At 73.7% G+C, this 56,851-nt stretch carries 52 protein-coding genes, 1 tRNA gene, 1 other RNA gene and 1 pseudogene (1 of these 55 cut by a window edge); 36 read left to right on the top strand and 19 right to left on the bottom strand.

Annotation, left to right across the window (positions count from 1 at the left end):
* From RM555_RS25925 to ahcY, 5 genes are all read left to right on the top strand, one after another.
* Nucleotides 1-152, top strand: partial view of a Trm112 family protein gene (locus RM555_RS25925; protein ID WP_089001904.1) — the 3' portion only. 31 nt of this gene lie to the left of the window's left edge; only the last 152 of its 183 coding nucleotides appear in the window; the start codon falls outside the window, past its left edge; it ends in the stop codon at nucleotides 150-152.
* Nucleotides 149-1,345, top strand: coding sequence for an SIS domain-containing protein (locus RM555_RS25920; protein WP_311414196.1), 1,197 nt, complete (start codon nucleotides 149-151; stop codon nucleotides 1,343-1,345). The genes RM555_RS25925 and RM555_RS25920 overlap by 4 nt, the downstream gene beginning before the upstream one ends.
* Nucleotides 1,346-1,421: 76 nt before the next feature.
* A complete protein-coding gene (locus RM555_RS25915) occupies nucleotides 1,422-2,408 on the top strand; it encodes a cation diffusion facilitator family transporter (protein WP_311414195.1) in 987 nt (328 codons plus the stop codon).
* A gap of 3 nt (nucleotides 2,409-2,411) precedes the next feature.
* Nucleotides 2,412-3,575: a mannose-6-phosphate isomerase, class I gene (gene manA / locus RM555_RS25910; RefSeq protein WP_311414194.1), complete on the top strand. Its 1,164-nt coding sequence runs from the start codon at nucleotides 2,412-2,414 to the stop codon at nucleotides 3,573-3,575.
* A 299-nt stretch (nucleotides 3,576-3,874) separates the two neighbouring features.
* Nucleotides 3,875-5,374, top strand: coding sequence for an adenosylhomocysteinase (ahcY, locus tag RM555_RS25905; protein WP_132233574.1), 1,500 nt, complete (start codon nucleotides 3,875-3,877; stop codon nucleotides 5,372-5,374).
* Between the two features lie 130 nt (nucleotides 5,375-5,504).
* On the opposite strand, the gene RM555_RS25900 is transcribed toward ahcY, so the two are convergent.
* The 4 genes from RM555_RS25900 to RM555_RS25885 form a co-directional block, all read right to left on the bottom strand.
* Nucleotides 5,505-5,672 carry a hypothetical protein gene (locus RM555_RS25900; protein ID WP_311414193.1) on the bottom strand — a complete coding sequence of 56 codons (168 nt, stop codon included), beginning with the start codon at nucleotides 5,670-5,672 and terminating at the stop codon, nucleotides 5,505-5,507.
* Nucleotides 5,660-6,532: a tetratricopeptide repeat protein gene (locus tag RM555_RS25895; RefSeq protein ID WP_311414192.1), complete on the bottom strand. Its 873-nt coding sequence runs from the start codon at nucleotides 6,530-6,532 to the stop codon at nucleotides 5,660-5,662. The genes RM555_RS25900 and RM555_RS25895 overlap by 13 nt, the downstream gene beginning before the upstream one ends.
* A complete protein-coding gene (locus tag RM555_RS25890; protein WP_311414191.1) occupies nucleotides 6,529-6,975 on the bottom strand; it encodes a hypothetical protein in 447 nt (148 codons plus the stop codon). The genes RM555_RS25895 and RM555_RS25890 overlap by 4 nt, the downstream gene beginning before the upstream one ends.
* A 117-nt stretch (nucleotides 6,976-7,092) precedes the next feature.
* Nucleotides 7,093-8,202 (bottom strand): RDD family protein, encoded by a 1,110-nt coding sequence (locus tag RM555_RS25885; protein WP_311414190.1) that lies wholly within the window; start codon nucleotides 8,200-8,202, stop codon nucleotides 7,093-7,095.
* Between the two features lie 33 nt (nucleotides 8,203-8,235).
* On the opposite strand from RM555_RS25885, the gene RM555_RS25880 reads away from it, so the two are divergent.
* Entirely contained in the window at nucleotides 8,236-9,234 is a 999-nt protein-coding gene (locus tag RM555_RS25880) for a stage II sporulation protein M (RefSeq protein WP_311414189.1), read from the top strand.
* A gap of 45 nt (nucleotides 9,235-9,279) precedes the next feature.
* Here the strand turns inward: RM555_RS25880 and RM555_RS25875 are convergent, their stop codons facing one another.
* From RM555_RS25875 to RM555_RS25855, 5 genes are read right to left on the bottom strand one after another with little or no spacing between them, the layout of a single operon-like run.
* A complete protein-coding gene (locus tag RM555_RS25875; RefSeq protein ID WP_311414188.1) occupies nucleotides 9,280-10,590 on the bottom strand; it encodes a DUF58 domain-containing protein in 1,311 nt (436 codons plus the stop codon).
* The gene (locus RM555_RS25870) at nucleotides 10,587-11,579 is read right to left on the bottom strand and encodes an AAA family ATPase (protein ID WP_311414187.1); all 993 of its coding nucleotides are present in this window, start codon (nucleotides 11,577-11,579) and stop codon (nucleotides 10,587-10,589) included. Before RM555_RS25870 ends, RM555_RS25875 begins: the two co-directional genes overlap by 4 nt.
* The gene (locus RM555_RS25865) at nucleotides 11,576-13,150 is read right to left on the bottom strand and encodes a DUF4350 domain-containing protein (protein WP_311414186.1); all 1,575 of its coding nucleotides are present in this window, start codon (nucleotides 13,148-13,150) and stop codon (nucleotides 11,576-11,578) included. Before RM555_RS25865 ends, RM555_RS25870 begins: the two co-directional genes overlap by 4 nt.
* Nucleotides 13,147-13,713, bottom strand: coding sequence for a DUF4129 domain-containing protein (locus RM555_RS25860; protein WP_311414185.1), 567 nt, complete (start codon nucleotides 13,711-13,713; stop codon nucleotides 13,147-13,149). The genes RM555_RS25865 and RM555_RS25860 overlap by 4 nt, the downstream gene beginning before the upstream one ends.
* Nucleotides 13,710-14,552, bottom strand: a complete 843-nt coding sequence (locus RM555_RS25855) for a hypothetical protein (protein WP_311414184.1) — start codon at nucleotides 14,550-14,552, stop codon at nucleotides 13,710-13,712. The genes RM555_RS25860 and RM555_RS25855 overlap by 4 nt, the downstream gene beginning before the upstream one ends.
* A gap of 198 nt (nucleotides 14,553-14,750) precedes the next feature.
* On the opposite strand from RM555_RS25855, the gene mtrA reads away from it, so the two are divergent.
* The 5 genes from mtrA (at nucleotide 14,751) to hpf (ending at nucleotide 20,625) form a co-directional block, all read left to right on the top strand.
* Nucleotides 14,751-15,440, top strand: a complete 690-nt coding sequence (gene mtrA / locus RM555_RS25850; protein WP_089001893.1) for an MtrAB system response regulator MtrA — start codon at nucleotides 14,751-14,753, stop codon at nucleotides 15,438-15,440.
* 12 nt (nucleotides 15,441-15,452) lie between these two features.
* Nucleotides 15,453-17,240, top strand: coding sequence for an MtrAB system histidine kinase MtrB (gene mtrB / locus RM555_RS25845; RefSeq protein WP_311414183.1), 1,788 nt, complete (start codon nucleotides 15,453-15,455; stop codon nucleotides 17,238-17,240).
* On the top strand, nucleotides 17,237-19,033 hold the full coding sequence (locus RM555_RS25840; RefSeq protein WP_311414182.1) for an LpqB family beta-propeller domain-containing protein: 1,797 nt from the start codon (nucleotides 17,237-17,239) through the stop codon (nucleotides 19,031-19,033). Before mtrB ends, RM555_RS25840 begins: the two co-directional genes overlap by 4 nt.
* Nucleotides 19,034-19,038: 5 nt before the next feature.
* Nucleotides 19,039-19,743, top strand: coding sequence for a ComF family protein (locus RM555_RS25835; RefSeq protein ID WP_311414181.1), 705 nt, complete (start codon nucleotides 19,039-19,041; stop codon nucleotides 19,741-19,743).
* A 249-nt stretch (nucleotides 19,744-19,992) separates the two neighbouring features.
* Nucleotides 19,993-20,625: a ribosome hibernation-promoting factor, HPF/YfiA family gene (gene hpf / locus RM555_RS25830; RefSeq protein WP_311414180.1), complete on the top strand. Its 633-nt coding sequence runs from the start codon at nucleotides 19,993-19,995 to the stop codon at nucleotides 20,623-20,625.
* A 57-nt stretch (nucleotides 20,626-20,682) separates the two neighbouring features.
* On the opposite strand, the pseudogene RM555_RS25825 reads toward hpf, so the two are convergent.
* Both RM555_RS25825 and RM555_RS25820 read right to left on the bottom strand, forming a co-directional pair.
* Nucleotides 20,683-21,791: pseudogene (locus RM555_RS25825) on the bottom strand (GNAT family N-acetyltransferase).
* Nucleotides 21,788-22,951 (bottom strand): GNAT family N-acetyltransferase, encoded by a 1,164-nt coding sequence (locus RM555_RS25820; RefSeq protein WP_396888844.1) that lies wholly within the window; start codon nucleotides 22,949-22,951, stop codon nucleotides 21,788-21,790. The pseudogene RM555_RS25825 and the gene RM555_RS25820 overlap by 4 nt, the downstream one beginning before the upstream one ends.
* Nucleotides 22,952-23,111: 160 nt before the next feature.
* Here RM555_RS25820 and secA point away from each other — a divergent pair, with 160 nt between their 5' ends.
* A complete protein-coding gene (secA, locus tag RM555_RS25815) occupies nucleotides 23,112-26,033 on the top strand; it encodes a preprotein translocase subunit SecA (protein WP_311414178.1) in 2,922 nt (973 codons plus the stop codon).
* Between the two features lie 150 nt (nucleotides 26,034-26,183).
* Here secA and RM555_RS25810 read toward each other — a convergent pair whose 3' ends face one another.
* Both RM555_RS25810 and RM555_RS25805 read right to left on the bottom strand, forming a co-directional pair.
* Complete coding sequence (locus RM555_RS25810) at nucleotides 26,184-26,780, bottom strand: Rv3235 family protein (RefSeq protein ID WP_311414177.1); 597 nt, start codon at nucleotides 26,778-26,780, stop codon at nucleotides 26,184-26,186.
* 104 nt (nucleotides 26,781-26,884) lie between these two features.
* Entirely contained in the window at nucleotides 26,885-27,166 is a 282-nt protein-coding gene (locus RM555_RS25805; protein ID WP_192581584.1) for a helix-turn-helix domain-containing protein, read from the bottom strand.
* Nucleotides 27,167-27,329: 163 nt separating this feature from the next.
* Here RM555_RS25805 and RM555_RS25800 point away from each other — a divergent pair, with 163 nt between their 5' ends.
* Nucleotides 27,330-27,839 (top strand): DUF6912 family protein, encoded by a 510-nt coding sequence (locus RM555_RS25800; RefSeq protein ID WP_132233598.1) that lies wholly within the window; start codon nucleotides 27,330-27,332, stop codon nucleotides 27,837-27,839.
* Between the two features lie 64 nt (nucleotides 27,840-27,903).
* Here RM555_RS25800 and RM555_RS25795 read toward each other — a convergent pair whose 3' ends face one another.
* Nucleotides 27,904-29,055 (bottom strand): hypothetical protein, encoded by a 1,152-nt coding sequence (locus tag RM555_RS25795; RefSeq protein ID WP_311414176.1) that lies wholly within the window; start codon nucleotides 29,053-29,055, stop codon nucleotides 27,904-27,906.
* Nucleotides 29,056-29,306: 251 nt separating this feature from the next.
* Between RM555_RS25795 and pruA the strand changes: the two genes are divergently transcribed.
* The 10 genes from pruA (at nucleotide 29,307) to RM555_RS25745 (ending at nucleotide 38,183) form a co-directional block, all read left to right on the top strand.
* Nucleotides 29,307-30,935 carry an L-glutamate gamma-semialdehyde dehydrogenase gene (gene pruA / locus RM555_RS25790; protein ID WP_311414175.1) on the top strand — a complete coding sequence of 543 codons (1,629 nt, stop codon included), beginning with the start codon at nucleotides 29,307-29,309 and terminating at the stop codon, nucleotides 30,933-30,935.
* Between the two features lie 103 nt (nucleotides 30,936-31,038).
* On the top strand, nucleotides 31,039-31,842 hold the full coding sequence (locus RM555_RS25785; RefSeq protein ID WP_311414174.1) for a tryptophan 2,3-dioxygenase: 804 nt from the start codon (nucleotides 31,039-31,041) through the stop codon (nucleotides 31,840-31,842).
* A 117-nt stretch (nucleotides 31,843-31,959) separates the two neighbouring features.
* The gene (locus RM555_RS25780; protein WP_132233606.1) at nucleotides 31,960-32,475 is read left to right on the top strand and encodes a PadR family transcriptional regulator; all 516 of its coding nucleotides are present in this window, start codon (nucleotides 31,960-31,962) and stop codon (nucleotides 32,473-32,475) included.
* An 87-nt stretch (nucleotides 32,476-32,562) separates the two neighbouring features.
* Nucleotides 32,563-33,684, top strand: a complete 1,122-nt coding sequence (gene prfB, locus RM555_RS25775) for a peptide chain release factor 2 (protein WP_311414173.1) — start codon at nucleotides 32,563-32,565, stop codon at nucleotides 33,682-33,684.
* A gap of 118 nt (nucleotides 33,685-33,802) precedes the next feature.
* Complete coding sequence (gene ftsE / locus RM555_RS25770) at nucleotides 33,803-34,483, top strand: cell division ATP-binding protein FtsE (RefSeq protein ID WP_089001878.1); 681 nt, start codon at nucleotides 33,803-33,805, stop codon at nucleotides 34,481-34,483.
* A gap of 65 nt (nucleotides 34,484-34,548) precedes the next feature.
* The gene (gene ftsX, locus RM555_RS25765) at nucleotides 34,549-35,424 is read left to right on the top strand and encodes a permease-like cell division protein FtsX (protein ID WP_311414172.1); all 876 of its coding nucleotides are present in this window, start codon (nucleotides 34,549-34,551) and stop codon (nucleotides 35,422-35,424) included.
* 135 nt (nucleotides 35,425-35,559) lie between these two features.
* Complete coding sequence (smpB, locus tag RM555_RS25760; RefSeq protein WP_311414171.1) at nucleotides 35,560-36,039, top strand: SsrA-binding protein SmpB; 480 nt, start codon at nucleotides 35,560-35,562, stop codon at nucleotides 36,037-36,039.
* 104 nt (nucleotides 36,040-36,143) lie between these two features.
* Nucleotides 36,144-36,519, top strand: a transfer-messenger RNA (tmRNA) gene (ssrA, locus tag RM555_RS25755).
* A 190-nt stretch (nucleotides 36,520-36,709) separates the two neighbouring features.
* Nucleotides 36,710-37,180 carry a hypothetical protein gene (locus tag RM555_RS25750; RefSeq protein WP_311414170.1) on the top strand — a complete coding sequence of 157 codons (471 nt, stop codon included), beginning with the start codon at nucleotides 36,710-36,712 and terminating at the stop codon, nucleotides 37,178-37,180.
* Between the two features lie 40 nt (nucleotides 37,181-37,220).
* On the top strand, nucleotides 37,221-38,183 hold the full coding sequence (locus RM555_RS25745) for a hypothetical protein (protein ID WP_311414169.1): 963 nt from the start codon (nucleotides 37,221-37,223) through the stop codon (nucleotides 38,181-38,183).
* A gap of 21 nt (nucleotides 38,184-38,204) precedes the next feature.
* On the opposite strand, the gene mdlC is transcribed toward RM555_RS25745, so the two are convergent.
* Entirely contained in the window at nucleotides 38,205-39,800 is a 1,596-nt protein-coding gene (gene mdlC / locus RM555_RS25740) for a benzoylformate decarboxylase (RefSeq protein ID WP_311414168.1), read from the bottom strand.
* A gap of 116 nt (nucleotides 39,801-39,916) precedes the next feature.
* On the bottom strand, nucleotides 39,917-40,720 hold the full coding sequence (locus RM555_RS25735) for an S-methyl-5'-thioadenosine phosphorylase (protein WP_311414167.1): 804 nt from the start codon (nucleotides 40,718-40,720) through the stop codon (nucleotides 39,917-39,919).
* Nucleotides 40,721-40,870: 150 nt separating this feature from the next.
* Here RM555_RS25735 and RM555_RS25730 point away from each other — a divergent pair, with 150 nt between their 5' ends.
* From RM555_RS25730 to RM555_RS25710, 5 genes are all read left to right on the top strand, one after another.
* Nucleotides 40,871-41,461: a YqgE/AlgH family protein gene (locus RM555_RS25730; RefSeq protein ID WP_089001872.1), complete on the top strand. Its 591-nt coding sequence runs from the start codon at nucleotides 40,871-40,873 to the stop codon at nucleotides 41,459-41,461.
* A gap of 88 nt (nucleotides 41,462-41,549) precedes the next feature.
* Nucleotides 41,550-41,625 (top strand) — tRNA-Ala (locus tag RM555_RS25725).
* A gap of 533 nt (nucleotides 41,626-42,158) precedes the next feature.
* Complete coding sequence (locus tag RM555_RS25720; RefSeq protein ID WP_311414166.1) at nucleotides 42,159-42,890, top strand: hypothetical protein; 732 nt, start codon at nucleotides 42,159-42,161, stop codon at nucleotides 42,888-42,890.
* An 11-nt stretch (nucleotides 42,891-42,901) separates the two neighbouring features.
* Nucleotides 42,902-43,528 (top strand): hypothetical protein, encoded by a 627-nt coding sequence (locus tag RM555_RS25715; RefSeq protein ID WP_311414165.1) that lies wholly within the window; start codon nucleotides 42,902-42,904, stop codon nucleotides 43,526-43,528.
* A complete protein-coding gene (locus tag RM555_RS25710) occupies nucleotides 43,512-44,423 on the top strand; it encodes an SH3 domain-containing protein (RefSeq protein WP_311414164.1) in 912 nt (303 codons plus the stop codon). Before RM555_RS25715 ends, RM555_RS25710 begins: the two co-directional genes overlap by 17 nt.
* A 27-nt stretch (nucleotides 44,424-44,450) precedes the next feature.
* Here the strand turns inward: RM555_RS25710 and RM555_RS25705 are convergent, their stop codons facing one another.
* Entirely contained in the window at nucleotides 44,451-45,098 is a 648-nt protein-coding gene (locus RM555_RS25705) for a hypothetical protein (RefSeq protein WP_311414163.1), read from the bottom strand.
* A gap of 91 nt (nucleotides 45,099-45,189) precedes the next feature.
* Nucleotides 45,190-45,861: an NBR1-Ig-like domain-containing protein gene (locus RM555_RS25700; protein WP_311414162.1), complete on the bottom strand. Its 672-nt coding sequence runs from the start codon at nucleotides 45,859-45,861 to the stop codon at nucleotides 45,190-45,192.
* Nucleotides 45,862-46,214: 353 nt separating this feature from the next.
* Here RM555_RS25700 and RM555_RS25695 point away from each other — a divergent pair, with 353 nt between their 5' ends.
* Nucleotides 46,215-47,156: a phytanoyl-CoA dioxygenase family protein gene (locus RM555_RS25695; protein WP_311414161.1), complete on the top strand. Its 942-nt coding sequence runs from the start codon at nucleotides 46,215-46,217 to the stop codon at nucleotides 47,154-47,156.
* A 13-nt stretch (nucleotides 47,157-47,169) separates the two neighbouring features.
* Here RM555_RS25695 and mgrA read toward each other — a convergent pair whose 3' ends face one another.
* A complete protein-coding gene (mgrA, locus tag RM555_RS25690; protein WP_311414160.1) occupies nucleotides 47,170-48,165 on the bottom strand; it encodes an L-glyceraldehyde 3-phosphate reductase in 996 nt (331 codons plus the stop codon).
* 77 nt (nucleotides 48,166-48,242) lie between these two features.
* Between mgrA and RM555_RS25685 the strand changes: the two genes are divergently transcribed.
* From RM555_RS25685 to RM555_RS25655, 7 genes are all read left to right on the top strand, one after another.
* Complete coding sequence (locus RM555_RS25685) at nucleotides 48,243-49,211, top strand: aldo/keto reductase (RefSeq protein ID WP_311414159.1); 969 nt, start codon at nucleotides 48,243-48,245, stop codon at nucleotides 49,209-49,211.
* 4 nt (nucleotides 49,212-49,215) lie between these two features.
* The gene (locus RM555_RS25680; protein WP_311414158.1) at nucleotides 49,216-49,716 is read left to right on the top strand and encodes a hemerythrin domain-containing protein; all 501 of its coding nucleotides are present in this window, start codon (nucleotides 49,216-49,218) and stop codon (nucleotides 49,714-49,716) included.
* A 76-nt stretch (nucleotides 49,717-49,792) separates the two neighbouring features.
* Entirely contained in the window at nucleotides 49,793-51,031 is a 1,239-nt protein-coding gene (locus RM555_RS25675; protein WP_311414157.1) for a sensor histidine kinase, read from the top strand.
* Nucleotides 51,028-51,696, top strand: coding sequence for a response regulator transcription factor (locus RM555_RS25670; RefSeq protein ID WP_151455165.1), 669 nt, complete (start codon nucleotides 51,028-51,030; stop codon nucleotides 51,694-51,696). The genes RM555_RS25675 and RM555_RS25670 overlap by 4 nt, the downstream gene beginning before the upstream one ends.
* A 77-nt stretch (nucleotides 51,697-51,773) precedes the next feature.
* A complete protein-coding gene (locus RM555_RS25665; RefSeq protein ID WP_311414156.1) occupies nucleotides 51,774-52,850 on the top strand; it encodes a hypothetical protein in 1,077 nt (358 codons plus the stop codon).
* Nucleotides 52,851-52,910: 60 nt separating this feature from the next.
* The gene (locus RM555_RS25660) at nucleotides 52,911-54,422 is read left to right on the top strand and encodes a magnesium chelatase (RefSeq protein ID WP_311414155.1); all 1,512 of its coding nucleotides are present in this window, start codon (nucleotides 52,911-52,913) and stop codon (nucleotides 54,420-54,422) included.
* Between the two features lie 2 nt (nucleotides 54,423-54,424).
* Nucleotides 54,425-56,380: a vWA domain-containing protein gene (locus RM555_RS25655; protein WP_311414154.1), complete on the top strand. Its 1,956-nt coding sequence runs from the start codon at nucleotides 54,425-54,427 to the stop codon at nucleotides 56,378-56,380.
* The last annotated feature ends 471 nt before the right edge of the window (nucleotides 56,381-56,851 follow it).

Below are 56,851 nucleotides of genomic sequence, written 5' to 3'. Positions count from 1 at the left end.
TCGCCTGTCCGGACACGCATCACGCCCCGCTCGACTACGACGCGCAGGCGCAGACGCTGACCTGCACCGAGTGCGGCCGGATCTTCGAGGTCCGCGACGACGTGCCGGTGCTGCTGCTGGACGAGGCGCGCGGCCCCGCGGAGCAGTCGTGATCGACGGCACGGCCGGGGTCAGCGGCCGGCGCGAGCCCGACGAGGCACTGCTCGACGACCCGGCCGCGCTGGCCGAGCACGACCCGGGCGGCATGCTGCGGCACACCGCCTCCGCCGGGGCGCAGGTCCGCGAGACGGCCGCGCTGGCCGCCGAGGCCAACCTCCAGGTGCTCGCCGACGAGGGCCGGCCCCGGGCGGTCGTCATCGCCGGCATCGGCACCGCCGGGCGTACCGGTGACGTGCTGGCCACCGTCGCCGGGCCGCGCTGCCCGGTGCCGGTCATCCCGCACCGCAGCGCCGGTGTGCCCGGCTGGGTGGGCGCCGCCGACGTGGTCATCGCCGTCAGCGCGTCCGGCCGCAGCCCCGAGGCGCTGGGCGCCGCCGAGGCCGCGCACCGGCGGGGCGCCCGGCTGGTCGCCGTCGGCGCACCCGACTCGCAGTTGCAGTCCGTGGCCGAGCGGGCCCGGGCGCCGTTCATCCCGGTGCCCCGGCGCGCCCCGGCCCGGGCCAGCCTCTGGGCGCTCACCGTGCCGGTCCTGCTCGCCGCCCGTACGCTCGGGCTCGTGAAGGTCAACGAGGCGGACCTGGCGGAGACCGCGGCCCGGCTGGACGCGGACGCCGACCGCTGCCGCCCGACGGCCGAGTCCTTCGTCAACCCCGCGAAGTCGCTGGCCCTGGGCCTCGCCGGCTCGGTGCCGATCGTCTGGGGCTCGTCGCCGCTGGCCACGGTCGCGGCCCGCCGGTTCGGCGACACCCTGTCCGCCAACGCCCGCTACCCGGTGGTCAGCGGGGCGCTCGGCGAGGCGGGGCGCGGTCGGGTCGGCCTGCTCGACGGCGTGTTCGGCGGTCTGGCCGAGGGGGAGCGCGACATCTTCGCCGATCCCGACGCGGAGGCGCCGTCGGGCACCCGGCTGCGGTTGGTGCTGCTGCGCGACGGCGGGCTGAACCCGGAGGACGACGCCGACGAGCCCCTCGACGTCGAGGAGCGCCGCGCGGACGCCGTGCAGACCCTCGCCGAGCGACGCGGCGTGCGTTGCGACGTGGTGACCGCCGAGGGCGGCTCCGCGCTGGAGCGGCTCGCCTCGCTGGTCGCCGTGCCGGACTTCGCCTCGATCTACCTCGCCCTGGCACACGGACTGGACCCGATGGCCGTACCGGCCATCACCGAAATGAAGGAGCTGGCAAACCAGTGAGCGATAGCAGGGAACGGGTCGAGCGGCGCGTCGCGCCGATGCCCGGCGGTGCCGCGCGACACGACGGAGCGACCGCGTGAGCGCCAACGGTGGTACGAAGGCGATCGTCGCCGCCCTGCTGGCGAACGCCGGCATCGCCGTCACCAAGTTCGTCGCGTTCCTGCTGACCGGGTCGTCGTCGATGCTGGCCGAGTCGATCCACTCGGTCGCCGACTCCGGCAACCAGGCCCTGCTGCTGCTCGGCGGGCGTCGGGCCAAGCGTGCGGCCACCCCTCAGCACCCTTTCGGCTACGGCCGGGAGCGCTACATCTACGCGTTCATCGTCTCCATCGTGCTGTTCAGCGTCGGTGGTCTGTTCGCCCTCTACGAGGCGTACCACAAGTGGTCGCACGAGGAGGGCATCACCTCGTGGCACTGGGTGCCGGTCGTGGTGCTGGTGGCGGCGATCATCATGGAGACGTTCTCCTTCCGCACCGCGATCGTCGAGTCCAACCTCGTCCGGGGCAACCAGTCGTGGGTGAAGTTCGTCCGGCGCGCCAAGGCCCCCGAGCTGCCGGTGGTGCTGCTGGAGGACCTGGGCGCGCTGGTCGGTCTGGTCTTCGCGCTCTTCGGCGTGGGCATGACGCTGATCACCGGCAACGGCCGGTGGGACGCGGTGGGCACCGCGATGATCGGTGTGCTGCTGGTGGTCATCGCGATCATCCTGGCCATCGAGACCAAGAGCCTGCTGCTCGGTGAGGGCGCCGAGGCGCACGACGTCGCCGCGCTGGAGAAGGCGGTCACCGACGGCCCCGAGTTCGAGCGGATCATCCACATGAAGACGCTCTACCTCGGGCCCGAGGAGTTGATGGTGGCCGCCAAGGTCGCCGTGCCGGCCGGCGTCACCGCCGAGGTGCTGGCGCGGAGCATCAACACCGTCGAGGGGCGGATCCGCGCCGCCGTGCCGACCGCCCGGGTGATCTACCTGGAACCGGACATCTACCGCGCCACCGCCGAGCGGGCGGGCGCCGGCAGCGCGTCGCCCTCCGAGCCGGGTGAGGTCGCCGGGCGGCCCGGGAGCTGACCGGTGGAACTGCTGCACGGACCGATCCGCGACTACGCCTGGGGGTCCCGCTCGGCGATCGCCGAGTTGCAGGGCCGGCCGGCGCCGAGCGACGGCCCGGAGGCCGAGCTGTGGCTGGGCGCCCACCCGGGCGGCCCGGCCCTGGTCGACCGCGACGGTGACCGGGTGAGCCTGACCGACCTGCTGCTCGCCGAGCCGCACCACTGGCTCGGCGAGCGGCTGGTCGGCCGGTTCGGCACCCGGCTGCCGTTCCTGCTCAAGGTGCTCGCCGCCGACGCCCCGCTGAGCCTCCAGGCGCACCCGGACGCCGAGCAGGCCCGCGCCGGGCACGCCGCCGACGCCGCCCGCCCCGACGGGCAGCGCAACTACGTCGATCCGTACCACAAGCCGGAGCTGCTGGTCGCGCTCTCGCCGATGGAGGCGCTCTGCGGTTTCCGGGACCCGGCGGCCTCGGCGGCGGCGTTGGCCGGCTTCGGCGTACCCGCGCTGGAGCCGGTGCTGGCGGCGCTGCGGACCGGGCCGGCGGGCCTGCGTGACGCCGTACGGCTGCTGCTGACCTGGCCCGCCGACGGGCGCGACGCGCTGGTGGCGGCCGTGGCGTCGGCGTCGGTCGCGGGGCCGGACGCGGAGCTGGCCCGGGACCTGGCCGTCGCCTACCCGGGCGACCCCGGGGTGCTGGTGGCGATGCTGCTCAACCGGGTGCGGCTGGCCCCCGGCGAGGCGATCTGGATGCCGGCGGGCAACCTGCACGCCTATTTGCGTGGCACCGGCGTGGAGATCATGGCGGCCAGCGACAACGTGCTGCGCGGCGGGCTGACGCCGAAGCGGGTGGACGTCGAGGAGCTGCTACGGGTGCTGCGCTTCGAGGTGCTGCGCGACCCGGTGGTGCCGCCGCTGGAGGTCGCCCCGGGCGTGGTCACGTGGCCCGTGCCGGTGGAGGACTTCGCGCTGCACCGGGTGACGGTGGGCGCGGGACTGCCGGCGGTGTCGGTCGAGGTGCCCGGGCCCCGGGTGGTGCTCTGCGGCTCCGGCGAGGTCTCGGTCGACGACGGGGCCGGCGCGGTGACGCTGGCGCCCGGACGGGCGGCCGTCGGCAGCGCCGCCGCCGGGCCGCTGCGCCTGGGCGGCGCCGGGGAGGCGTACGTCGCGAGCTGCGGCCTGCGCTGACCGGTCCGGCGGCGACGCGCAAGTCCGACTTTTCCGGAATGGCTTGACGCGATCCTGTCCGAGTGTGACCCTATGAGTACGCAGCGTTATCGCGACGAAGGTCCGAGAGCGCGCGGGGGAACCAAACCGGGGGGATGCACGGGGCGGGCGGCCGATGGACGGGACACCGTTCACGACCGACCGCCCCGTGCGCTGTCCGCTGATGTCTTCGTGCTCACTTCACCCGACCGGTCCTCCCGTCGGCGGCTCGCGCGCGTAAGGTGAATGGTCGCGCAGCACATCGTCCGACAGGAGATTTCATGACCAGCACCCTCCCGGCGTCCGCCAGCGGCACGCCGTCCGAGGCCCGGCCGAGCACTCTCGCCGAGGGCGACTACAAGGTGGCGGATCTGTCGCTCGCCGAGTTCGGGCGTAAGGAGATCCAGCTCGCCGAGCACGAGATGCCCGGCCTGATGGCGATCCGTCGTGAGTTCGCCGACGCCCAGCCGCTCGCCGGTGCCCGGATCACCGGGTCGCTGCACATGACCATCCAGACCGCCGTCCTCATCGAGACCCTGGTCGCGCTCGGCGCGCAGGTCCGCTGGGCGTCCTGCAACATCTTCTCCACCCAGGACCACGCCGCCGCCGCGATCGTGGTCGGCCCCGAGGGCACCCCCGAGGCCCCGGCCGGCGTCCCGGTCTACGCCTGGAAGGGCGAGAGCCTGGAGGAGTACTGGTGGTGCACCGAGCAGGTGCTCGCCTGGCCCGACGGGCAGGGCCCGAACATGATCCTCGACGACGGCGGCGACGCCACCCTGCTGGTGCACAAGGGCGCCGAGTTCGAGAAGGCCGGCGCCGTGCCGCCGGTCGAGTCCGCCGACTCCGAGGAGTACGCGGTCATCCTCGGCGTGCTGCACCGCTCGCTCGCCGAGGACAACCAGCGGTGGACCCGGATCGCCGCCGGCATCAAGGGCGTGACCGAGGAGACCACCACCGGCGTGCACCGGCTCTACGAGATGCACCGCGCCGGCACCCTGCTCTTCCCCGCCATCAACGTCAACGACTCGGTGACGAAGAGCAAGTTCGACAACAAGTACGGCTGCCGCCACTCGCTGATCGACGGCATCAACCGGGCCACCGACGTGCTGATCGGCGGCAAGATGGCGGTCGTGCTCGGCTACGGCGACGTCGGCAAGGGCTGCGCCGAGTCGCTGCGCGGCCAGGGCGCCCGGGTCGTGGTGACCGAGGTCGACCCGATCTGCGCGCTCCAGGCCGCGATGGACGGCTACCAGGTCGCCACCCTGGACGACGTGGTCGAGCAGGCCGACATCTTCATCACCGCCACCGGCTGCTTCGACGTCATCACCAACGAGCACATGGCCCGGATGAAGCACCAGGCCATCGTCGGCAACATCGGCCACTTCGACAACGAGATCGACATGGCCGGCCTGGCGAAGCGTTCCGACGTCGAGCGGGTCAACATCAAGCCGCAGGTCGACCTCTGGAAGTTCGCCGACGGGCACGCCATCATCGTGCTGTCGGAGGGCCGCCTGCTCAACCTGGGCAACGCCACCGGTCACCCGAGCTTCGTGATGTCGAACTCGTTCGCCAACCAGACGATCGCCCAGATCGAGCTGTTCACCAAGACCGAGGAATACCCGATCGGCGTCTACGTGCTGCCCAAGCACCTCGACGAGAAGGTCGCCCGGCTGCACCTGGAGGCGCTCGGCGCCAAGCTGAGCACCCTGACCAAGGAGCAGGCGTCCTACCTCGGCATCTCCGTGGAGGGCCCGTTCAAGCCCGAGCACTACCGCTACTGACACGACCGCGCCGACCGGGCCGACCGCTCCCTCCCGAGCGGCCGGCCCGGTCGGCGTTTCCGGATCGGGCGCGCCGCCACGGGTCGAGCCGGCCGCCGTCGGCGCGGACGGGCCGCCTGCCGCCGGGCGGTCAGTCCCGGCGGGAGCGGCGACGGGCGGGGCGGATCCAGCTCCACACGCACCAGACGAGCCAGGCCACCGAGACCACGGCGGCCAGCGTGCGCAGCCCCAGCGCGTCGAGCAGCAGCACCAGGGCGAGGACGGCCAGCCACGGCCCGAACGCCCTCACGACCGCCACCGCCCGAGCACCATCCGGCGGACCAGCGGCGGAGCGATCCACGACCAGACGCAGAAGAGCATCCAGAGCAGGGCGAACAAGCCGCCGAGCACGTCCAGACCGGTGACGTTCAACAGCACGATCACGCCGACCGCGAGCAGCCAGGTGCGGAAGATCCCCAGCCGGTGGAGCGGGCGCAGCGGCAGCAGCAGCGGGTGCGCGTGTACCTGCGTCTCCCATGCCGCCTCGGCGTAGTCGGCATCGGTCGGGTCGTGCGCCACCGCCTGGCCGAACGCGCGGCGCGCGGTGCCCAGCCGGCCACGCCGGGCCGAGGTGGCGCCGTGCAGGGCGAGCGCCGCCGGATTGTCCGGCCACGCCCCGAGGAACTCCCCGGCGATCCGGTCGGCCTCCCGGTCGTCCCCCCGGGCGTACGCGAGCTGGACGCGGCACGCGAAGACGGCCGGCTCCTGCGGGCTGATCGCGGCGGCCCGGGCGACCAGGCGTTCCGCCTTGTCGAGCTGCCCCACGGCCGAGCAGAGGTGCGCGTACTGGCACAGCAGCCACGGGTCCTCCGGCTCGATGGCGAGCGCGTCGAGCAGTGCCCGCTCGGCGGCGGGGTACTCGCGGCGGTGGCGCAGCGCGACGCCGAGCCGGCCGAGCAGTTCGGGGTCCGGGCCGGCCTCGGCGAGCCCTCGACGGGTGACGGCGGCCAGGTCGTCCCAGCGGCTCAGCGAGGTCAGCGCGTACGCCCGCAGCCGGAACGCCGCCGGGCTCAGGGCCAGGGCGGCCGGGAGCCGGTCGACCTCGTCGAGAGCCTGCTCCGCGCGGTTCAGCTCGAGCAGGTGCGCCACCCGGGCGAGCGGGGCCTCCGGGGCGGTCATACGGCGGCCACCAGGAGGAACAGCAGCGCCTCGACGACCCCGAACAGGAGCACCGCCCCGAGGCCGGGCAGCCACAGCGACGCCGGCTCGTCGCCACGCAGCTCGTAGGCCCGGAACGGACGTTTCTGCGTGACGGAGGCGGCGAGCCAGACCCCGGCGCCGGCCAGCGCCGCGATCAGCCGGACGGGACGGTCCCCCCAGTCGTCGAGGAAGGCGAGCGTGAGCGCCAGCCGGGCCGTCAGCGCGGCCAGCCCGACGCCGAGCACCATCAGGTTCGTCCGACGGGGCAGGCCCAGCCGGTGCCCGTTGACCAGGGCCAGCACGGTGGCGGTCAGCGGGCCGGCGAAGACAGCGGGGAAGATCAGCGACTGCGGTCGCCACGGCCGGCGTCGCGTCCCGTACGCCGCCGGCGCGATGGTGGGGGTGAACAGATCGTCGGCCACGATGTTCCCGTCTCGGTAGGGGCGAGCGAGCCGGATCCTGCCACAGCCGGGTGACCGACGGCGCTCCCGGACGGAGTGGATTCCAGGTCGCGACGTGTGCGCGGCCCCTCCCGTCGGTCAGGTGCCGGCGTCGGGCACGGGCACGCCGCCCGTCGGTGCCGCCGGGGCGACCGCCGGCCGTACCCCCGGAACGGGCTGGATCGGCACGGCGGCCGGCGCCCCGACGGGCACCGCCGGACGGACCGTGCCGGGCGGCACGGCGCCCGCAGGCCGGGCGGTGGAGTCGGGTCCGTCGGCGCCTTCAGACGTGGCGACGCCTGCGGGCCCGGCGGCGGACGGGGTCGCGCGGGGTGGCGCGGGTGGGTGGAGTGTCAGCTCCGGCCAGAGCGTCGCGGCGGCCGACCGGCCGAGCCCCAGCCGGTACCTCGCCCGCCGGTGCCGCTCGCCGAGGACCGCGGCCAGGTAGACCGACTCGGGCATGCCCGGAGGCGGGGGCGGCGTGATCACCGCCGAGATTTCGGTCCACAGCCCGTGCCCCAACCGTGCCCGCGCCGGCTCCGCCAGGTGGTGCACCCGGGCCAGGTACTGGCGGGCGGCCAACGCCAGGCCGTCGTCGAGCCGGCTCAGGTCCACCGCGCCCGCCCAGCCGGCCAGCGCGGGGACCGCCGTGGGGACCGGCCGCCAGGCGGTCGCCGTGCGGGTGTGCACGACCAGCGTGCCCGCCACCAGGTCACCCAGCCGACGCCCGCGCCGGTCGGTCACCATCACCGTCACCCCGGCCACCCAGCTCACCAGCGGCAGCACCAGGCCGGGCCACTCCACGGCCACGCCGACCAGCGCCCGGATCAGCGACTGCCGCGCCGCGACCGGAGCGCCGTCGGCGCTGACCACGCGCAGCCCGACCGCCATCTTGCCCAGCGTGCGGCCGTGGTTGAACCGCTCGCACAGCACCGGGTAGCCGACCAGCACCAGGATCAGGCCCACCGTGGCGATCCCGCCGGCCAGGGCGCCGTCGACCAGCCCGTCCGGCAGGTTGAGCAGCGCGACGCCGACGCTCATGGACAGCACGAGCATGAGGGCCGCCTGCGCCAGGACGTCGAGCAGCAGCGCGAGCACCCGGGAACCGATCCGGGCGGCCCGGACGTCCAGCTCCACGGCCTCCCCGCTGACCAGCCCGGCGTCACCCCACGGGGCGGGTCGGGCCGGCGGTCGAGGTTGTGCTCTCACCCCGACAGTGAACACTATGATCGCCGGACGGGGGTGACGGTGGATCTCGACGCGTACGTCGCGGAACACGGCGGGCAGTGGCGACGGCTGGAGGAACTCTCCGGGCGCGGCCGGCTCGACGCCGCCGAGGTCGACGAGCTGGTCGCCCTCTACCAGCGGGCGACCACCCAGCTGTCGGTGCTGCGCAGCCGCTCACCCGACCCGGCGCTGGTCAGCCAGCTCTCCCAGGTGGTGCTGCGGGCCCGGGCCCGGCTCACCGGGCGCCCGCGCCCGTCGTGGGCGGCGGTCGGGCGGTTCTTCGTGGCCGGCTTCCCCGCCGCGGTCTACCGCGCCTGGCCCTGGTGGTGCGGGGTGGCGACCGGGTTCAGCCTGCTCAGCCTCTTCCTCATCTGGTTCGTCGCGGGCAACCCGCAGACGGCGGCGGCCTTCATCGGTGAGGCGGCGGCCGCCGACCTGGTCGAGTCCGGGTTCGCCGGCTACTACACCGAGTTCTCCGCGCCGACGTTCGCCTTCCACCTGTGGACGCACAACGCCTGGCTCGCCGCCCAGTGCCTCGCCGCCGGGGTGCTGATCGTCCCGGTGCTCTACCTGCTCTGGCAGAACGCGCTCAACATCGGCGTGGTCGGCGGGGTGATGGTCGCCTACGGCCGCGCGGACGTCTTCTTCGGCCTGATCACCCCGCACGGGCTGCTGGAACTCACCGGCGTCTTCGTGGCCGCCGGGGTGGGCCTGCGCATCGGGTGGGCGTGGATCGCGCCGCCCACACAGCTCACCCGGGGACAGTCGGTGGCCCGGGCGGGACGCGAGGGCATCCTGGTCGCCGTCGGACTGGTGGGGCTCTTCGCGGTCTCCGCCGTCATCGAGGCGTTCGTGACCCCCGCGCCCGTGCCCATTCCGCTCCGCGTGGCCGTGGGCGCCGCCGTCTGGCTCGCCTTCCTGGCGTACGTGGTGCTCCTCGGCCGCCGCGCCACCCACCCGGATCCGGTTGATCATGAAGTTGTTGCCGTGACACGCCGCGCGGGCGGGCAATAACTTCATGATCAACGAGGGCTGGCGGTGGGGCGCCGCCGGACCCGGTCAGAGGTGGCCCAGGGACTTCAGGCGGAGGTAGGTGTCGGCCAGGGTGGGGGCCAGGCGGCCGGCCGGGGCGTCCACCACCGTCACGCCGTGGCGGGCCAGAGCCACCCGCACCCGGTCGCGTTCGGCTAGCGTGCGCCAGGCCGCTGCTGCGGCGTAGGCGTCCGCCGGGCGCTGCGGGACGGTGGTGGTGAGGGCGGTCAGCACCGGATCGTGCGTCGCCGCGATCACCACCTTGTGCCGGGCAGCCAGCCGGGGGAGCACCGGCAGCAGCCCTTCGCCGAGCGCGCCGGCCTCCAACGCGGTGAAGAGCACCACCAGGCTGCGCTGACGCTGCCGGCGTAGCAGTTCGCCCGCGATCAGGTCGAAGTCCGTCTCCACCAGCGTCGGCTGGAGCGGGGCGAGGGCGTGCACCACCCGGGGAAGCAGGGCCGGCCCGCCGGTGCCGGTGACCGTGGCCCGTACCGCCGCGTCGGCGGCGAGCAGGTCGACCCGGTCGCCGGCGCGGGCGGCGAGGGCGGTGAGCAGCAGCGCGGCGTCGATCGCGGTGTCCAGCCGGGGTTCGTCGCCGACCCGCACCGCCGAGGTGCGCCCGGTGTCCAGCACGCACAGCAGCCGGCGGTCCCGCTCCGGCCGCCATGTGCGCACCAGCACGTCGGCGCGGCGCGCGCTCGCCCGCCAGTCGATAGAGCGCACGTCGTCGCCGACCACGTACTCGCGGAGGGTGTCGAACTCGGTGCCCTGGCCCCGCCCCCGGCTCACCTGGGTGCCGTCGATGACCCGCAGCCGGGACAGCTTCTCCGGCAGGTGCCGGCGGGAGTCGAAGCGCGGCAGCACGCGCAGCGTCCACGGCGGGGTCGCCGGCCGGCCGGAGCGCTGCCGGAATCCGAGCCCCAGCGGCCCGAACGAGCGCACGGTCAGCGCCACCGCCGGCCGGTCGCCCCGCCGCAGCGGGGTCAGCCGGCTGGGCAGCGCCACCGTCCCGCCCGGCTCGACGCGCACCAGCGTCGCCGGGGGCACGTCGGGGCGGGCGCCGGCGGAGGGCACCCAGGCGTCGCGGACGCGCGCCCGCAGCGTACGGCCGGAGGGGTTGTGCAGCAGCAGCGCGACGGTGGCGGTGCCGCCGAGGCGGACCGCGCGGTCCCCCTGCCGGGCGGCCGTGAGCGCGCCCGGCGGCGCGGCCAGCGCCCGGTCGAGCAGCACCAGCAGCAGCACCGCCCCGGTCATCACCAGCAGCCCGGCGAACGGCGACGGCCAGGCCGGCAGGGTCAGCGCGCCGACCGCCAGCAGGAGCGCCGCCCGCCAGGTCATCGCGGCGTCGGCACGGTGGCGAGCACCGTGTCCAGCACCTGGTCCACGCCGACGCCCTCCAGCTCCACCTCGGGGCGCAGCCGCAGCCGGTGCCGCAGCGTCGGCCGGGCGACCGCCTTCACGTCGTCCGGTACGACATGGTCGCGGCCGGCCAGCCAGGCCCACGCCTTGGCCGTGTTGAGCAGCGCGGTGGCGCCCCGGGGCGAGGCGCCCAGCTCCAGCGCCGGGGTGTTGCGGGTGGCCCGGCAGAGGTCGACGACGTAGCCGAAGAGCGGCTCGGCCACGTGCACCCGGCCGACCGCCGCCCGGGCCGCCGCCAGGTCGGCCGCGTCGGCCACCGGCCGTACGCCGGCAGCGGCCAGGTCGCGCGGGTCGAAGCCGGCGTGGTGCGCGCGGAGCACGCCCAGCTCCTCGTCCCGGTTGGGCAGCGGCACGGTGAGCTTGAGCAGGAACCGGTCGAGCTGCGCCTCCGGCAGCGGGTAGGTGCCCTCGTACTCGATGGGGTTCTGGGTGGCGGCGACGATGAACGGGTCGGGCAGCGGCCGCCGTTCGCCCTCCACCGAGACCTGCCGCTCCTCCATCACCTCCAGCAGCGCCGACTGGGTCTTCGGCGGCGTCCGGTTGATCTCGTCGGCGAGCAGCAGGTTGGTGAAGACCGGCCCCTCGCGGAAGGTGAAGGCGGCGGAGCGCGGGTCGAAGATCAGTGAGCCGGTGACGTCGCCCGGCATCAGGTCCGGGGTGAACTGCACCCGCTTGGACCCCAGGTCGAGGGCGGTGGCCACGGTGCGGATCAGCAGGGTCTTGGCCACGCCCGGCACGCCCTCCAGCAGCACGTGCCCGCGGCAGAGCAGGGCGATGACCAGGCCGGTGACGACCGCGTCCTGCCCGACGACCGCCTTGGCGACCTCGGCGCGCAGCCGGTGCAGGGCGGCGCGGGGGTCGACGGGGTCGGTGGTCGGCGGCTCGGCGGTACCGGCGGGTCGGGTCACCGGGGGTCTCCTTCGGCTCGGTGCGGGTGCGGTGCGGCTGGCGGTGGCGGCCCGGCTGAGGGCGGCGCGGCTGGCGGTGGCGGCCCGACTGCGGGTGGTCCGGCCGGCGGGGGCGGTGGCCATCCGGCGGGCGGTGGCGGCGCCTCGGCGGGTGGGTGCGGTCCGTCGGCGTGCGGGGCGGCGACGCGGGTCAGCCGGTCCAGCGCGCGGGCCAGGTCCAGCAGGTCCTGGTCGGTCTCGGGCCCGGCGCCGTGCAGCACCTCGTCGGTCCACCGGGGGTCGTCGCCGGTGCGGGCGGCGACCGCGGCGGCCACGTCGGCCGGCGGCGCGGTCGGCGGCAGGTGCAGCCGGGGCGTCAGACGGTCGAGGGCGGCGCTCCGCAGCGTCCGCGCGGCCGCGTCCCGGGCGCCCGCCTTCTCGTAGAGCCGCGCCCGGCCGAGCACCGTCTCCGCCGAGCGGACCGTGACCGGCAGCGGCTCCGCCGCCGGCGGGCCGAGCCGGCGGGCCCGCCAGAGCGCGGCCAGCAGGGCGGCGACGGCGAGTTGGGCCAGCAACGCCCACAGCCAGCCGGGGAAGGCGGACCAGAGCGGGTTCGGCGGGTCGGGCCTGTCGGCCCGGTCCTCGCCCCGGCCCTCGCTGTCGTCGTCGGTCTCCCCCTCCGGGTCCGCCGGGTCGCCGGGCCGTCCGTCGCCGGTGCCGTCGCCGGTGCCGGTGCCGGTGCCGCTGCCCGGGCCGCCGTACCCGGTGGAGCCGCCCGGCGTCGGCGACCAGGCCGGGCTGCCGCTGCTGCCGTCGCCGAAGACCGGTGGGGGTTCGGGGCCGTCCAGGTCGAGCCACACCACCCGGCCGGTCCCGCCGAGCAGCGCGGTGGCGAACGCCCGGTTGTCCCACTCGTCGATCCGGTCGTTGCGGAACGGATCGCTGGCGCCCACCGCCACGGTGCTCTCGGGGACCCGGGGCAGCAGGGCGAGCCCGTCGGCGAAGCAGAACCCGACGGGCGCCGACGCGCCCGGGGCGAGCGCGTAGCGTTGCAGCCCGACCGCCACGCGTCCGAGCTGCCGCAACTCGGGCAGCGGGCAGGGCAGGCCCCGCGCGTCCGGCCCCACCGCCTGCGCGGCCCACCGGCGACCGGCCGGTTGCACCGGCAGCAGCCTGACCGCCTCCAGCACCCGTCGCGACGGGTCCACCAGCACCAGCCTGGTGGTCGAGGGCAGCGAGTCCAACGCGCCGACCGTGTCCGGGTGCAGCAGCGCCGGCGCGGGCACGAAGAGCGTGGCCGCCCCGCCGCGCGCGGCCAGCAGGGCGCGCAGCGTGTCCGTCTCCCGCTGCACGGTCACGCCCTGCCCGCGCAGCGCGTCGGCGAGCCGGCTGCCGCCGTCGTCCCCCGTCGCGACCGGGGAGAGGAAGCCCTGGTCGCCGGGGTCGGGCTGGTCGACCGCGTGGGTGATCAGGGTGGTGGCCAGCAGCGCCGCGGCCAGGCCCAGCGGGATCAACCGGTGTCGGCGACGCCGACGCCGGGGGGCGACGTCCGCGAGGGGCGCCGGTGGTACGGCGGTGGCCTGTGCGCTCATGGTCGTGGCCCGTCCTCGGGTCGCCCGGTCAGCAGCCGGTCCAGGTCGGCGGCGTGCTCCCGCATCCGGTGGTCGTGCTCGACGGAGGCGGGGCGCTGGCCGTACCAGAGCTCGGAGAAGATCGCGCCGGCGGCGCTCAGCGGTGGACCCACCTCTGGCCGGGTGTCCGTCGCGGCCCGCACCAGTTCGGCGACGGTCATCCCGGGCTGCGGCTGCACCACGCGCCGGGCGGCCAGCTCCCGGACCATCGCGCGCAGCCGCTCCCGGACGGCTTCGGCGTACCGGCCCTCCGCGGCGAACCGGTCCGCGAGGGAGACGTACGCGGCGGCCGGCAGCTCGGGCTCGCGGGGCGCGGGGACGACCGGCGGCGGGGCGTCCGGCGGCGCGGTCTCCCGGCGGCGTCGACGCAGCCGGGGCAACCGCCGGGGGACCCAGGCCGGGAACGTGTACCAGCCGACCGCGACCAGCACGGCGGCGAGCACCAGCAGCAGGGCGACCAGGGGCAGCGGCACCCGGTCGCCGAGCGCCGCCGTCGTCTCGGTCCACCACCGGCTGAGGCTCATCGCCCGGCCGCCAGCAGGACGGTCTCCGGCGTGCCCGGCCGGGCACGGGAGAGCCGGATGTCCAGCCCCTCGGTACGCATCCGGGTCTCCAGGTGCAGCACCGCGTCCAGGCAGGCCAGGGCCGAGTAGGCGACGCTGTTCACGCCCGCCCAGACGGCCAGTGACAGCCACCCGGCCCAGGCGCGGTCGACGAGGTCGAACGAGTCCAGCCCGACGTAGACGCCGACGCCGAGGCCGACGCGCACGATCCACCACACGAGGTAGCCGAGCAGCCGGATCCAGCCGGCCCGGCCGGCGCCGCGGACGGCCAGGGCGGCGGCGCGCAGCGGGGCGCGCAGCGGATGCACCCGGTCGACGACCAGCGCCGGCGCCACGGCGCCGAGCAGGGCGAACCCGACGATCCACGCCGGCCCGAACAGCGCGAAGCCGCACATCACGACGCCGACGAGGACGGCGAGCAGCGCGGTGGCGCCCCAGCGCGCGCCGGCCGGGCGGAGCAGTTCCCGGGGGCCCGGCGCACGGCCGAACAGGGCGGCCCCGGCGGCCCGGGCGGCCGGATTTCCGAGCAGCAGGACGATCACCGCCTCGGTCGCCGCCCCCACCGCCAGCAGCAGCCAGTACGCGCCGAACCGCCCGAACTCCGGCAGCCAGGCGGGTGGCGCCGTGTCGGCGGCGAGCCGCAGCGGGTGCAGCAGGAGCTGTTCGGCCACGGCCAGTACGAGGGCGACCGGCACCAGCACCCGTGCCTGGGCCCGCAGCAGCAGGACCGCGGAGTCCAGCAGTTCGCCGACCGTGAGGGGGCGGCGCGGGAGCACGGCGGTCGGGCCGGCGTCGGGCACGCGTACTCCTGGGGACGGGCGGCGGTGGCGCGTGACGGCGCACGCGGGGATCATGGTGACACGCCCGTTCCGATCGGGTGGACCCGCACGTCGGGGCGGCGACGCCGGCACCTGCTGCTGGGCGGTGACGTCCCACGGCAGTACCGTGCCGGGTGACGGGGATCCCACCGAACTGAAGGGGATGGAAACATTAACCCCATGAGAGCCCGGGTACTGGTGGTCGACGACGACCCCGCGCTCGCCGAGATGCTCGGCATCGTCCTGCGCAGCGAGGGATTCCTGCCCTCGTTCGTCGCCGACGGGGAGCGGGCGCTGGCCGCGTTCCGCGAGAACCGCCCCGACATCGTCCTGCTCGACCTCATGCTCCCCGGCATGAGCGGCATCGACGTGGCGCGGTCGATCCGGGCCGAGTCGGGCGTGCCGATCGTCATGCTGACCGCCAAGAGCGACACCGTCGACGTGGTGCTCGGCCTGGAGTCCGGCGCCGACGACTACGTGGTCAAGCCGTTCAAGCCCAAGGAGCTGGTCGCCCGGATGCGGGCGCGGCTGCGCCGGGGCGAGGACGTCGCCCCGGAGATGCTGACCATCGGGCCGCCCGGCAACCAGATCACCATCGACGTGCCGGCGCACACCGTCAGCCGCAACGGCGAGGAGGTGAAGCTGACGCCGCTGGAGTTCGACCTGCTGGTCGCGCTCGCCCGCAAGCCGCGCCAGGTCTTCACCCGCGAGGTGCTGCTGGAGCAGGTCTGGGGCTACCGGCACGCGGCGGACACGCGGCTGGTCAACGTGCACGTGCAGCGGCTGCGGGCCAAGATCGAACCGGATCCGGAGCGGCCGGAAATCATCCTCACCGTGCGGGGCGTGGGCTACAAGGCGGGCACCGGATAGCCTGGTCACACTGTGGCCACCTCCCCGATTCCGGACCCCCCGACGGCAGCTCCGCGCCGGCGTGTCGCCGCGCGGGAGCTGTGGCGTGGCGTGAGCGGCCGGGCCGCGCGCCTGCTCGCCGGGTTGCACCAGAGCTGGCGGCGGTCGCTCCAGCTGCGGGTGGTGACCATCACACTGGTCGCGTCCAGCCTGCTGGTGGGCGGTTTCGCCTACCTGATCGCCGACAAGATCACCGGCATCCTGGTGGAGAACGTCGAGACCGACGTGCGGATCCGGCTGGGCAACGGCGCGGACTACGCGGCGAAGCAGTTCGGCCTCTACAACCAGCCGCAGGAGGGGCAGCTCCAGGAAACCATCGACGGCACGGTCAACTACCTGGCCGGCGGTGACCCGCAGCAGACCACCGGCGTCATCGTGGCGCTCACCGCCGACAACCACACCGGGGCCATCCAGCCCCGGTCCTCGCCCGCGGTCAACGTCCGCCCGTTGATCAGCCGGGAGCTGCGCGAGACCGTCGCCGGGGGCAAGGTCGCCAGCCAGATCCGCACCGGGCGCCTCGGCGAGGAGCGCACGAAATACCTGGTCTACGGCTCGCCGGTGCCCACCCGGTTCGGTCAGGTGGAGCTCTACTACCTCGTGCCGCTGGCCCGGCAGGACAAGACGGCCGCCGACGTACGGGGCACCGTGGCCGCCACCGGAGCGGCCCTGGTGCTCCTGCTCGCCCTGCTCGCCGGCCTGGTCACCCGGCTGGTGGTGACCCCGGTACGGGTGGCCGCCCGCACGGCCCAGCGGCTCTCCGCCGGCCTGCTCGACCAGCGGATGGTGGTCAACGGCGAGGACGACCTCGCCCTGCTCGCCGCGTCGTTCAACCAGATGGCGACCAACCTGCAACGGCAGATCCTGCGGCTGGAGGAGATGTCCCGGCTGCAACGCCGCTTCACCTCCGACGTCTCGCACGAGCTGCGTACGCCGCTGACCACGGTCCGGATGGCCGCCGACCTGATCTTCGCCGAGCGGGACGAGTTCGACCCGGCGGTGGCCCGCAGCGCCGAGCTGCTCCAGGCCGAGCTGGACCGGTTCGAGGAGCTGCTCACCGACCTGCTGGAGATCAGCCGCTTCGACGCCGGCTTCGCCATGCTCGACTCGGAGCCGACCGACCTGGTGCCGGTCGTGCACCGGGTGGCCGACCGGCTGGCCGGCCTCGCCGAGCGCGTCGGGGTGGCCATCGAGCTGGACGTCCCCGGCACCCCGGTGATCGCCGAGGTGGACCCCCGGAGGGTGGAGCGGGTGCTGCGCAACCTGGTCGGCAACGCCGTCGAGCACGGCGAGGCCAAGCCGGTGCTGATCACGCTCGGGGTGGACGACACGGCGGTGGCGATCACCGTCCGCGACCACGGGGTGGGCCTCAAGCCGGGTGAGGAGAAGCTGGTGTTCAACCGCTTCTGGCGGGCCGATCCGTCCCGGGCCCGGCAGACCGGCGGCACCGGGCTCGGCCTGTCGATCAGCCTGGAGGACGCCCGGCTGCACGGCGGCTGGCTGGAGGCGTGGGGCGCGCCCGGGCAGGGCGCCCAGTTCCGGCTCACCCTGCCGTCGCGGGCCGGTGACCGGTTGACTACCTCGCCGCTGCGGCTGGTCCCGGCCGACGCCACGCTGCCCTTCGGCGGGCCCCGGGCGGGTGGGCTGCTGGCCATCGGTCCCGGCACCGGGGGCGCGCTCACGATCGGCCCGGGCACCGACGACGCGCTGGCCGTCGGCCCGCGCCGGCCGGGCAACGGGGGGCACGCGGAGGTGGGGTCGTGAGGCGTCGGCTGCTCGCCGGCCTGCTCGGCGGCGCGCTGCTGCTGGGCGGCGTGACCGGCTGCGGCATTCCGGAGAACACCGAGGTCCGGGTGGACGGGCCGGGACCGGCGGCGGAGGGCGGTTCGACCAGCGGCAGCCGGGGCGAGCCCCCGAGCCGGAGCGCGGCCGGCACCGACGCGGAGCTGTTCGTCGAGAACTTCCTCTCCGCCGCGGCCGGCGAGCCGGACCGGGCCTACCAACGGGTCCGGCAGTTCATCACGCCGGCCGACCGCGACCGCCTCCAGACCAAGCAGGGCAGCGAGGTCGCGCTGGCCGTCGTCCGGCTCACCGAGGAGCCGGTGATCGCGCCCGCCCCGGACCGGACCGAGGTCACCCTCAAGGTGCAGCAGGTCGGGCAACTGCGCAACGACGGCACGCTGGGCCCGCCCGAGACGAGCACCACGACGTACACGTTCGAGCTGCGCAGCCAGCCCGGGCAGGAGGGCCTGGCCGAGGGGGGCCTGTACGTGGCGAACCCGCCGACCGCGCTGCTGCTCAGCGTCGAGGCACTGGAGACGTACTACCAGAGCCGGACGATCTACTTCTGGAACAACGACCGCACCCGCCTCGTCCCCGACCAGCGCTACCTCCCCCTCGCCGTGCCGGACGAGCGGCGGGTGAGCGAGGTGGTCAAGTGGCTGACCGCCGGCCCCTCCGCCTGGCTCGGCACGGCCGTGAGCAGGCTGCCGGACGGCACCCGCCTGATCAACAACGCCACCCGGACGGACGGCCGCTGGGAGGTCGACCTGGAGATGCCGGAGAACAAGGCCCGGCTGGAGCAGCTCGGCACGCAGCTCGCCTGGTCGCTGTCCGACCTCGACGGGCCCCTCGACATCAAGATCCGCAACCAGTCCCAGGAGTTCATCCCGGACCTGGAGCGCCGCCGCCTGGAGCGTCCGGTGCACCAGCTCACGGAGAGCTTCCAGCGGTTCTGCGTCTACGAGGGAGCCGTCCACCCGCTGGCCTACGCCGGCGAGCCGAGCGGCCCGGTGCCCGTGGACGCCAAGGCCAACCGGAACGTCGTGTCCGCCGGGCTCAGCCGCGCCGACAACCAGATCCTGGCGGCGCTGGTGGTCACCGACGCCGGCCGACAGTGGCTCTCCGTCGGCACCGGCGCCGACCCGGTGGCCGTGTTCAGCCGCAGCGCCAAGGGCTACGCCGCCATGAGCCGGCCCGTCTGGCTGCGCTCGACGTACCGGGGGCAGCCGGCGGGGCTGGTGGTCGCCGACGGGAGCCTCTACCGCTTCGACGCCCAGGCGCAGCTCACCGCCGTGCCGCTGGGCGTACCCGGCCCGGTGACCGCCGTGGCGGCCTCGCTGGACGGGCACCGGATCGCCGTCATCGCCGGGGGCGCGCTCTACGTCGCCGCGCTCAGCCCCGACGGCGCGGGGGCGACCCCCGGCCCGGCCCGTCGGCTGCACACCCGGCTGACCAGCCTGTCGGCCGTCGACTGGTACGGCGAGAACACCCTGGTCCTCGCGGGCGCGGTCGGCCGCCCCGCGGTCTACGAGGTCAGCGTGGACGGCGCCCGGGAGAGCCGGCTGGAGGACAAGATCGGCGCGCGGGTGACGCACCTCGCCGCGTACCCGGCGAACGCGGTGGGTCGCCTCGGCGCCGCGATGTACGAGGCGAACGGGGTCGCGTACCGCAGCAGCCCGTTCGAGCGGATCCAGCCGCAGCAGGTGCAGGAGGTCGCGCCGCCCTCGGCCGGGGCGCGCGCCGGCAACCCGACCGCTCCCTTCTTCCTCTACTGATCTCCGTGCGGGATCTCGGCGGGCTCTGGGCGGACCTCACCGACCTGGTGCTGCCCGTGGAGTGCGCCGGTTGCCGCGAGCGCCGGCCGGGGCTTCGGCACGGCGTCTGCCCGGAGTGCGTGGCGGCGCTCGGCGCGCTGCGTCCCCGGGCCGTACGACCCACTCCCGCCCCGCCCGACCTGCCGCCCTGCGTCGCCCTCGGCCCGTACGCGGGCCCGCTGCGGGAGGCGCTGCTGGCGTACAAGGACCACGGCCGGCACGGGCTGGCCCGGCCGCTGGGGGCGCTGCTCGCCGAGGTCGTGGCGGCGGCGGTGGGCGGGGTCCGCCCGGTGACGCTGGTGCCGGTGCCGGACACCGCGGCGGCGGCCCGCGCCCGGTACGGCGACCACCTCGGCCGGCTGACCCGGCACTGCGCGGACCGGCTGCGCCGGGCGGGCTGGCCGGTGCGGGTGCGGCGGCCGCTGCGGGCCCTGCCCCGCCCCGACTCGGTGACGCTGGACAGCGCCGGCAGGGCGGCGGCGGCCGAGGCGGCCTTCCGGGTCCGCCCGCGGGTCCCGGCCGCGCCCGACGGGGCGGCGGTGGTGGTGCTCGACGACATCCTGACCACCGGGGCCACCCTTGCGGCGGTGGGGCGGGCGCTGACCGCGAGCGGGCTGTCACCGACGGTCGCCGTGGTGCTCGCCGCGACCGAGCGACGGCGCGCTTTGTGACGCTGCGTGTTTCCGTTTCACCCGTTGGTGTATGAGCTGTGAAAAATTGTTGGCAGTCCCGGCGACCGGGGGTGACTGTCGGGCGAACAGGAGTTAGCGTTTTCGTGTCGGGGGTAGGAGGTCTTTCCATCCGCCCCCGGTGGTGAAAGGAGGCGTAGCCGCACTGACCGGTCGACGCCGAGTGGGGCCTCCCCCAGGGGCGCGCGACCGGATGCCGGAACGAACGACCGTCCGAACTAGGGAGGTCACATGGACATCGTGGTCAAGGGCCGTAACGTCGAAGTGCCGGATCATTACCGGGTGCACGTGGCGGAGAAACTCGCAAAGATCGAACGCTACGACCATAAACTTATTCGTGTCGATGTGGAGCTGTTCCACGAGCGCAATCCGCGCCAGGCGGACCACTGCCAGCGCGTCGAAATCACCTGCGTTTCCCGTGGCCCGGTGATCCGGGCGGAGGCCTGCACGAACGACTTCTACAGCGCGCTCGACGCGGCCATCGCCAAGCTGGACACCCGGTTGCGCCGGGCGGCCGACCGCCGCCGCGTCCACCGGGGCCGGCACGCGCCGCTCTCCGTCGCCGCCGCCACCGCCGGCCTGCCGGTGGCCGGCCTCGACGGGCCGCTGGGCGCGTCCCCCGACGGCGTCGGGACGGCCACCGCCGTCGCCGAACGGGTCGAGGAGGAGGAACACGACCAGCCCTGGCACATCGCGCGGGAGAAGGTGCATCCCGCCGAGCCGATGACCGTCGACGACGCCCTGTTCCAGATGGAACTCGTCGGCCACGACTTCTACCTGTTCCAGGACAAGGAGTCCGGCCGCCCGAGCGTCGTCTACCGGCGGCACGCCTACGACTACGGAATCATCTCCCTCGCCGTCTGACCCTCCGGCGCCGTGGTGGCGGCCCACCCGCCACCACGGCCGCCGAGGGCGGGCGGGTCAGCGGAGTTCGTCGGGGAGCAGCCCGAAGACCAGGTCGTCGACGCGGCTGCCGGCCAGTCCCGGCAGCCGCCCGAGCAGCAGGCCCTCCCGGCGGAACCCCACCCGCTCCAGCACCCCGTGCGAGGCGGTGTTGGCGGGCACGGTGCCGGCGACCAGCCGGGCGATCCCGGCCGGACCGAACGCCCAGCCGGCCAGGAGCCGCACCGCCCTGGTGGCCAGCCCGCGTCCCCGCTGGTCGGGCAGCAGCGCGTAGCCGACCGAGCCCTCGCCGGCCGCCGGGTCGGAGAGGCTGAGCCCGCAGCTGCCCGCCGGCTCGCCGGTGACCGCGTCGACGATCAGCAGCCGGGCGATGGTGCCGGTGAGCCACGCGCTCTCGGCCAGCAGGCAACGCCGCTCGACGGCCGCCCGGGTCGGGGGCACCGGCGGGGCCTGGTTCGCCACCACCTCCGGCCGCGTGTGCAGGCGGTACATCACGTCGACGTCGTCCGGGCCGAGCCGGCGCAGGGTGACCACGCCGTCGGTGAGCCGGCCGTCGGGCAGGTCCGGCAGGAGCCGGGGGCGGGACCGGGCGGGTCGTCGGCGAGGCGTACCCACGCGAGCAGGTCCGTCCGGCCGCCGCCGCGCAGTTGGCCGGCCGACCGGCGTACCCCCTCGTGGGTGAAGCCGGCGGCGAGCGCCACCCGCTGGCTGGCCGGATTCTCGGCGTGGGTCATCAGTTCCAGCCGGTCGACGCCGTGGCGCAGCGCGGAGTCGGCCAGGGCCCGCGTCGCGGCGCTGGCGATCCCGCGTCGCCGCGCCCACGGCGCGACCCAGTAGCCCACCTCCGCCTGCCGGCGCGGCGGCACGACCTGGCCGACGCCCGCGCCGCCGACCAGTCGGTCGGTGGTCCGGTCGGCGATGGCGTACGCGGCCCCGCCGGTGGCCCAGGCCGCCGGGGCGCCCTCGGTGATCCACCAGCGGGCGTCGGCCTCGGTGTACGGCTGCGGCATGCCGGGGTTGAACCGCAGGTTGAGCGGGTCGCCGCAGCCGGCGGCCAGGTCGGCGGCGTCGGCGGGGCGGAACTGCCGCAGCCGCACCCCGTCGGCCTCGATCACCTCGGGCGTCACGTCAGGTCCCCGGCGAGCAGCGCGCCGACCCAGACGTCCACCCGCTCGTCGCGGTGGGTGAGCCCGCCCCGGGCGACGCCCTCGACCGTGAAGCCGGCCTTCTCGGCGACCCGACGGGAGGCGGTGTTGCCGACGTTGGCCTTCCACTCGATCCGGGCCAGGCCCAGCGTGGTGAAGCCCCAGGCGCTGAGCGCGGTCAGCGCGGCCGACAGGTAGCCCCGGCCCCGGGCCGCGGGGGCGGCCATGAAGCCGACGTCGGCCAGCAGCGGGTCGGCGGCGGAGAGCCGCAGGTCGATCGTGCCGACGTACCGGTCCTCGGCGTCGGCGACCACGAAGCAGGCGCTGGTGCCGCCGGCCCAGGTGCCCCGGCCGAAGCTCAGGTACGACTCGGCGTCCGCCCGCTCGTACGGGTCGGGCACGGTGGTCCACCGGATGCTCTCCGGGTCCCGGCAGGTGTCGACGACCGCGTCCAGGTCGCGCTCCTCCATAGGGCGCAGCCGCAGCTCGGTGGCGCCGGCGGTGGCGAAGAGGACGGGCTGGGGCCCGCCGAAGACGGCGGCGCGACGGGCCTCCAGGGTGCCCGGCCCGGCCGGACCGGTCTCCCCGGGGGCGGGCACCTCGCCGGGGAGCAGGGAGCCGATCCAGCCCTCCGCGCTGCCGCCGGGGGCGGGGTCGGCGAGCCGCAGCCGGCCCTCGACGCGGAAGCCCGCCCGGAGCGCGACCAGGCGGGAGGCGTGGTTGCCCACCTCGGCCTGCCAGATCAGCCGGCGCAGCTCCAGCGCGTCGAACGCCCAGCGGGCGACGGCCCGGGTGGCCCGGACGGCCACGCCCGTGCCCCGGGCCCAGGGCGCGGTCCAGTAGCCGATCTCGCCGGAGCGCAGGCCGGTGTCGATCGAGACGAGCCCGCAGGAGGCGAGCAGTTCGCCGGTGGCGGCGTCGCAGACCGCGAACGGCGCCCCGGCGCCCGTCGCCCAGTCCGCCGGGGTCACCTCGGTCACGAACCGGTGCGCGTGTTCGGGCAGGTACGGGCGCGGTACGGTGGTCCAGCGCTGGATGTCCGGGTCCTGGCACGCCCGGTGCACCGCGTCGGCGTCGGTCGCCCGCCAGGGTCGCAGCAACAGGCCGTCCTCGGTGATCTCGACAGGTTCCACCCGAGCCATCGTGCCGGACCGTTCGCGGACGGCGTAACCGGATTTCGGCGGGGCGGCGCGAGTCGGGCGTGTTATGTCGGTTTCGCCGGCTCGGAGGGCCGCCACCAGTGACCATCGCGCCGATGGAGCGCCTACGATGGTTCGAGACTGTCTAGGGGAGCGTTGATCCGTGTCGATTCTGGAAAAGGTCCTCCGCGCGGGCGAGGGCCGTATGGTGCGCCGGCTCAAGGCCATCGCCGCCGCCGTCAACTCGATCGAGGACGACTACGTCAACCTCACCGACGAAGAGTTGCGCGGCATGACCGACCAGTTCAAGGAGCGGCTCGCCGACGGCGAGACCCTCGACGACCTGCTGCCGGAGGCGTTCGCGGTCTGCCGCGAGGCGGCCGCCCGGGTGCTCGGCCAGCGGCCCTACGACGTCCAGGTCATGGGCGGCGCGGCGCTGCACTTCGGCAACATCGCCGAGATGAAGACCGGTGAGGGCAAGACCCTGACCTCGGTCATGCCGGTCTACCTCAACGCGCTCTCCGGCAACGGCGTGCACGTCATCACGGTCAACGACTACCTGGCCCAGCGGGACGCCGCCTGGATGGGCCAGGTGCACGAGTTCCTCGGCCTCACCGTCGGCGTGGTGCTGCCCAACCGGCCGGCCACCGAGCACCGGGCCGCCTACGAGTGCGACATCACCTACGGCACCAACAACGAGTTCGGCTTCGACTACCTGCGCGACAACATGGCGTGGTCGAAGGAAGAGCTGGTCCAGCGCGGCCACAACTTCGCGGTGGTCGACGAGGTCGACTCGATCCTCATCGACGAGGCCCGCACGCCGCTGATCATCTCCGGCCCGGCCGAGCACTCCGCCCGCTGGTACGGCGAGTTCGCGGGCGTCGTGGCGCGGCTCCAGGCCGGCAAGGACGGCGAGGGCGACTACGAGGTCGACCACTCCAAGCGCACCATCGCCGTCACCGAGCGCGGCGTGGCCAAGGTCGAGGACCGGCTGGGCATCGACAACCTCTACGAGTCGGTCAACACCCCGCTGGTGGGCTACCTCAACAACGCCATCAAGGCCAAGGAGCTCTACAAGCGCGACAAGGACTACATCGTCAGCGACGGCGAGGTCCTGATCGTCGACGAGTTCACCGGGCGCATCCTGCACGGCCGCCGCTACAACGAGGGCATGCACCAGGCGATCGAGGCCAAGGAGGGGGTGGAGATCAAGCAGGAGAACCAGACCCTGGCCACCATCACCCTCCAGAACTACTTCCGCCTCTACGAGAAGCTCTCCGGCATGACCGGCACCGCCCAGACCGAGGCTGGCGAGTTCAACAAGGTCTACAAGGTCGGTGTGGTGACGATCCCGACCCACCGGCCGATGGTCCGCCAGGACCGGCCGGACGTGATCTACAAGACCGAGAAGGCCAAGTTCAACGCCGTGGTGGAGGACATCGCCGAGCGGCACGCGATGGGTCAGCCGGTGCTCGTCGGCACCGTCTCGGTGGAGAATTCCGAGATCATCTCCCAGTTGCTGCGCCGGCGCGGCATCCCGCACTCCGTGCTGAACGCCAAGTTCCACGCCCGTGAGGCCGAGATCGTCGCCCAGGCCGGTCGCAAGGGCGCCGTCACCGTCGCCACCAACATGGCCGGTCGTGGCACCGACATCCTGCTCGGCGGCAACGCCGAGTTCCTCGCCGCCAACGAGCTGCGCCAGCGCGGCCTCGACCCGGTCGAGCAGGAGGAGGAGTACGCCAAGGCGATGGAGGAGGTCCTGCCCCAGTGGAAGCAGGCCTGCGACGCCGAGGCGGAGGAGGTCGCCGCCGCCGGTGGCCTCTACGTGCTCGGCACCGAGCGGCACGAGTCCCGCCGCATCGACAACCAGCTGCGCGGTCGGTCGGGCCGGCAGGGTGACCCGGGCGAGTCCCGCTTCTACCTCTCGCTCCAGGACGAGCTGATGAAGCGCTTCCGCTCCGGCGCCGTCGAGGCGGTCATGGAGCGCTTCAACATCCCGGAGGACGTGCCCATCGAGTCGAAGATGGTCACCAAGCAGATCAAGAGCGCGCAGGCCCAGATCGAGGGCCAGAACGCCGAGATCCGCAAGAACGTCCTCAAGTACGACGAGGTGATGAACAAGCAGCGCCAGGTGATCTACGCCGAGCGGCTGCGGGTGCTCAACGGCGAGGACCTCTCCGACCAGGTCCGCAACATGATCGACGACGTCGTCGGCGCGTACGTGCAGGGGGCCACCGCCGACGGCTACGCCGAGGACTGGGACCTGGAGCAGCTCTGGGCCAGCCTGAAGCAGCTCTACCCGGTGGGCATCACGATCGAGGAGATGGAGGAGGAGGCCGGCGGCTCCCGGGCCGGCATCGACGCCGACTTCCTGCTCTCCCGCCTCAAGGAGGACGCGCACGCCGCGTACGACCGGCGCGAGGAGCAGCTCGGCGAGGAGGGCACCCGCCAGCTGGAGCGGATGGTCCTGCTCCAGGTCATCGACCGCAAGTGGCGCGAGCACCTCTACGAGATGGACTACCTCCAGGAGGGCATCAGCCTGCGGGCGTACGCCCAGCGCGACCCGGTGGTGGAATACCAGCGCGAGGGCTTCGACATGTTCGCCACCATGATGGACGGCATCAAGGAGGAGACGGTCGGCTTCCTCTACAACCTCGAGGTCCAGGTCAACGAGCCGGAGCCCGAGGCCGAGGAGGTCCAGCTGCTCGACAAGCCGGTCGAGATCCGGGCCAAGGGCCTGGGCCGGGCCCCGCAGCAGCAGGGCCTGCAATACTCCGCGCCGACCATCGACGGCGAGGCCGGCGCAGGTGCGGTGGCCGTCGAGCACGCCGAGCAGCAGGCGCCTGCGCTGGGCGTCGGTCGTCCGGCACCGGCCGCCCCGGCCGCGCCGGGCACGACCGCCCCGGCGGCGCCGCAGCGTCCGGCGTCGGGTCTGCGCGGCCCGGGCGTCCCGGCCGGCAACAACCGGCGGGCGGCGTCGGGGCAGGCGGAGGCCGGCAACGGCCCGTCCCGCAACGCGCCGTGCCCGTGCGGGTCCGGCCGGAAGTACAAGCGCTGCCACGGCGCCCCCAACGGCGGCGCGTGACCGGCAGCTGAGCGGGCCCGCACCCGCCGGAGCAGTCGAGCCGTGGTCCTCGTGGACCACGGCTCGCTTCCGTCTCGGCCACCGTCCGGGCGGCGGGCCACCCGGATGCTCGGCCCGCGCCCCGGCACGTCGTGGCCGGAGCCCGGCAGCTCAGAGCACCTGGAGGGCCGTGCAGAGCCAGCTGCCCCGGCGGTGCTCCAGGCGCAGCGCCATCGCCCAGGTGCGCCCGCCCGTGCTGGCGAGCACCGCGGCCACCTCGACGGCGGCGGTGCGCGGCTCGCAGACCCGCAGCCGCAGCAGGCGTACGGCCGGGCGGGTCGACCGGCGGCGGAGCGGGCCGGAGCGGGCGGTGGCGCGGGCCAGCTCGGGCAGCAGTCCGGCCGCCCGCGCCGGGTCGAGCAGCGGCCTGAGCTGCCCGGGCGAGCGGTAGCCGTTGAGCACCTCCAGGCAGGTGCGGACGAACCGGTGCGCGGCCCGGGTCGCCTCGGGGGTGGCGGTCACCAGCGCGTCCAGTGGCAGCGGGGCGGCGGGCCGACGGCCGGGGCCGGTCGGCACCGGCCGCTGTCGTCGGCCGGGTGGCCGGTCGGCCTCGCGCCGGGACGGCTCGAACAGGTCGAGGACGAGCTGGGCGTGGCCCGGGGCCGGCCAGTGGGCGGCGTCGTCGTCGGTGAACGGCGGCTCGAACGAGGGGGCGGGGCGTAGCCGCACGGGAGGGCGCGCCGGCCCGGGTCGGCGGTGATCGGTCATCCGGGATCCTCCCATGATCTTGCGTTTGCCTTCGTTTGCCTTCGACAAGCTCCATTCTCGGGCACGGCAGAGCCCACGGTCAATGCCCCTGCGGATCGGCCCGGTTACTCCGGGTCGCGGTCGGCCAGCGGGTTGCTCCGCACCCAGTCGGCCGTCTCGGCGTACTTGCGCTCGATGTACTCCTCCAGCCGGGCGCGTTCCACCCGCCACTGGCCGCGCCCGCCGATCTTGATCGCGGGCAGCTCGCCGCTGCGCACCATGTGGTAGACCTGCGAGTCCGACACGTTCAGCTCGGTGGCCACGTCGGAGAGCAGCAGGAACCTCGGCTCCACGGAAACCCCCGGGGTTGGCGTCGTTTGCTTCAGTTTGCCACCGACGGCCGACATGGCCCAGCCGCCCGGACGCGACCTGTGCCGACCCGCCCCGGGACACACCGGTGGGACGCTTCCACCGCAGAAGGTGCGCGGTGTATGACGGTCACGGCGATAGGGCATGATCGGCCGGGGCCGGCGGAAGCCGGCGCAGGGACCTGAGCGGGGGAGACGACCGGTGACCGAGGAGCTTGTCCGGGTGTACGTGCCGGCGACCGTCCCGATGCTGACCCTCCTGCGCGGCGCCGGGCTGCCGGTGGCCGCCGCGCACGCGGTGACCCCCACCCTGCGGGAGTGGTACGCCGAGGGCGACGAGGAGGAGCTGGAGTACGTCGCCTTCACCCGGGCCGCCCAGGACGCGTTGCAGCTGCTCCGGGCCGACCCCGACGCGCCCCGCCGCCGGATCGTCGTCTCGGTCGACCTGCCCGCCTCGGCCGTGGGCCGGGGCGACGGGGAGCTGGGCTCCAGCGCGGTCGAGCTGAGCGCCCCCGTGCCGGTGGGCGCCGTCGCGGCCGTCCACGTCGACGGCGCCGACGCGGTCGAGGACGTGTCCGCCGCGGCGGAGGCGGTCACCGAGGCCCTGGCCGGCGACCCGGACGCGCAGTTCACGGTCGACGGTGCCGAGGACCACGAGCTGGAGTGGTACGACGTCACCGAGCTGGACCTGCTGCTCCGCGCCACCTCCTGACCCCCGCCCACCTCCTGACGGCGGGAAGCCGGCCGGTGCCGGCGGCGGGACGGGTACCGCGAGGTCAGCGGGTGGGGGCGGCCTCGACCGGCTCGTCGTCGTCGGAGTGGGCCGGCCCCAGGGTGCGGCCGAAGGCGATCATCGCGGTCAGGGCGCCGACGAAGAGCACCCAGATGGCGTTGTCGATCCGGGAGGTGCCCAGCGAGGTCTGGGCCACCGCGTCCGCCTCGCTCAGCGCCCCGGCCAGGTCGAGCAGGGACCGCCCGCCGACCCGGATGATCACCTCGGCGACGATCAGGAGCAGGCCCGGGCCGGCGCCGGCCAGCAGGTAGGCGGGCCAGCGGGTCGCGGGCGCCGCCGCGTCGAGCCGGGCGGCCCGGCGGCGGGCCAGGGTCAGGTACCCGAAGGCCAACAGCCCGGCCACCAGGCCGGCGAGCAGGGACTCGGTGCGGGACACCCACTTGGCCGCGCTCAGCAGCGACTCCTGGCCGTCGCCGCCGCCGAACAGGTCGAAGAGCGGGTCGCGGGCCCGGCTGAAGGCCACCACGAAGATCAGCGTGCCGAGGGCGGCGGACACCACGGCCCCGACGACGGACCCGCTACGCGCGCCGGCGACCGCCCCGCCGACGGTCGCGGCGGCGGCGGTGGTGGCGGCGATCACGTTGGTGGTCGCGTTGTCGGCGTACGTCAGGTTGATCGCGAACGCGGCGGCGAGCCCGACGAGCAGGCCGGTGCCGATCGCCGCCACGAAGCGCAGGGTCACCCGCTCGCTGCCCCGGCGGGCGAGCAGGTCGACGCCGAAGAGGGCGAAGCCGGCGCCGGCGACCAGCGCCGCCGAGATCACCCCCGGCAGGGCGAACGCGGAGAGGCTGATCGCGGTGAGCCCGGCCGCCGCGGAGCTGATCACCTCGCGGGTCGACCAGAGCATCGCGGCCAGCCATCCGAGCGCCAGGAGCGCCAGCACCGGCGCACCGGGCGCGAGCGGCAGCGCCGTCCCGCCCTGCGGGTCGACGGAGTGTCCGGCTCCGGTCGCGCCGGTCTCGTCCACCGGTGCGGCGCCGGTGGCGTCCCGCGCTTCGGCGGCGGTGTCCCCGGCGGCGTCCGTCGTGCCGGTGGCGGTTTCCCCGACGGCGTCCGTCGTCTCGGGAACCGCGTCGCCGGCCGGTGCCGACCGGTCCGACTCCGCGGCTGCGGAGCTGCCGGGCTGCTTGGTCATCGTGTTCCCTCCGACGGACGCCCGGCCCCGGTGGGCCGGCAGTTCACCGGCCACCCAGCGTACGCGTCCACCACGCCCGCCCCCGTCGCCCGCCCCGCGCGGGGTGGGAGGGCCGGGGGTGGGGCGTGGAAGAATCGGGGAGAGGTCCCGCTGCCGTGACCGGTCAACCCGGCACGGCGTCGGCGCCGGTCACCCGGCCGGTGCCCGCGGGTCCGGTTTCGCCACCGCTGTCGAGATCGCCAGGAGCCTTGATGGACGCTGTGTTCTCCGTACCCGAGCCGCGCAACGAGCCGGTCCGCAACTACGAGCCGGGCGGTGCCGACCGGGAACGGCTCCAGCGGCGGCTGACCGAGCTGGCCGCCGAGCGGATCGACCTGCCGATGACCATCGCCGGTGAGCAGCGGATGGCCGGCGGCGAGTCGATCGACGTCGTGCAGCCGCACAGGCACGCGCACGTGCTCGGCGTCACCGCGCACGCCACCCACGACGACGCCCGCGCCGCCGTGAAGGCCGCCAAGGACGCCGCCGGAATGTGGCGGGCCCTGCCGTTCGAGGAGCGGGCCGCGATCTTCCTGCGCGCCGCCGAGCTGCTCGCCGGCCCGTGGCGCGACACGCTGAACGCGGCCACCATGCTCGGCCAGTCGAAGACCGTCATCCAGGCCGAGATCGACGCGGCCTGCGAGTTCATCGACTTCCTCCGGTTCAACGTGCACTTCGCCCGGGAACTGCTCGAGGCGCAGCCGATGTCGTCGCCGGGGGTGTGGAACCGCTTCGACCACCGCCCGCTGGAGGGCTTCGTCTACGCGGTCACCCCGTTCAACTTCACCGCCATCGCCGGCAACCTGCCCTCGGCGCCGGCCCTGCTGGGCAACACCGTGGTCTGGAAGCCGGGCCCCACCCAGCAGTTCGCCGCGCACTTCACCATGCGGCTGTTCGAGGCGGCCGGCCTGCCCCCCGGCGTGATCAACATGGTCACCGGGCGCGGCGAGGAGGTCTCCGACGTGGTGCTCGCCGACCCGGACCTGGCCGGCATCCACTTCACCGGCTCCACGAAGGTCTTCCAGCACCTGTGGCGGACCGTCGGCGAGAACATCTCCCGCTACCGGGGCTACCCCCGGCTGGTCGGCGAGACCGGCGGCAAGGACTTCGTCGTCGCGCACACCAGCGCCGACGTCGACGCCCTGCACACCGCCCTGATCCGCGGCGCCTTCGAGTACCAGGGCCAGAAGTGCTCGGCGGCGTCCCGCGCGTACGTCCCGCGATCGCTGTGGGAGGGCGGGCTGCGCGACCGGCTGGCCGCCACCGCGGAGTCCCTGACCTACGGCGACGTCACCGACTTCGGCAACTTCGGCGGCGCCGTGATCGACGCCAAGGCGTTCGACCGGCACCGCGCCGCGCTGGAGCTGATCTCCGGCGACGACGCCTGCCGGGTCCTCGCCGGCGGCACCGCCGACGACTCCGTCGGCTGGTTCGTCCGGCCCACGCTGTTCGAGTGCACCGACGCGGCGCACGAGACGTTCACCACCGAGTACTTCGGGCCGATCCTCGGCGTGCACGTCTTCGACGACGGCCGCTTCGACGACGTGGTCAACCAGGCCGAGTCGATCGCGCCGTACGCCCTGACCGGGTCGATCTTCGCGACGGACCGCCGGGTGGTCGACGCGGTCGCCGAGAAGATGCGGTACGCCGCCGGCAACTTCTACATCAACGACAAGCCGACCGGCGCGGTGGTCGGGCAGCAGCCCTTCGGCGGTGCCCGGGCCAGCGGCACCAACGACAAGGCCGGCTCCTGGCACAACCTCGTCCGGTGGATGTCGCCCCGGACGATCAAGGAGACCTTCGTCGCGCCGACCGACCACACCTACCCCCACATGGGCTGAGGTTGAGGTGTAAGGAAGGGCCCCTTCTTAACGCCTCGTGTATAGGAAGGGGCCCTTCCTTGCCAGCGGGCGGGGGTGGGGCGACGGCGGTACCGTGGCCGCTGTGACCCACCCCACCCCCGCGCAGGATCCCCACTTCGGCGAGCAGGGTGGCCTGCTCACCTACACCGACTACCTGCGGCTGGCCGACCTGCTGGCCGCCCAGGTGCCGGAGTCCGACCCGGCCTCCCACGACGAGCTGCTCTTCATCACCATCCACCAGGTCTACGAGCTCTGGTTCAAGCTGCTGCTCTCCGAGCTGACCGACGCCCGGGACCGGATGCTGGACGGCGAGACCTACCTGCCCCGGGTGCGGCTGGAGCGCTGCCACGTGGTGGAACGGGTCCTGATCGGTCAGGTCGACGTGATCGACACGATGACCCCGCAGGACTTCCTGGCCTTCCGCACCAAGCTCGCCCCGGCCTCGGGCTTCCAGTCCGCCCAGTTCCGGGAGATCGAGTTCCTCTCCGGCCTCAAGGACCCCGACTACCTGCGCCGCTTCCGGGGCCTGCCCGACGTCGAGCGGGAGCGCCTGGAGCGGCGGCTGGCCGAGCCGAGCCTCTGGGACGGCTTCCTGGCCGTGCTCGGCCGGGCCGGCTTCGACGTCGCCGAGGAGGAGGCGCGCTTCACGGCGTACGCCACCATCGCCGGGGACCGGGAGCGGTTCGGGCCGCTGTGGGACCTCGCGGAGGCGCTGGTCGCGCACGACCAGGCGTTCTCGCTGTGGCGGGCCCGGCACGTGCTGATGGCCGAGCGGCAGATCGGCACGAAGCCCGGCACCGGGGGGTCGGCCGGCGGGGCGTACCTGCGCTCCCGCGTGGAGACCCGGTTCTACCCGGAGCTGTGGGAGCTGCGTAGCCGACTGTGACCGTCCCGCGCCTCCTCGACGCACTGTCTCGCGCCGACAGTGCACATAGGAACCCGACCGGGTGGCGAAAATGCCAAATCCTGGACGCCGCGTCGGCAAAGTGGCAGCGTGAGGGGCATGGCGGATTCCGGAGTCAACCCCACGGCGGCGGCCCTGCTCGGGCTGCTCCACGAGGGCCCCATGACAGGTGGCCAGTTGATGGCCGCCGCTGAGCGCCGACTGGCGCCGTACTGGTCGATGACGCGTAGCCAGGTCTACCGGGAGCTGCCGGTGCTGGCCGAGCGGGGCCTGGTCCGGATGGGCAAGCCCGGCCCGCGCTCCAGCCAGCCGTACGCGATCACCGCAGCGGGAAAACGGACATTCTCCCGCTGGCTGGCCGAGGAGCCGGGGCGGGACACCATCCGCAACCCGATCGCCCTGCGGATCGCCTTCGGTGAGCTGCACTCGGCCAGCCAGCTCAAGAACCTCCAGGCCGCGGCCAACGACTACCACACCGAGGCCCTGGCCAAGGTCCGGGAGCAGGTCAAGAACGCCAAGAAGGAGGGCGACGCGTACGACGCCAGCGCGCTGGAGTTCGCCGTCGCCTACCACAAGGCCGCCCTGTCCTGGCTGAAGAGCGCCCCGGTCGCCTGACCACAGGGCGTCCCACCGGGACCTTTTTGGCTCGTGACTGCGGGGCTCGCAAGCTCACTCCTCCAACGAGCAGTACCCTTGTCTGTCGTGACCGCTGCCGATTACGCCGAACAGCTCAAGGGCCTCGACGCCACCCTGCGCAACATCGAGGCGGTGCTCGACATCGACCGGCTGCGCGCGGACAAGGACCGCCTGGAGCAGGAGGCCTCCGCGCCCGACCTGTGGGACGACCAGGCGAAGGCCCAGCAGGTGACCTCCCAGTTGTCGTACGTCAACGGCGAGATCAGCAAGCTCGGCAGCCTCCGTTCCGGGCTCGACGACGCCAAGGTGCTGCTGGAGCTGGCCGAGGCGGAGTCCGACCCGGGGGTGCTCACCGAGGTCGAGGCGGAGATCGCCTCGCTGGGCAAGGCCATCGAGGAGATGGAGGTCCGCACCCTGCTCTCCGGCGAGTACGACTCCCGGGAGGCGCTGGTCGCCATCCGGGCCGGCGCCGGCGGCGTGGACGCGGCGGACTTCGCCGAGATGCTGCTGCGGATGTACCTGCGCTGGGCGGAGCGGCACGGCTACCCGACGGAGGTCTACGAGACCTCCTACGCCGAGGAGGCGGGCCTGAAGTCGGCCACCTTCACGGTCAAGGTGCCCTACGCGTACGGCACGCTCAGCGTCGAGTCGGGCACCCACCGGCTGGTGCGGATCAGCCCCTTCGACAACCAGGGGCGCCGGCAGACCAGCTTCGCCGGCGTCGAGGTGCTGCCGGTGGTCGAGCAGACCGACAGCATCGAGATCCCCGAGAACGAGATGCGGGTCGACGTCTACCGCTCCTCCGGCCCGGGCGGGCAGAGCGTCAACACCACCGACTCCGCCGTGCGGCTCACGCACATCCCGACCGGCATCGTGGTCACCTGTCAGAACGAGAAGTCCCAGTTGCAGAACAAGGCGTCCGCGCTGCGGGTGCTCCAGGCCCGCCTGCTGGAGCGCAAGCGCCAGGAGGAGCAGGCCAAGCTCCAGGGCCTCAAGACGGACGCCGCCGGCTCGTGGGGCGACCAGATGCGGTCGTACGTCCTGCACCCGTACCAGATGGTGAAGGACCTCCGGACGGAGCAGGAGACCGGCAACCCGACCGCGGTCTTCGACGGCGACCTGGACAAGTTCCTCGAGGCGGGCATCCGGTGGCGCAAGCAGCAGCAGCTCGCCGGCGACGCTGCGTGATCAACCGTGGGCGGAGCGCGTCGTCGATCTTCCCGGTACGCCCGAATTGGATGACGCGACTCGCAACGGCGGGGCGTGGGGCTTGGCTCCTCGGTTACACCGCGTAGACTCACGACCCGTGATTCAGCTTGAGCAAGTGACGAAGACGTACCCGAAGGCGTCCCGGCCTTCGCTCGACAACGTGTCCGTCTCGATCGAGAAGGGTGAGTTCGTCTTCTTCATCGGTCCATCCGGCTCCGGCAAGTCCACCATCATCAAGTTGCTGCTGCACGAGGTCTCGCCCAACAAGGGCCGGGTCGTCGTCAACAGCAAGGACGTCACGTCGATGCGTTCCTGGAAGCGACCCCACTTCCGGCGCTCCATCGGCTGCGTGTTCCAGGACTTCCGGCTGCTGCCGAACCGCACCGCGTACGAGAATGTGGCGTTCGCCCTTGAGGTGATCGGCAAGACCAAGGCGGTCGCCCGCCGGGTCGTGCCGGAGGTTCTGGAGCTGGTCGGACTCGGTGGCAAGGAGCACCGCTACCCGCACGAGCTCTCCGGTGGTGAGCAGCAGCGGGTCGCCGTCGCCCGGGCGTTCGTGAACCGTCCGCTGATCCTGCTCGCGGACGAGCCGACCGGAAACCTGGACCCGGACACCTCGATCGAGATCATGCGCCTGCTGGACCGGATCAACCGCACCGGCACGACCGTCGTGATGGTCACGCACGACTCCAACATCGTGAACCAGATGCGCCGCCGGGTCATCGAGATCGAGAGCGGCCGCATCGTGCGCGACCAGGCCCGCGGCGTCTACGGCTGAGTCGACGCCACCCCTGCGCAGCCTGACGACGAACACCTCATGCCGGAGACCCGGAGGAAATCCCGATGCGCGTGAAATACGTCCTGTCCGAGGTACTGGTCGGACTGTGGCGCAACGTGACCATGACCATCGCGATGATCATCACGATGGCGGTCTCGCTGACCATGCTCGGCGCCAGCGGTCTCATGTACCGCCAGGTCGACGACATGAAGGACCTCTACTACAAGAACATCGAGGTCTCGATCTTCCTTACCCAGGAGGTGAGCCCTGAGCAGCGCGGCGCGTTGGAAGCCCAGCTGAAGGGCGACCCGCTGGTCAAGGAGGTCCTCTACGTCAACAAGGACGAGGCGTACAAGCGCTTCCAGGAGATGTTCCAGGACGCTCCGGACCTGCTCAGCGCCGTCAAGGCGGACAGCCTGCCCGAGTCGTTCCGGCTGAAGCTGAACAACCCGGAGCAGTACAAGAACATCTACGACCAGTACAAGGAAGTCGAGGGCGTCGACGAGATCGTCGACCAGAGCCGGCTGCTGGACAAGATCTTCGACATCCTCACCGCGATCCAGAACATCGCCCTGGCCGCCGCGATCGTGATGGCCGTCGCCGCCCTGCTCCTGGTCGCCAACACGATCCAGGTGGCGGCGTACAGCAAGCGGCGTGAGGTCGCGGTCATGAAACTGGTCGGCGCGTCGAACTGGTTCATCCAGGCGCCGTTCGTACTGGAGGCCGTGGTCGCCGGCCTGATCGGCTCGCTACTCGGCCTGGTGGCGCTCATCGCAGCCAAGTACCTGCTCTTCGACGGGTCGCTCCAGGCGCTGCAGGGCCTGCTCTCGCCGATCAGCTGGGGCGACATCCTGTTCATGTTCCCGCTGATGGCCGGCGTCGGCGGCCTGGTCAGCGCGGTCACTGCCTGGGTCACCCTCCGCTTCTACCTGCGGGTCTGACGCCCGTACGGCTCGACGACGGCCCTTCCGCGCCAGGAACAAACGGCGCGGGAGGGCGGTTGCCGTTCGGGTAGCATGATCTCCGCCCCGCGGCCGGTCACGTCCGGCGCGGATCACCGGAAGGGGGTGGCGCCGATGCCACGGGAAAAGGGACGCAAGGTCGTCGCCTCCAACAAGAAGGCCCGGCACGACTACGCGATCCTCGACACCTACGAGGCGGGCATGGCGTTGACCGGCACGGAGGTCAAGTCGCTGCGGGCCGGGCGGGCGTCGCTGGTCGACGCGTTCGCGCAGGAGCGCGACGGCGAGCTCTACCTGCACGGGATGCACATTCCCGAGTACACGCAGGGCACGTGGACCAACCACGAGCCCCGGCGGACCCGCAAGCTGCTGCTCAAGCGGCTGGAGATCGACCGGCTGGTCGGCAAGACCCGCGAGGGCGGCCTGACCATGGTGCCGTTGCAGGTCTACTTCTCCGACGGCTGGGCCAAGGTGGAGATCGCCCTGGCGAAGGGCAAGAAGTCGTACGACAAGCGGCAGGACCTCGCCAAGCGGGACGCGGACCGGGAGATCGCCCGGGTCGCCGGTCGGCGTGGCAAGGGCATGGATGACTGACGTGTCCGTCCTGTCCGGTTCGACGCGCCCGCCGGGGGCTCGGGATGAAACCCGTTGCGGCAGGCGTTACGCTTGTCAGTGCCGCCACATCGGCGGCCTGTCGAGGGGGTGACTGGTTTCGACTTCGTACGCAGCGACAGGGGAAGCGAGCCGAGGAAGCCGACGTCGTCTCGAGAATCGGTCGTCGGAAACCAATAAGCGCCAAGAACAATCGCGCTGACTTCGCTCTCGCCGCCTGAGGCGAGTAGTGAGTCTGTCGGCCTGGGAGCGCCTTCGACCCAGTTAGCCGGCATCAGCTAGAAGGCTGGCCAATCGGACCCGGTCGCGGGGTCCGTGCGGCGAGATCAATCAGCGACTGGGCCCGTCACACCAACTTGCTCGCGTGAGCGGTGGGGCCGAGTAGAGGCACAGCGAGCTGCGCTCGGAGAAGCCCTGACAAACCGGCGAAGGACCCGGGTTCGATTCCCGGCACCTCCACCACCAGACGATGCGCCCCGGTCCACCGGACCGGGGCGCATCGTCGTGTCCGGACCGGTCGGACCTGGGGCGCGCGGGCCGCACGGGACAGGCGGGACGGATGGGACCGATGAGGTCCGTCCCGCCTCTGGACAGGGCGGACGCGCGGGTCCACCATCGCTGTACGCGGTCAGACGCGACGCGGGAGGTGCCCATGGTCACCGGTCCGATCCAGCAGCCGCCCACCCCGCCCGGAGGGCTCCGGCCGCGCGCCGCGCGCCGGCTCCCCGGTACCCCGCCCGGGGACCTGCACCCGCTCGCCCGGGCGCTGGCCGTCGCGCCGGCCGGACCGCGCTGGCGGGAACGCTTCCTCGTGGGGCTCGGCCCCGTGCGACGGGGCTTCACGGAGCACGTCCGGGTCACCGAGGGGCCCGCCGGCCTCTACGCCGAGGTGCTCGGCCAGGCGCCCCGGCTGGAACGCGGGGTGCGGCTGCTGGCCCGGGAGCACGTCGCCATCACCGCCGCGCTGAGCGCCCTCCAGCGGGCGGCGGAGCTGCCGGACGCCTCGCTCGACGATCTCCTCAACCGGGCCGCGCACCTGCTACGGGCCCTCGCCCGGCATCGGCAGCGCGGCGCGGACCTGCTCTGGGAGGCGTACGAGACGGATCTCGGCGGAGAGACCTGACCAGGGGGAACCGGCGTGGGCGTACCCACGTCCAACCCACATGCGCCGTACCGCCGCCCTGCTGGGCCTTCCGCTGTTGATGATCGTCGCCGGGTGCGCGCCGGCCGGCTCCGACCCGGCCGTCGACCCGGTCGACTCCGACCCGCGTCGCGACGCCTTCGCCCAGCGGGCCACCGAGGTGGCCGACTCGTGGCGACCGCTTCCGGCGTGGAAGTCCGGTTACGTGCCGATGCAGGACCCGACGGTGCTCGTCGGCGACCCGGGCTTCACCGGGGAAACCAAGATCGCCTTCCTCAACGGCTGGTACCGCGACCAGGTCGACCTGCCCGTCGCGCAGCCCGCCGACGGCACCATCAGGTTCCCGGACGGCACGCTGACCGTCCCGCTGGTCAGCGCCGCCACCGCGTACGGGCAGCTCGACCAGGGCGATCCGCCGCCGTGCGACGGCCGCCCCAAGGACCCTGGGACCAAGCTCCCCGGTGGTGGCCCCACCATCGAGCCGGGCCCCGACGGCCCGGTGAGCAGCAACTCGCAGACCGCCTGCGTCCCGCTGACGGTCACGGCCGTGAAACTGGGCACCGCGCCGGTGCGCACCAGCCGGGGCGAGGCGCAGGTGCCGGCGTGGCTGTTCACCGTCGAGGAGATCACCGCGCCGGTGGCCCGGCTCGCCGTGGCGCCGCAGGCCGTCACCGCCCCGCCCGAGCCCGCCCCGCCCGCCCGCCCGGCCCCGGAGGGCCTGGTCGGCGCACAGGACGTCCAGTCCGTCAACGGCACCGAGCTGACCTGGCGGCTCGGCGTGGGCAGCTGCGACACCGGGATCACCCCGATGGTGCAGGAGCGCGACGACGTCGTGGTGGTGGGCGGCAGCGTGATCCGCTCCACCGGCGTGTGCAACGCGATGCTGAAGATGGAACCGGTCACCGCCACGCTGAAGGCGCCGCTGGGCGACCGGCCGATCCTCGACGTGCTCACCGGCGCGCCGCTGCGCCTCGCGACGCGCTGACGGGCGCTTCCGGGTGGCGGCTCACAGGAGGCGGGGCACCTCGGTGCTGACCGGCACCGGCAGCACCGTCGGGCCGTCGGCGCGCAGGCCGGCGGCCAGGGCGTCGCCGAGCTGCTCCGGGGTCTCCACGACGGTGGCCGTGCAGCCGTAGCCCCGGGCGATCGCGGTGATGTCCAGCCCCGGCAGGTCCAGCCCGGGCACCCCCGGGGTGTCCTTGAAGTCGGCGAAGGCCTTCAGGATGGCGTACTGCTGGTTGACCGGCACCACCACGACCAGCGGCAGGCGCAGCCGCGCGGCGGTCCAGAGCGCCTGCACCGAGTAGTGGAACGAACCGTCCCCGATCACCGCGACCACCGGCCGTCCCCGGCCGGTGTCGCGCTGCGCGAGCGCGATGCCGACCGCCGCCGGCAGGCCGTACCCGAGACCGCCGCTGGCCATCGTGAAGTACGACCCGGGGCGGGTGGCGCGCAGCCGACGGCGCAGCGCCGGCAGGCTGGACGGCGACTCCTGGACCAGGATCCCGTCGGCCGGCCAGTGCCGGGCCAGGGCCGCGAAGAGGGCGTCCGGGGCCAACGGCAGCCCGTCCGCCGGCGGGGGCGGATCCGGGCGCGCCGGCGGCGCCGGCCGATTCGCCGCCGGGAGCAGGTCGACCAGGGCGGCCAGGGCCAGCCCGGCGTCGGCGAGCAGGCTGTCGCCCACCGGCGCGCGGGCCGCCTCGTCCGGGTCGTCGGTGACGTGCAGCAGGCGGGCCCCGGCGGGCAGGTGGTCGCCCGGCACGTGCGGGTAGTAGCGGAACACCGGCGCGCCCACGACCAGCACGGTGTCGTGCCCGTCCAGCGCCTCCGAGAGCGGCCCCATCGCGAACGGGAGCACCCCCCGGAAGTGCGGGTGGTCCTCGGGGAAGGCGGCCCGCTCCGGCGCGGGTGCCGACCAGACCGGCGCGGCGAGCCGCTCCGCCAGCGCCACGGCGGCGGGCCAGCCGTCGGCCCGGTCCACGGCCGCGCCGAGCACCAGCGCGGGCGCGCGGCTGGCGGCCAGCACGGCGGCGAACTCGCTCAGCCGGCGCGGGTCGGGCGCGAACCGGGTCGCCACCGTACGCACCGGCGGTGGCGGGTCGGCCGGCTGCGCCCAGTCGTCGAGGGGCAGCGAGAGGAAGACCGGCCCGGCGGGCGGCTGCACCGCCGTCGCGTACGCCCGCATCAACGCCGCCGGGACGTCCTGCGCGCGGACCGGCTCGTGGCTCCACTTCACGTACGGCTGGGGCAGTTCGGTGGCCCGCCGGCTGGTCAGCCGGGGCTCGATCAGCAGCATCTCCCGGGTCTGCTGGCCGGCGGTGACGATCAGCGGGGTGCGGTTGTGCCACGCGGTGACGAGGTTGCCCATGCCGTTGCCCGTGCCGGGGGCGGTGTGCAGGTTGACGTGCGCCGCCCCGCCGGTGGCCTGCGCGTAGCCGTCCGCCATGCCGACGGCCGACGCCTCGTGCAGGGCGAGCACGTAGTGGAAGTCGTCCGGGAAGTCGCGCAGGAACGGCTCCTCCGTGGAACCGGGGTTGCCGAAGACCGTGGTCAGGCCGAGGGCCCGGAGCAGGTCGTACGTGGTGTCGCGGACCGTAGCCATCGCCTCTGAATCTATCCGGATGACTCAGGCCACTCGGGCTTTTCGCCGCTGCTTGAGGTGTAAGGAAGGGGCCCTTCCTATACAGAAAACGATAGGAAGGTGCCCTTCCTTACACCTCAGGGGAGCGCGAAGGGGAGGGGGATGCCGTCCAGTGCGCGCCCGCAGGCGCAGTCCCGTTCGGCCGGCAGCGCGGCGACGGCCGCCAGCAGCAGGCCCCGCAGCCGGTCGGTGTTCTCCCCGAAGACCCGGAACACCTCCTCCTGCGTCACCGCGCCGCCCCCCTCCACGCCCGCGTCGAGGTCGGTGACCAGGGCGATCGAGGAATAGCAGAGGGCCAGCTCGCGGGCCAGCACCGCCTCCGGGTGGCCGGTCATGTTGACCACCGTGCCGCCGATCGAGGCGTACCACCGCGACTCGGCACGGGTGGAGAAGCGCGGACCCTCGACCACCACCACCGTCCCGCCGTCCACCGCGGGCACGTCCCGGCCGGCCGCGGCGGCCAGCAGCGTACGCCGGCCCGCAGGGCAGTACGGGTCGGCGAAGGAGACGTGCACCGCGCCCCGGTCGTAGTAGGTCTGCGTCCGTCCGCTGGTGCGGTCGATCAGCTGGTCGGGCACCACGAACGTGCCCGGCCCGAGGTCCGGCCGCAGGCCGCCCACGGCGCAGGGGGCGAGCACCTGGCGTACGCCGAGGGAGCGCAGCGCCCAGAGGTTGGCCCGGTAGGGGATCAGGTGCGGTGGGTGGCGGTGGTCCCGGCCGTGGCGGGGCAGGAACGCCACCCGCCGGCCGCTGACCTCGGCGATCGTGACGGCGTCGGACGGCGGCCCGTAGGGCGTCTCCACCACGTGCTCGGTCGCGTTGTCGAGCAACGCGTAGAGCCCCGAACCGCCGATCACCGCGAGTTCCGCCGTGGGACCCATCGGCCCTCCCTCGTGTCCGCCGATCTACCGCACGTCAGACCTTAGCCACCGCCCCGGGGGCAAGCTATGGTGCCAGGCATGGCGTTCACAGCGCGGATGACACCGGTGCCCCCGGGCGTCCCGGTCCGGTCGGTCTGACGGGTGTCCGGCATGCAGGGAGAGGGGCAGGCGATCGGCGGGCGGGCGACGGGGTCGATGACCGGGCGGCTGCTGGTCGCGACGCCGGCGCTGAAGGACCCGAACTTCGACCGTACGGTGGTGCTGCTGGTGGCGCACGAGCCCGGCGGCGCCCTCGGCGTGGTGCTCAACCGGGCCACCGAGGTGCCGGTCGCCGACGTGCTCGGTGACTGGAGCGACCTGGCCCGCGACCCGGCGGTGCTCTTCGAGGGCGGCCCCGTGCAGCCCGACTCGGCGATCTGCCTGGCCCGGATGCGCCACCCGGTGCAGCGGCTCAGGGGATTCCACCAGGTCTCCGGGGCGGTCGGGACCCTCGACCTCTCCGTCGACCCGGGGCCGCTGCGGGAGGGCATCACCGGCATCCGGGTCTTCGCCGGCTACTCCGGCTGGGGCACGGGGCAGTTGGAGCAGGAGATCGAGGACGGCTCCTGGTTCGTGCTGGACGCGCTGCCCGGCGACGCCTTCGTGGACCGGCCGGACGACCTGTGGCCGATGGTGCTGCGCCGCCAGGGCGGCATGATGGCGGCGGTCGCGCACTTCCCGCCGGACGTGGCGCTCAACTGAGCCGCGCCCGGGGTGGGCCCCCGCGAGATGACCATGCGGCGGTCGCTGTGTATAGTTCTCTCGTGCCCGGGTGACGGGGACGAGGCAAGGGGCCGTGGCGCAGCTGGTAGCGCACCACACTGGCAGTGTGGGGGTCAGGGGTTCGAGTCCCCTCGGCTCCACCAAGTTCCACCGCAGGTGGAACGGTGGAATCCATCGGCGTTAGGCGATGGATCGCGATCTTAGGGTCGCGGGAATGATTGTGGGTTCGGATACCTCAGGTATCCGAACCCATTTTCGTGGCCATCGTCGGGACGGCAGCGCCGAGATCGCCGGTCATGGCGTGGTCGTCCCGCCGACATCAGCGCGCCGGGCATCCGCCGCCGTGCGCGACCGGTTCCTCGTCCAGTCTCCCCGCAGGCTCTCCGCGCGGTGCGGTCGGCACCTCGCAGTTCGCGCCGGCAGCCCGGCAGGGGGCAGTGCGGCGGTCCCGCCGGTGTCCCACCGGCATCGCCGCTCATTCCGGAGTCCGTAGATCGAGGAAATCCACCCCGACGCAGGGGGTCACCCGGTGACCCCCGAACAGCCGTCGGCCCAAGAAGTGTCCTGACCTGTCGCGTCCGGGCGTCGATCATGACAGTTGTCGTATTCATCGTTCTCCCTCGATCTGTGCCGCGGTCCATGCCGCCGCGCCAGCGCCACTCCCAAGGAGGTAGCAATGACCAGAACCGATCGATCTTCTCGGCGGCAGCGCCCGCTGATGTGGGTGGCCATCCTCTTCACCAGCCTGGTGGCGGCCACGCTCCAGGCCGGCCCGGCGTCGGCGCACGGCGCGCACAGCGACTGGGAGCAGCCGCACCTGGCCGACATGCACACCTGGACGCCGTACCACGGCATCGAGGACGAGGAGTTCTGCGTCCAGATCATCGGCGGCGCGACCCACTCGTACGCGCTCTCCCGGATCAAGTCCGCGCTGTTCGAGACCGGAACGCCGAGCTGGCACCTGATGGCCAAGTCCGACGGCACCACCGACGTAAGGATCGACCTCCGGCCCATGGACAACCCCTGCTCCTCGTACGGGGAGCGGCGGTCGCAGATCGACTACGAGTACTGGGTGCGGCCGAACAACGTTGTCGTTCCGAGATGCGGCTCCGACAACGTCAGCTGCGTGACCTTCGACGTGCAGACCCGGGCGGCCAGCGGCAGCCACGTCCACTACGAGTGGGGTTACGTTCACATGGACGCCGACCACCTCGGCTCCGACACGCTCATCAACCATGAGACCGGGCACATCTTCGGCCTGATGGACGGCGGCCCGAACGTCAGCTACCACGGCGGCTGCCCGTCCAGCCTCATGCACCTGGCCTACTACGGATGCAGCGGCAACGCGGGCCTGACCAAACCGACGAACAACGACATCTCCTCGGTACGCACGGTCGCCAACCGCTGAGGAGCGTCCCGATGTCAACGAGGTTGCCCCGGCTCGCAGCGTACGGCGTCCTGGCCGCACTGCTTGCGCTCTTCGTCGGGCTGTTCGTCGAATCCCGGCGCTCCGCCGCAGTCCCCAGCGTCGACCCGAAGAGCGACCTGATCGTGAGCAACCGGGACCGGCTGCGAGTGTGCGCCGACATCCGGGTGGCAGACCAGGGGCAGGTGACGGACCGGCTGACGGCGGGTCTCGGACAGGTGCGTCGGCATCCGCACTGGGAGCTGACCGACTTCGGCGACCGAACCCCCGCCCTGGAGGGCGGTTGCCAGGCCGAGCTGCCACAGGACGGGGTGGCCAAGGGCGTCGTGGTGGGGCCCGGTGTCACCGCGCGTCCCGGGCCCTACCGCACCGTCGTCGTCGTCCTCGGCGGCGAGGAGGCCGACCGGCTCCTGGGCGGGCAGCGGGCCGCCCTGGCGCCGTACGAGTTGATGGAGCTGAAGCCGGGCACGACCGCGACGGTGACCCAGGCCGTCGTGGTCCGGGACACCTTCGTCGGCTCCCCGGAGTTCGTCAAGGACTACCTGACCCCGGCGATCGGTCTGCACCCCGAACCGGGCCCGAATCACGAGGAGGACCACCACCATGAGACGAGCTCGTGAGCTCATCGCCGTGGCGGCGCTCGTAGCCGCCGCCGTGTTGGCGCCGGCCCAGCCCGCGTCCGCCGGGCTGAGCAGCCCGGCGCGCGGCACCACGGTCAAGGCGGCCGAGGGGGTGCACCTTCGTACCGGGCCGGGGACCTCGTACGGCTCGATCGCGGTGGTGCCGGTCGGCCACACCGCCACGGTGCTCAGCCCCACCCCCTCCAACAGCTTCTACCAGGTCAACTACCAGGGCTCGGTGGGGTGGACCCACGGCTCGTACTGGGACGCGACACCGGGCCTGGTGGTCAACGGCCACCGGATCAGCGCCGACGAGGAGAAGTGGGTCCGCTGGATCGCCGCGAACACGATGCCCCGCATCGCCGGCACCCGGTCGACCCGCCTGGTCAACGCGTCCCGGGTGACCTGGTGGTCGCTGAAGGAGGCCGCGCTGGAGATGGACAACGTCCACCCCTACTCGCACTGCGGCGGACTCATCGGCCCGCTGGCGCTGTGCCCCAGCGGTGCGGCGTGGCAGGTGGGCATCGCGGCCGTGCAGGTGCCCAACTTCTCGCTCAGCGAGAACGAGGCCGTCGCGCTGCAGCTCTACCCGGGCTGGACCGTACGCCAGGTGCTCGCGCACACCGCGTCCTACTCCGGATACCCGTCCGGAACCGCGACCCACGACGCGATCGTGAACTCCACCGGCAGCCTGCGTAACTCCTGGTTGCTGCGTAACCACGGGGTCGGCTTCACGCAGGTGACGAAGGACGTCGCCCGTGAGTGCGTGACCGGGAGCCTCTACTGGTGCTACGGCACCGGATGGCTGGAGAGCCGGCTCTACGCGCCGAACAAGGCCGCCTCCCTGCGGGTGATCGGTGAACTGAACGCCATCCTCGACGGCCTCGCGCCCTGAGGTGGCACCGGGTTGGTCGAGCGCGGCTCAGTGCTCGACCAACCCGTCCTCCACCAGCCGCTGGTAGAGGTGGACCTTCGTCGGGCAGGCGCGGCCCGCCGACCGGTACTTGCCCCGGGCCCGGTCGATGTACTGCTTGACGGTCTGCGGACTCAGGCCCATGAGGCGGGCCACCGAGGGCAGCGAAAGACCGCCCTGCGCGTAGAGCCGGCTGGCCAGCGTCTCCTGCGGGCTCAGCCGCACGTCGGCCGCCACGACCACCAGCTCACGGGCGAGTCGTGCGGGGATGAGCAGGTCTCCCGCCGCGGCCGCCCTGATCGCCCGCACCGCCGCGCCCGCCGGGGCGGTCTTGCTCAGCAGACCCGCGGCACCGTTGCCGAGCGCCACCCGGGCCAGCCGTCCGGACATCCGCACGGCGGTCACCACGACCGTCCGTCCCGCCTCGGTCAACGCGAGGATCTCCCGGGGCAGGGCGGGACGGTCGGGTTGCCCCGCGTCGAGCAGCACCACGGTGGCGTCGCGTCCCGGACCGGCGAGCAGGGTGTCCACATCCGGTGCCGAGCCGATGACGACGATGGCGCGGTCGGCCGCCAGCCAGCCGGCGAGGCCGTGCCGGGTCGGCTCCTGCTCGTCCACCAGCGCGACCGAGATGACGCGCTCGGATCGACGTGCCAAGGCCGGCCTCCTCGGGTGGTGCCTAACCTGGCCCGCGACACCAGGAGGCGAAGGTAGGCGTGCCCGGCCCGGTTGGGCGAACACCCAACTCTCAGCGCCGTTCGCCCGAGCCCGTCGGGGGCGGGGCCTCCTCGTCCACGATGATCGTGAGGAGCAGCCCGAGCTTGCCGGGGTCCGGGAAGAAGTCCCAGCCGTCCTCGTCAACGATCTTCCAGCGCACCTGGGCCGTGCCGCCCATGCACTGGGTCCGCAGGGGAACCTCGATGTCGACTACGCCGCCCTGGTCGGTGTCGTCGATCCGCACCCGCGACGGCGACCACGGGATGCCGTGCCCGAACGGTGAGCCGACTCGGGCCAGCCAGCGACCCCGCCAGGGTACGGAACCGACGTTGCCGACCCGCCACACCTTCCGGAACGTGAAGTCCGGTGGCAGCACCGTGCCATCGGGGACCGTGACATCCCGGACGAACCGCACCGCGTCGCCGGGTACCGGGTAGCGGCTGTCCGTGGCCGGGCGCGGCAGCGCCCGGCGGTTCGTGCGGGCCGCGATGTACGCCGACCACAGCAGCCCGTCGGCGCCGAACACCTCCTCGTATCGCTCGATGAGCCCCACGCCAGGCCGGTCCCGCCCGCATTCGACGTGGCTCAGGTGCCCCTTGCTCACCCTCAACACCTGAGAGGCGTCGGTGAGCGACATCCCCGCGCCAGCACGAAGCGAACGCATGATCTCGCCGACGACGGTCCAGTTCGACTTGCCACCCACCCGCGCAGAGTATTTCGACCAGAATCGATCCTCAAGGTGCCTCGGTGGCGCTGAGGAAGAGCGGTTACCTCCTGTGCGCCCCGAGCATTACCGCCGCCCTGCGCGGATCGGAGTACGCAGCAGGGTCCTCGTCTGTTCCCGGTCGGCCACGGACCGTCGGGGCGTCGGGGCGTCGGGGCGTCGGGGCCACGGACCGACGGGGCGACGGGGGCGACGGGGCGACCAGAATAGGGGTCCCGTTCGCAGAAGAGGCGTTGTCGCCCATCGGGTCATCTGTCACGATCGCCGCACTGGAGGCCTTTCCCCGCCCGGTGGTTGGGCTCAATCCCGTGCGGCCAGCGAAGGAGCCGATGGTGGACCACCCCCACGCGTTGACAGCCGAGCAACTGGACCAGTTCCGGCGCGACGGGCACCTGATCCTGCGGGGCGTGCTCCCGACCGGGACGCTGGACGCGCTGCACGGCTCGTTCAGCCGCGTCGTGGACCACCTCGCCCGGCAGTGGCAGCAGCGCGGGGTGATCACCGAGACCTTCGCGGACCTGCCGTACGACCAGCGCTACCTGCGCCTGATCGAGTCCAGCCAGGTCCGCGTACCGGCCGCCTGGCGGCGGATCCTGGTGGGACGGCCGGTGTACGACCTGTGGCGCACCCCCGAGCTGCTCGGCCCGGTGCGCAGCCTGCTCGGCGACGAGGTCTACGCGCACGGCGTCTGGAACGCCCGGCCGCGCGACCCCCACGGCCGCACCCAGCAGGTCGCCTGGCACCAGGACGCCTACTACTACAAGGGGTGGGACGCCTCGGTCGGGCCGCTGCTGTCGGTGTGGATCCCGCTGGTGCCCGTCGACGAGGACTCCGCCTGCCTCCAGTTCGTCACCGGCTCGCACACCCGGGGCTGGATCTCCCGCGACCGCCTGCCCAACGGCGAGTACGGCACGTCGGACGAGGCCGTCGGGGACGGCCCCGTCAGCACCGCCCGGATGGAGCCCGGCGACGTGGTGATCTTCACGGACACCACGCTGCACCGCTCGACGCCCAACGTGTCGGACCGCATCCGGTGGAACATCGACATCCGGTTCGCCCCGGCGGTCGACGAGGTGATCCGGAACTCGCCGCGCGGCTACCGCTGCTTCAGCGCCGCCGACCCGGCACAGGTCGAGTCGTTCGAGACCTGGGCCGGCCGGTACCGGTACGAGCCGGAGGACCTGCTGACGGAGCTGACGAACTTCGAGGAGGGCTACGACCTCGACGTGCTCAGGGCGTTCTCCCGGGCGTCGCCGTACGCCGACATCTACTGAGGGACGCCGCGGCTCAGCCGAGGTGGCGCTCGATCTCGGCCAGCTCCTCGGCGCCGAGGTCCAGGTCGTCCAGGGCGGCGACGTTCGCCTCCAGCTGCGGCACGCTGCTCGCCCCGATGATCAGGCTGGTCATCCGCGGGTCGCGCAGCGCCCAGGCGAGCGCGAGCTGGGCCAGCGACTGGCCGCGCCGCTCGGCGATCGCGCCGAGCGCCCGGATGGTGGCCATCTTCTCCTCGCCGAGGTCGCTCTCGCTGAGGAAGACGCTGGTGCGTACCCGGGAGTCCGCCGGGATGCCGCCCAGGTAGCGGTCGGTGAGCAGGCCCTGGGCGAGCGGACTGTACGCGATGCAGCCCGCGCCGACGCGCTCCAGCGTGTCCAGCAGGCCGTCGTCCTCCGTCCAGCGGTTGAGCATCGAGTACGACGGCTGGTTGATCAGCAGCGGCGTGCCCAGGTCGCGCAGGATCGCGGCGGCCCGCTCGGTCTGCGCGGAGTCGTAGTTGGAGACGCCGACGTAGAGCGCCTTGCCGGCCCGGACGACGGCGTCGAGGGCGCCCATCGTCTCCTCCAGCGGGGTGTCCGGGTCGAAGCGGTGCGAGTAGAAGATGTCGACGTGGTCCAGCCCGAGGCGGCGCAGCGACTGGTCCAGCGAGGAGACCAGGTACTTGCGGGAGCCCCACTCGCCGTACGGGCCGGGCCACATCAGATAGCCGGCCTTCGTGGAGACGACGAGTTCGTCCCGGTACGGCCGCAGGTCGGTGGCGAGCATCCGGCCGAAGTTCTCCTCGGCGCTGCCCGGCGGCGGTCCGTAGTTGTTGGCCAGGTCGAAGTGGGTCACGCCCAGGTCGAAGGCGCGGCGGACGACGTCGCGCTGCCGCTCGTACGGCCGGTCCGGGCCGAAGTTGTGCCACAGCCCGAGCGAGATGGCGGGCAGCCGTAGTCCGCTGCGCCCGCTGCGCCGGTAGGTCATCTGGTCGTAGCGCTCATCCGCGGCGAGGTAGGTCACGGTCACCGACCCTATCCCCGCCGGTGGCGGGCGTGCGCGGCGAACGGGCCTGCGACAACGGACGCCGGGGTAGTTTCGGGACCATGCGCTTCGTCCCGCTCGACACCCCCAAGCCCCTGTCCAAGATCGGCCTCGGCACCTGGCAGTTCGGGTCCCGGGAGTGGGGCTACGGCCCCGAGTACGAGCGCCGGGCCGCCGACATCGTCCGGCGCGCCGTCGACCTCGGCATCACCGTCTTCGACACCGCCGAGCTGTACGGCTTCGGCCGCAGCGAGCGGATCCTCGGCGAGGCGCTCGGCGACGACCGGCCGAAGGTCGTACTCGCCACCAAGATCTTCCCGATCCTGCCGGTCGCCCCGGTGGTGCAGCAGCGGGCGGTCGCCTCGGCCGCCCGGCTCGGCGTCACCCACCTCGACCTCTACCAGGTGCACCAGGCCAACCCGCTGGTCGCCGACCACACCACCATGCGCGGCATGCGCGCGTTGCAGGACGTCGGGCTGGTCGGCGAGGTCGGCGTCAGCAACTACGGCCTGCGCCGCTGGCAGGTCGCCGAGGCGGCGCTCGGCCGGCGGGTGCTCAGCAACCAGGTCCGCTACAGCATGGTCGACCGCGGGCCGGAGCACGACCTGCTGCCGTACGCGAAGCAGGCCGGCCGTGTCGTCATCGCGTACAGCCCGCTGGCCCAGGGCTTCCTCTCCGGCCGGTACGACGCGAAGAACCCGCCGAGCGGCGCGGTACGCCGGGCCAACCCGTACTTCCTGCCGGAGAACCTGGAGCGCGGCGCGACGCTGATCGAGACCCTGCGGCAGGTGGCCGACGCGCACGACGCGACGCCCAGCCAGATCGCCCTCGCCTACCTGCTGCGCCACCCGAACGTGCTGGCCATCCCCGGCGCGTCCGGCGTGGAACAGGTCGAACGCAACGCGGCTGCCGCCGACATCGACCTGGCCGACGACGAACACGCCGCGCTGGCCCGCGCGGCGAAGGAGTTCCGCCCGATCACCGGCCTGGCGGCGGCGCCCCGCCTGATCCGGGCCCGAGCCGGAAGGTGAGCCGATGGACGACATCACCGCACTGATCCTCGACGACCACGCGGCCTTCCGGCGGGGCTTCGCCCGCCTCGACGACGCCCGCGACGAGCACGAGCTGCTGGCGATCTGGGACGCGCTCGCCCTGCACCTGGACGTGCACGCCGAGGCGGAGGAGGCGATCCTCTACCCGCACCTGGTGCGCCACGGCGACGACGGCGAGGCCGAGACCGTCGACGCGATCGGCGACCACAACAAGATCCGCGACGCCGTCGCCGAGTCCAAGCTGCACCCGGTGGGCTCCGACGAGTGGTGGGCGGCGGTGCGTACCGCCCGCCGGGAGAACAGCGAGCACCTCGCCGAGGAGGAGGACGAGGCGTTGCCCGACTTCCGCCGGCACGCGAGCGACGAGCTGCGGGCCGAGCTGGGCCGCCGCTGGCTGACCTTCCACGGCGAGCACAAGTTCGGCCGCGACCTGGCCTTCGCCGACAAGGACCCGCAGCGCTACGTCGACGAACACCGCCGCTGACCGAACACCGCCGCGGACGCCGATCTCCCCGACGCGGGGGAGTCGGCCCGGGGCGCGACCGGGACAGAATGGGCGGGTGAAGCCCCGCACGGTCCTCGCCCCGCTGACGGCCGGCAGCACCTGGCGGCGCGGCGTGTTCCTGCTGCTCGGCGGGGTGCTCGCGCTGCCGTACGCGCTGCTGGCGGTGGCCTTCGCCCAGCTGCTGACCCGGTCGGACATCCCCCGGCCGCTGGTGCTGGCGCTGCTCGGCGTCGCGGCGGTCATCGCGGCGGTCCCGGTCTTCCTCGACGGCCCCCGGGCGCTGGAGATCGCCGCCGCGCGGACCCTGCTCGGCGTCGACCTGCCGGACCCGACCCCCGGGCACGTCGCCGACCGGGAGACCCGGCTGCGCTCGGCGCTCTGGATCGGGCTGCATCTGGTCAGCGGCGGGCTGGTGGTGGCCGCCCTGTTCAGCGCCGTGCCGATGGCGCTGGCCTTCATCGGGCAGCAGTTCGGGCTCGACACCGGCGTGACCGGCGGCGACCGGTTCGGGCCGCTCGACGGGCGGGACACCGGCTGGCTGACCCTCGCCGGCGTCGTCGTGCTGGTGGCGCTCGGCTACGCCGTGGCCGGGCTGGGCGCGCTGGCGGTGTCGATGGCCCCGGTGCTGCTCGGCCCGGCCCAGGCCGAACGGATCGCGGCCCTGGAGGCGCGCAGCGCCCGGCTCGCCGAACGCAACCGGCTGGCCCGGGAACTGCACGACTCGGTGGGCCACGCCCTCACCGTCGCCACCCTCCAGGCCGGGGCCGCCCGCGAACTGCTCGACCGGGACCCGGAGTTCGTCCGGCGCGCGCTGGGCGCGATCGAGGAGGCCGGGCGGACCGCCATGGACGACCTGGACCACGTGCTGGGGCTGCTCCGCGAGCCCGACGGCCGGCGGGCCACGCCGCAGCGTACGCTCGCCGACCTGGACCGGCTGGTGGCCGACACCCGCGCGGCCGGCCTGCCGGTCGACGCCCGGCGCACCGGCGACCCGGCCGACCTGCCGGCGGCGGTCTCCCGGGAGGGCTACCGGATCGTCCAGGAGGGGCTGACCAACGCGGCCCGGTACGGGCGGGGACCGGTCACGCTGCGCCTCGACGTGCACGCCGACGCGCTGGAGCTGGAACTGGACAACGCGGTCAGCCGGCGCCGCCGCGCCGACCCGGGGCGGGGCGGCCGGGGCCTGGACGGGATGCGGGAGCGGGTGCTGCTGCTCGGCGGCCGGCTGACCGTCGGGCCGGACGGTGACCGCTGGCGCATCCGGGTGCGACTGCCGTTCGAGAGGACTCCATGACGACCGGAACCGCCACGACCACCGGCGTGCTGATCGTCGACGACGACGAGCTGATCCGGGTCGGGCTGCGGGCCATCCTCGACGCCCAGCCCGACCTGCGGGTGCTCGGCGAGGCCGCCGACGGCGCGGAGGTGCCGCCGCTGGTCGCCCGGCTGCGCCCCCGGGTGGTCCTGATGGACGTGCGGATGCCCGGCATCGACGGCATCCAGGCCACCCGGCGGCTGCTCGCCACCTCCGCCGACCCGCCCCGGGTGCTGGTGGTCACGACGTTCGCCAACGACGAGTACGTCTACGACGCGCTCCGCGCCGGAGCGAGCGGCTTCCTGCTCAAGCGGGCCCGGCCCGCCGAGGTGGTGGAGGCGGTCCGGGTCGTCGCGCGGGGCGAGTCACTGCTCTTCCCCGCCGCCATCCGCCGCCTCGCCGGGGCGTACGGGGGGCGGGGCGCCGACCGGCTGGCGGCCGCCCGGCTCACCGACCGGGAGGCCGAGGTGCTGCGGCTGATGACCACCGGGCTGTCCAACCCGGAGATCGCCGCGCACCTGGTGGTCGGGGTGGAGACGGTGAAGACCCACGTCGGCAACGTGCTGGCCAAGCTCGGCGTCCGCGACCGCACCCAGGCGGTGATCGCGGCGTACGAGTCGGGGTTCGTCACCCCGTCGGGCTGAGCGTTCCCTCCCGAGGGGGAGCCGGTTCACCGCCGCACGGGAGGGCGGGCGAGGCCCGCCGGACGAGGCTGGGAAGCATGACGACGACCAGTGTTCCCACCCATCGCCCGGCCCCGAGCCGGCTGGACCGGCTCGCCCCGCTGGCCGCCGGCTGGCTCGGCCTCTGGGGGCTGCTCGCCCTGGTCTCCGCCGTCACCGGTGCCGGCTACCCGTTCGGGGCGAACGATCCGGTCGACGGCGAGGCCAATCTGCTCCGGCTGGTCCCCACCGACGTCGGCGCGCCGCTGTTCGCCGTGCTGCTGCTCGGCGCCGCCGTGGCCGCGCTCGCCATGACCGGACCGGCCCGCCGCCGGGCCCGACCGCTGAACACCCTGCTGTCGGCGTACGCCTGGACTGTCGCGTTCCTGCTCGCCGTCGTCGTGCCGGACGTGAAGGTGCTGGTCATCCTCGGCTACCTCCCGATCCTGATCGTCGGCGCGCCGTTCGGCTGGCCGCCGGTGGACTACGCCGACGTGTTCACCTGGGCGTTGTTCGCGCGGTGTGCGGCCATGGTCGGCGGGGTGCTGCTGGCCGGGGCGGTGCTGCGCTGGCAGCGGCGCACCGCCGGCGCCTGCCCGACGTGCGGGCGCGACGGCGCCGACCACGGGTGGACCTCACCCGACTCGGCCGCCCGCTGGGGGCGCGTGGCGGCCTGGACCGCGGCCACCGTTCCCGCCCTGTACGCCCTCACCCGGCTCGCCTGGGCGGTCGGCGTTCCGCTCGGCATCGAGCGGTCGTTCCTCGACGAGATGCGCGAGTCCGGGCTGGTCTGGGCGGGCGCCGGGCTGGGCGGCTTCGCCCTGGTGGGCGCGGTCCTCACCCTCGGGCTGGTGCAGCGGTGGGGCGAACGGTTCCCGCGCTGGATGATCGGCCTGGCCGGGCGCCCGGTGCCGGTCCGGCTGGCCGTCGTCCCGGCGACGCTGGTGGCGGTGGCGGTCACCGCGGCGAGTCTCGGCCTGCTCGCCACCCCCGCCTTCTGGGACTTCTCCGGCGGGTTCAGCCTCGCCACCGCGCCGATGCTGCTCTGGCCGTTCTGGGGCGTCGCGCTCGGCGTCGCCACGTACGCGTACCACCTGCGCCGTCGGGGCACCTGCCGGAGCTGCGGACGCGGCTGAGACGGGGGTGCCCGGTCGACGGACCGGGCGCCCCCGTTCCGGTGAGCTAGCGTTGGTCGGGTGACTGCGCCTTTCCCGGTTACCCCGGCACCTCCGGCCGACCTGCCCGGCACGCTCGGCGAGCTGCGGGCGGCCGGCCACGCGTACCGCACGGTCAAGCAGGAACTCCGCGACAACCTCCTGGCCCGGATGCGTTCCGGCGCCGACCGCTTCCCCGGCATCGTCGGCTACGACGACACGGTGCTGCCCGAGGTCGAGCGGGCGCTGCTCGCCGGGCACGACATGGTGCTGCTCGGCGAGCGGGGCCAGGGCAAGACCCGACTGATCCGTTCGCTGGTCGGCCTGCTCGACGAGTGGACCCCGGTGATCGTCGGCTCGGTGCTCAACGAGCACCCGCTGCACCCGCTCACCCCCAGCTCGCGGACGCTGGTCGCCGAGGCCGGCGACGACCTGCCGGTGGCGTGGCTGCACCGCTCGATGCGCTACGGCGAGAAGCTGGCCACCCCGGACACCAGCGTCGGCGACCTGATCGGCGACGTCGACCCGATCCGGATCGCCCAGGGGCGCACCCTCGGCGACCCGGAGACCATCCACTTCGGCCTCGTCCCGCGTACCAACCGGGGCATCTTCGCGGTCAACGAGCTGCCCGACCTGGCCGAGCGGATCCAGGTCGCGCTGCTCAACGTGCTGGAGGAGCGGGACATCCAGGTGCGTGGCTACCAGCTGCGGCTGCCGCTGGACCTGTTCCTGGTGGCCAGCGCCAACCCGGAGGACTACACCAACCGGGGCCGGATCATCACCCCGCTGAAGGACCGCTTCGGCGCCGAGGTGCGTACCCACTACCCGGTCGACCTCGACCTGGAGCTGGCCCTGATCCGGCAGGAGGCCGACCTGGTCGCCGAGGTGCCGGAGCACGTGCTGGAGGTGCTGGCGCGGTTCGCCCGCGCGGTGCGAGAGTCGCCGTCGGTGGACCCGCGCTCCGGGGTCTCCGCCCGCTTCGCCATCGCCGCCGCCGAGACGGTCGCCGCCGCCGCGCTGCGCCGCGCCGGCCTGCTGGCCGCCGCCGGCACGGTGCCCCCCGCCGAGCGGTTAGGAAGGGCACCTTCCACATCAGAAAGCGATAACAAGGTGCCCTTCCTTTCATCCGAGGGGGCGGTGGCTCGGGTGGGGGACGCGGTGTCGGTGACCAGCACCCTGCGCGGCAAGGTCGAGTTCGAGAGCGGCGAGGAGGGCCGGGAGGTCGAGATCCTCGGCCACCTGCTGCGGACCGCGACCGCCGAGACGTTCCGGGCCCGACTGGCGGGGCTGGACCTCTCCGGCTTCACCGCCCTCGTCGACGAGGACGCGGTGATCGAGACCGGCGAGCTGGTCAGCTCCGCCGAGCTGCTGCGCCAGGTGGGCACCGTGCCCGGCCTGGCCAAGGCGCTGGACCGGCTCGGGCTGGGCGACGCGCCCACCCCGGAGCAGGTCGCGGCCGGCGTGGAGTTCGTCCTGGAAGGGCTGCACCTGACCCGCCGGCTCGGCAAGGACGTCACCGACTCCGGCCGGACCCGCTACGGCGGCCGGGCCTGAGCATGGCCGGCGACCGGTTCCGGTACGGGCAGTGGCGGGGCGGCCCCGACCCGCTCGCGCCCCCGTACGACGTGCGGGGGGCGGTGGACGCCGTCGGCGCCGAGGTGCTGGCCGGTGGCAGTCTCCGGGAGGCGCTGCGGAGCCTGCTGCGGCAGGGGCCCCAGGGGCGCGGCGGCCTCGACGACCTCGCCGCCCGGGCCAGGCGGCTGCGCCGGGAGGCGTTGCGCCGGGGCGACCTGGACGGGGCCGTCACCCGGGCCCGGGCCCTGCTCGACCAGGCGCTGGCCGCCGAGCGGGACGAGCTGCGCGGGCGCGGCGACGACGACGCGCGGTTCGCCGAGGCGGTGCTGGACAACCTGCCCCGCTCGACGGCCCGCGCCGTGGAGGAGCTGACCGGCTACCGGTGGAGCAGCGACGAGGCCCGCCGGACGTACCAGCGGATCCTCGACGGGCTGCGCGACGAGGTGCTCGGCCAGCGCTTCGCCGGGCTGCGCGACGCGGTGCGCGCCTCGGCGGACCCGGCCGCGCAGCAGCGGCTGTCCGAGATGATGCGCGACCTCAACGACCTGCTGGCCCGGCACGCCCGGTCGGAGGACACCACCGACGCCTTCGCCGAGTTCATGCGCCGGCACGGCGCGTTCTTCCCCGAGCAGCCGACCGACGTCGACGAACTCGTCGACGTGCTGGCCCGGCGCTCGGCCGCCGGTGAGCGGCTGATGCGCTCGCTCTCCGACCGCCAGCGCGAGGAGCTGGCCGGCCTGATGCGGCAGTCGCTCGGCGACCGGCTCGCCGGGGAGCTGTCCGCGCTGGACGCCAACCTCCGGGCGCTCCGCCCCGACCTGCACCGGGGCCCGGGCGAGCGGGTGCGGGGCGAGCGGCCCCTCGGATACGGCGAGGCCGCCGGCGCCCTCGGCGAGATCGCCGAGCTGGACGAGTTGCTGGACCAGCTCGACCAGGAGCATCCGGGCGCCACCCTGGACGACGTCGACGTCGACGCGGTGGCCCGGACGCTGGGCCGCGACGCCGCCGACGATGTACGCCGGCTGCGGGAGCTGGAGCGGGAGCTGCGCCGGCAGGGTTGGGTGAGCCGGGACGCCGACGGGCTGACCCTGAGCCCGAAGGCGCTGCGCCGGCTCGGCGGCACGGCGCTGCGGCGGGTCTTCGCGGACCTGACGGCCGGGCCGCGCGGCCAGCACGACCTGCGCTCGGCGGGCGCCGCCGGCGAGGTCAGCGGCGGATCGAGGCCGTGGGAGTACGGCGACGAGCAGCCCCTGGACGTGGTGCGGACGCTGACCCGGGCGGTCCACCGCGCCGGCTCCGGTGTGCCGGTCCAGCTGGCCGTCGAGGACTTCGAGGTGGTGGAGACCGAGCGGCGGGCCTCGGCGGCGGTGGTGCTCTGCGTCGACCTCTCCTACTCGATGATCTCCCAGGGCCGGTGGGGCCCGATGAAGCAGACGGCGCTGGCACTGGCGCACCTGATGGCCACCCGGTTCCCCCAGGACGCGTTGCAGATCGTCGGCTTCGGCCTGGAGGCGCTACCGCTGACCCAGCAGGAACTGGCCGCCGTCGAGCCGGACCTGCGGCAGGGCACGAACCTCCAGCACGCGCTGCGGCTGGCCGGCCGGCACCTGCGGCGGCACCCGGACGCCGAGCCGGTGGTGCTGGTGGTCACCGACGGGGAGCCGACCGCCCACCTGGACCCGGACGACGGGGAGGCGCTGTTCCACTGGCCGCCGCTGCCGGAGACGATCGCGGCGACCGTGGGCGAGGTGGACCGGCTCACCCGCTACGGGGCCACGCTCAACCTGTTCATGCTCGGCGACGATCCCGGCCTGCGCCGCTTCGTCGACGCCGTGGCCCGCCGCTCGAAGGGCCGCATGTTCACCCCCGACCTGGAGGATCTCGGCGAGTACGTGGTCTCCGACTACCTCCGCACCCGGCAGCCCCGCCGTCGCTGACCTGGCGGACTCGACGGGCCCGGGCTGCTGCGCCCCGTGTCCAGGCCTGGGGCAGGGCCGGGCCGGTGCATGGGCCGGGCCGGTGGAGGCCTGGCCCCTGGGTGGGTTGCTGCCTCGGACGCTGTCGAGCTGCCCCGTTGGTGAGACCACGGCCCGTCCGGGGCCGCAGGGCGGTTCGACGCGGGGCTGCGGGGCGGGTTCGACGCGGGGCTGCCGAGGCGGGCCAACCTGCGCGTGGCCGGCAAGAGCGGGCCAACCTGCGCGTGGCCGGCAGGCGGGGCCAACCTGCGCGTGGCTGCCGAGCGGGCATGTGTGGCTGCCGTGGCGGGCCAACCTGTGTGGCCGTGAGCCACCCCCGCTTTCATGGAGCTTCTTGATCATGGTCTGATGGCCGTGGGGAGGAAGTCGTCCGTGGCAGCACCGAAGAAGTACCCCGATGAGCTACGTCAGCGCGCTGTGCGCTTGTACCGC

Source organism: Micromonospora reichwaldensis, from assembly GCF_031845925.1.
Lineage (GTDB): Bacteria > Actinomycetota > Actinomycetes > Mycobacteriales > Micromonosporaceae > Micromonospora > Micromonospora reichwaldensis.
Note: the sequence above shows the minus strand (reverse complement) of the source record. Positions and strands in the feature narration are given on the sequence as shown.

Excerpts from the sequence above, each read along its gene's own strand:
- ahcY (WP_132233574.1), top strand. The coding sequence starts at position 3,875 with ATGACCAGCACCCTCCCGGCGTCCGCCAGCGGCACGCCGTCCGAGGCC.
- RM555_RS25895 (WP_311414192.1), bottom strand. The coding sequence starts at position 6,532 with ATGACCGCCCCGGAGGCCCCGCTCGCCCGGGTGGCGCACCTGCTCGAG.
- RM555_RS25875 (WP_311414188.1), bottom strand. The coding sequence starts at position 10,590 with ATGACCTGGCGGGCGGCGCTCCTGCTGGCGGTCGGCGCGCTGACCCTG.
- RM555_RS25865 (WP_311414186.1), bottom strand. The coding sequence starts at position 13,150 with ATGAGCGCACAGGCCACCGCCGTACCACCGGCGCCCCTCGCGGACGTC.
- RM555_RS25860 (WP_311414185.1), bottom strand. The coding sequence starts at position 13,713 with ATGAGCCTCAGCCGGTGGTGGACCGAGACGACGGCGGCGCTCGGCGAC.
- mtrA (WP_089001893.1), top strand. The coding sequence starts at position 14,751 with ATGAGAGCCCGGGTACTGGTGGTCGACGACGACCCCGCGCTCGCCGAG.
- hpf (WP_311414180.1), top strand. The coding sequence starts at position 19,993 with ATGGACATCGTGGTCAAGGGCCGTAACGTCGAAGTGCCGGATCATTAC.
- RM555_RS25820 (WP_396888844.1), bottom strand. The coding sequence starts at position 22,951 with ATGGCTCGGGTGGAACCTGTCGAGATCACCGAGGACGGCCTGTTGCTG.
- RM555_RS25810 (WP_311414177.1), bottom strand. The coding sequence starts at position 26,780 with ATGACCGATCACCGCCGACCCGGGCCGGCGCGCCCTCCCGTGCGGCTA.
- RM555_RS25805 (WP_192581584.1), bottom strand. The coding sequence starts at position 27,166 with ATGTCGGCCGTCGGTGGCAAACTGAAGCAAACGACGCCAACCCCGGGG.
- RM555_RS25795 (WP_311414176.1), bottom strand. The coding sequence starts at position 29,055 with ATGACCAAGCAGCCCGGCAGCTCCGCAGCCGCGGAGTCGGACCGGTCG.
- pruA (WP_311414175.1), top strand. The coding sequence starts at position 29,307 with ATGGACGCTGTGTTCTCCGTACCCGAGCCGCGCAACGAGCCGGTCCGC.
- RM555_RS25780 (WP_132233606.1), top strand. The coding sequence starts at position 31,960 with ATGGCGGATTCCGGAGTCAACCCCACGGCGGCGGCCCTGCTCGGGCTG.
- ftsX (WP_311414172.1), top strand. The coding sequence starts at position 34,549 with ATGCGCGTGAAATACGTCCTGTCCGAGGTACTGGTCGGACTGTGGCGC.
- smpB (WP_311414171.1), top strand. The coding sequence starts at position 35,560 with ATGCCACGGGAAAAGGGACGCAAGGTCGTCGCCTCCAACAAGAAGGCC.
- RM555_RS25750 (WP_311414170.1), top strand. The coding sequence starts at position 36,710 with ATGGTCACCGGTCCGATCCAGCAGCCGCCCACCCCGCCCGGAGGGCTC.
- RM555_RS25745 (WP_311414169.1), top strand. The coding sequence starts at position 37,221 with ATGCGCCGTACCGCCGCCCTGCTGGGCCTTCCGCTGTTGATGATCGTC.
- mdlC (WP_311414168.1), bottom strand. The coding sequence starts at position 39,800 with ATGGCTACGGTCCGCGACACCACGTACGACCTGCTCCGGGCCCTCGGC.
- RM555_RS25735 (WP_311414167.1), bottom strand. The coding sequence starts at position 40,720 with ATGGGTCCCACGGCGGAACTCGCGGTGATCGGCGGTTCGGGGCTCTAC.
- RM555_RS25730 (WP_089001872.1), top strand. The coding sequence starts at position 40,871 with ATGCAGGGAGAGGGGCAGGCGATCGGCGGGCGGGCGACGGGGTCGATG.
- RM555_RS25720 (WP_311414166.1), top strand. The coding sequence starts at position 42,159 with ATGACCAGAACCGATCGATCTTCTCGGCGGCAGCGCCCGCTGATGTGG.
- RM555_RS25715 (WP_311414165.1), top strand. The coding sequence starts at position 42,902 with ATGTCAACGAGGTTGCCCCGGCTCGCAGCGTACGGCGTCCTGGCCGCA.
- RM555_RS25710 (WP_311414164.1), top strand. The coding sequence starts at position 43,512 with ATGAGACGAGCTCGTGAGCTCATCGCCGTGGCGGCGCTCGTAGCCGCC.
- RM555_RS25685 (WP_311414159.1), top strand. The coding sequence starts at position 48,243 with ATGCGCTTCGTCCCGCTCGACACCCCCAAGCCCCTGTCCAAGATCGGC.
- RM555_RS25680 (WP_311414158.1), top strand. The coding sequence starts at position 49,216 with ATGGACGACATCACCGCACTGATCCTCGACGACCACGCGGCCTTCCGG.
- RM555_RS25670 (WP_151455165.1), top strand. The coding sequence starts at position 51,028 with ATGACGACCGGAACCGCCACGACCACCGGCGTGCTGATCGTCGACGAC.
- RM555_RS25665 (WP_311414156.1), top strand. The coding sequence starts at position 51,774 with ATGACGACGACCAGTGTTCCCACCCATCGCCCGGCCCCGAGCCGGCTG.
- RM555_RS25655 (WP_311414154.1), top strand. The coding sequence starts at position 54,425 with ATGGCCGGCGACCGGTTCCGGTACGGGCAGTGGCGGGGCGGCCCCGAC.